Annotated in this window: 52 protein-coding genes, 1 tRNA gene and 1 riboswitch (2 of these 54 running past the window's edge); of the genes, 24 read left to right on the top strand and 29 right to left on the bottom strand. The window is 70.3% G+C overall.

Annotation, left to right across the window (positions count from 1 at the left end):
• The 7 genes from AC3WXD_RS22640 to AC3WXD_RS22610 form a co-directional block, all read right to left on the bottom strand.
• Positions 1-1,388, bottom strand: partial view of a GMC family oxidoreductase gene (locus AC3WXD_RS22640; protein ID WP_454730825.1) — the 5' portion only. It extends 181 nt beyond the left edge of the window; only the first 1,388 of its 1,569 coding nucleotides appear in the window; its start codon is at positions 1,386-1,388; its stop codon lies beyond the left edge, outside the window.
• Between the two features lie 110 nt (positions 1,389-1,498).
• Positions 1,499-2,107: a twin-arginine translocation signal domain-containing protein gene (locus AC3WXD_RS22635; RefSeq protein ID WP_492324730.1), complete on the bottom strand. Its 609-nt coding sequence runs from the start codon at positions 2,105-2,107 to the stop codon at positions 1,499-1,501.
• 414 nt (positions 2,108-2,521) lie between these two features.
• Positions 2,522-4,906 carry a TonB-dependent siderophore receptor gene (locus AC3WXD_RS22630; protein WP_454730826.1) on the bottom strand — a complete coding sequence of 795 codons (2,385 nt, stop codon included), beginning with the start codon at positions 4,904-4,906 and terminating at the stop codon, positions 2,522-2,524.
• 130 nt (positions 4,907-5,036) lie between these two features.
• A complete protein-coding gene (locus AC3WXD_RS22625) occupies positions 5,037-5,912 on the bottom strand; it encodes a FecR family protein (protein WP_492324729.1) in 876 nt (291 codons plus the stop codon).
• A 41-nt stretch (positions 5,913-5,953) separates the two neighbouring features.
• On the bottom strand, positions 5,954-6,502 hold the full coding sequence (locus tag AC3WXD_RS22620; protein WP_492324728.1) for an RNA polymerase sigma factor: 549 nt from the start codon (positions 6,500-6,502) through the stop codon (positions 5,954-5,956).
• Between the two features lie 72 nt (positions 6,503-6,574).
• Positions 6,575-7,267, bottom strand: coding sequence for an alpha/beta hydrolase (locus tag AC3WXD_RS22615; RefSeq protein WP_020204462.1), 693 nt, complete (start codon positions 7,265-7,267; stop codon positions 6,575-6,577).
• Positions 7,264-8,133 carry a DODA-type extradiol aromatic ring-opening family dioxygenase gene (locus AC3WXD_RS22610; RefSeq protein WP_492324727.1) on the bottom strand — a complete coding sequence of 290 codons (870 nt, stop codon included), beginning with the start codon at positions 8,131-8,133 and terminating at the stop codon, positions 7,264-7,266. The genes AC3WXD_RS22615 and AC3WXD_RS22610 overlap by 4 nt, the downstream gene beginning before the upstream one ends.
• A gap of 120 nt (positions 8,134-8,253) precedes the next feature.
• On the opposite strand from AC3WXD_RS22610, the gene AC3WXD_RS22605 reads away from it, so the two are divergent.
• Together AC3WXD_RS22605 and AC3WXD_RS22600 are read left to right on the top strand one after the other, a co-directional pair.
• A complete protein-coding gene (locus tag AC3WXD_RS22605; protein ID WP_492324726.1) occupies positions 8,254-9,153 on the top strand; it encodes a LysR family transcriptional regulator in 900 nt (299 codons plus the stop codon).
• A 63-nt stretch (positions 9,154-9,216) separates the two neighbouring features.
• Positions 9,217-9,292: riboswitch (Fluoride riboswitch) on the top strand.
• Between the two features lie 87 nt (positions 9,293-9,379).
• Positions 9,380-10,684 carry a voltage-gated chloride channel family protein gene (locus AC3WXD_RS22600; protein ID WP_492324725.1) on the top strand — a complete coding sequence of 435 codons (1,305 nt, stop codon included), beginning with the start codon at positions 9,380-9,382 and terminating at the stop codon, positions 10,682-10,684.
• 19 nt (positions 10,685-10,703) lie between these two features.
• On the opposite strand, the gene AC3WXD_RS22595 is transcribed toward AC3WXD_RS22600, so the two are convergent.
• Positions 10,704-11,363, bottom strand: a complete 660-nt coding sequence (locus AC3WXD_RS22595; RefSeq protein ID WP_020204458.1) for a Vgb family protein — start codon at positions 11,361-11,363, stop codon at positions 10,704-10,706.
• Positions 11,364-11,399: 36 nt separating this feature from the next.
• Entirely contained in the window at positions 11,400-12,620 is a 1,221-nt protein-coding gene (locus AC3WXD_RS22590; RefSeq protein ID WP_492324724.1) for a helix-turn-helix domain-containing protein, read from the bottom strand.
• Positions 12,621-12,740: 120 nt separating this feature from the next.
• Between AC3WXD_RS22590 and AC3WXD_RS22585 the strand changes: the two genes are divergently transcribed.
• Entirely contained in the window at positions 12,741-13,505 is a 765-nt protein-coding gene (locus tag AC3WXD_RS22585; protein WP_492324723.1) for a DUF899 domain-containing protein, read from the top strand.
• A gap of 79 nt (positions 13,506-13,584) precedes the next feature.
• Here AC3WXD_RS22585 and AC3WXD_RS22580 read toward each other — a convergent pair whose 3' ends face one another.
• From AC3WXD_RS22580 to AC3WXD_RS22550, 7 genes are all read right to left on the bottom strand, one after another.
• Positions 13,585-14,283, bottom strand: a complete 699-nt coding sequence (locus tag AC3WXD_RS22580) for a DUF2076 domain-containing protein (RefSeq protein ID WP_059410374.1) — start codon at positions 14,281-14,283, stop codon at positions 13,585-13,587.
• Positions 14,284-14,431: 148 nt separating this feature from the next.
• Entirely contained in the window at positions 14,432-14,566 is a 135-nt protein-coding gene (locus tag AC3WXD_RS22575; RefSeq protein ID WP_269432131.1) for a hypothetical protein, read from the bottom strand.
• 286 nt (positions 14,567-14,852) lie between these two features.
• On the bottom strand, positions 14,853-15,644 hold the full coding sequence (map, locus tag AC3WXD_RS22570) for a type I methionyl aminopeptidase (protein WP_020204453.1): 792 nt from the start codon (positions 15,642-15,644) through the stop codon (positions 14,853-14,855).
• Positions 15,641-15,892, bottom strand: a complete 252-nt coding sequence (locus AC3WXD_RS22565; RefSeq protein WP_020204452.1) for a ParD-like family protein — start codon at positions 15,890-15,892, stop codon at positions 15,641-15,643. The genes map and AC3WXD_RS22565 overlap by 4 nt, the downstream gene beginning before the upstream one ends.
• 125 nt (positions 15,893-16,017) lie before the next feature.
• Complete coding sequence (locus AC3WXD_RS22560) at positions 16,018-17,127, bottom strand: DNA alkylation repair protein (RefSeq protein ID WP_492324722.1); 1,110 nt, start codon at positions 17,125-17,127, stop codon at positions 16,018-16,020.
• 266 nt (positions 17,128-17,393) lie between these two features.
• Positions 17,394-17,480: transfer RNA gene (locus tag AC3WXD_RS22555), tRNA-Leu, on the bottom strand.
• Positions 17,481-17,955: 475 nt separating this feature from the next.
• A complete protein-coding gene (locus tag AC3WXD_RS22550) occupies positions 17,956-18,954 on the bottom strand; it encodes an NAD-dependent epimerase/dehydratase family protein (protein WP_492324721.1) in 999 nt (332 codons plus the stop codon).
• A 96-nt stretch (positions 18,955-19,050) separates the two neighbouring features.
• Here AC3WXD_RS22550 and AC3WXD_RS22545 point away from each other — a divergent pair, with 96 nt between their 5' ends.
• The 3 genes from AC3WXD_RS22545 to AC3WXD_RS22535 all read left to right on the top strand — a co-directional run bounded on the left by AC3WXD_RS22545 (position 19,051) and on the right by AC3WXD_RS22535 (position 23,200).
• Positions 19,051-19,941 carry a LysR family transcriptional regulator gene (locus AC3WXD_RS22545; RefSeq protein WP_492324720.1) on the top strand — a complete coding sequence of 297 codons (891 nt, stop codon included), beginning with the start codon at positions 19,051-19,053 and terminating at the stop codon, positions 19,939-19,941.
• Positions 19,942-20,181: 240 nt separating this feature from the next.
• Entirely contained in the window at positions 20,182-20,883 is a 702-nt protein-coding gene (locus AC3WXD_RS22540; RefSeq protein ID WP_020204447.1) for a glutathione S-transferase C-terminal domain-containing protein, read from the top strand.
• Positions 20,884-21,568: 685 nt separating this feature from the next.
• On the top strand, positions 21,569-23,200 hold the full coding sequence (locus AC3WXD_RS22535; RefSeq protein ID WP_492324719.1) for an EAL domain-containing protein: 1,632 nt from the start codon (positions 21,569-21,571) through the stop codon (positions 23,198-23,200).
• Between the two features lie 176 nt (positions 23,201-23,376).
• Here the strand turns inward: AC3WXD_RS22535 and AC3WXD_RS22530 are convergent, their stop codons facing one another.
• On the bottom strand, positions 23,377-24,345 hold the full coding sequence (locus AC3WXD_RS22530) for a LysR substrate-binding domain-containing protein (RefSeq protein WP_492324718.1): 969 nt from the start codon (positions 24,343-24,345) through the stop codon (positions 23,377-23,379).
• Between the two features lie 142 nt (positions 24,346-24,487).
• Between AC3WXD_RS22530 and AC3WXD_RS22525 the strand changes: the two genes are divergently transcribed.
• Entirely contained in the window at positions 24,488-25,237 is a 750-nt protein-coding gene (locus AC3WXD_RS22525; protein WP_020204444.1) for an SDR family NAD(P)-dependent oxidoreductase, read from the top strand.
• A gap of 63 nt (positions 25,238-25,300) precedes the next feature.
• Here the strand turns inward: AC3WXD_RS22525 and AC3WXD_RS22520 are convergent, their stop codons facing one another.
• The 5 genes from AC3WXD_RS22520 to AC3WXD_RS22500 form a co-directional block, all read right to left on the bottom strand.
• Positions 25,301-26,494 carry a class I SAM-dependent rRNA methyltransferase gene (locus AC3WXD_RS22520; protein ID WP_492324717.1) on the bottom strand — a complete coding sequence of 398 codons (1,194 nt, stop codon included), beginning with the start codon at positions 26,492-26,494 and terminating at the stop codon, positions 25,301-25,303.
• A gap of 358 nt (positions 26,495-26,852) precedes the next feature.
• Positions 26,853-27,155: an HP0495 family protein gene (locus tag AC3WXD_RS22515; RefSeq protein ID WP_020204442.1), complete on the bottom strand. Its 303-nt coding sequence runs from the start codon at positions 27,153-27,155 to the stop codon at positions 26,853-26,855.
• Between the two features lie 16 nt (positions 27,156-27,171).
• Positions 27,172-28,386 carry a D-alanyl-D-alanine carboxypeptidase family protein gene (locus tag AC3WXD_RS22510; RefSeq protein WP_492324716.1) on the bottom strand — a complete coding sequence of 405 codons (1,215 nt, stop codon included), beginning with the start codon at positions 28,384-28,386 and terminating at the stop codon, positions 27,172-27,174.
• 68 nt (positions 28,387-28,454) lie between these two features.
• A complete protein-coding gene (locus AC3WXD_RS22505) occupies positions 28,455-29,099 on the bottom strand; it encodes an alpha/beta hydrolase (RefSeq protein ID WP_059410378.1) in 645 nt (214 codons plus the stop codon).
• A gap of 107 nt (positions 29,100-29,206) precedes the next feature.
• The gene (locus AC3WXD_RS22500; protein WP_020204439.1) at positions 29,207-29,524 is read right to left on the bottom strand and encodes a (2Fe-2S) ferredoxin domain-containing protein; all 318 of its coding nucleotides are present in this window, start codon (positions 29,522-29,524) and stop codon (positions 29,207-29,209) included.
• 433 nt (positions 29,525-29,957) lie between these two features.
• On the opposite strand from AC3WXD_RS22500, the gene AC3WXD_RS22495 reads away from it, so the two are divergent.
• From AC3WXD_RS22495 to cmdF, 4 genes are all read left to right on the top strand, one after another.
• Positions 29,958-31,256 (top strand): dicarboxylate/amino acid:cation symporter, encoded by a 1,299-nt coding sequence (locus tag AC3WXD_RS22495; RefSeq protein WP_020204438.1) that lies wholly within the window; start codon positions 29,958-29,960, stop codon positions 31,254-31,256.
• Between the two features lie 91 nt (positions 31,257-31,347).
• The gene (locus AC3WXD_RS22490; RefSeq protein ID WP_492324715.1) at positions 31,348-33,336 is read left to right on the top strand and encodes a sensor histidine kinase; all 1,989 of its coding nucleotides are present in this window, start codon (positions 31,348-31,350) and stop codon (positions 33,334-33,336) included.
• Between the two features lie 8 nt (positions 33,337-33,344).
• On the top strand, positions 33,345-34,661 hold the full coding sequence (locus AC3WXD_RS22485; protein WP_029043905.1) for a sigma-54-dependent transcriptional regulator: 1,317 nt from the start codon (positions 33,345-33,347) through the stop codon (positions 34,659-34,661).
• Positions 34,662-34,814: 153 nt separating this feature from the next.
• Positions 34,815-36,428 carry a tyrosine 2,3-aminomutase gene (cmdF, locus tag AC3WXD_RS22480; RefSeq protein WP_492324714.1) on the top strand — a complete coding sequence of 538 codons (1,614 nt, stop codon included), beginning with the start codon at positions 34,815-34,817 and terminating at the stop codon, positions 36,426-36,428.
• 79 nt (positions 36,429-36,507) lie between these two features.
• Here cmdF and AC3WXD_RS22475 read toward each other — a convergent pair whose 3' ends face one another.
• The 3 genes from AC3WXD_RS22475 to AC3WXD_RS22465 all read right to left on the bottom strand — a co-directional run bounded on the left by AC3WXD_RS22475 (position 36,508) and on the right by AC3WXD_RS22465 (position 40,049).
• Positions 36,508-38,556, bottom strand: coding sequence for an ATP-dependent helicase (locus AC3WXD_RS22475; RefSeq protein WP_020204434.1), 2,049 nt, complete (start codon positions 38,554-38,556; stop codon positions 36,508-36,510).
• A gap of 323 nt (positions 38,557-38,879) precedes the next feature.
• Positions 38,880-39,437 carry a TlpA disulfide reductase family protein gene (locus AC3WXD_RS22470; RefSeq protein WP_492324713.1) on the bottom strand — a complete coding sequence of 186 codons (558 nt, stop codon included), beginning with the start codon at positions 39,435-39,437 and terminating at the stop codon, positions 38,880-38,882.
• 117 nt (positions 39,438-39,554) lie between these two features.
• Positions 39,555-40,049, bottom strand: a complete 495-nt coding sequence (locus AC3WXD_RS22465; protein ID WP_492324712.1) for a thioredoxin fold domain-containing protein — start codon at positions 40,047-40,049, stop codon at positions 39,555-39,557.
• Positions 40,050-40,242: 193 nt separating this feature from the next.
• Between AC3WXD_RS22465 and AC3WXD_RS22460 the strand changes: the two genes are divergently transcribed.
• The 3 genes from AC3WXD_RS22460 (at position 40,243) to AC3WXD_RS22450 (ending at position 41,787) form a co-directional block, all read left to right on the top strand.
• Positions 40,243-40,836 carry a hypothetical protein gene (locus AC3WXD_RS22460; RefSeq protein WP_454730846.1) on the top strand — a complete coding sequence of 198 codons (594 nt, stop codon included), beginning with the start codon at positions 40,243-40,245 and terminating at the stop codon, positions 40,834-40,836.
• Positions 40,837-40,875: 39 nt separating this feature from the next.
• Positions 40,876-41,526: a LysE family transporter gene (locus tag AC3WXD_RS22455; RefSeq protein WP_059410384.1), complete on the top strand. Its 651-nt coding sequence runs from the start codon at positions 40,876-40,878 to the stop codon at positions 41,524-41,526.
• Between the two features lie 93 nt (positions 41,527-41,619).
• The gene (locus tag AC3WXD_RS22450) at positions 41,620-41,787 is read left to right on the top strand and encodes a hypothetical protein (protein WP_492324711.1); all 168 of its coding nucleotides are present in this window, start codon (positions 41,620-41,622) and stop codon (positions 41,785-41,787) included.
• A gap of 43 nt (positions 41,788-41,830) precedes the next feature.
• Here the strand turns inward: AC3WXD_RS22450 and AC3WXD_RS22445 are convergent, their stop codons facing one another.
• Together AC3WXD_RS22445 and AC3WXD_RS22440 are read right to left on the bottom strand one after the other, a co-directional pair.
• Positions 41,831-43,375 carry a YifB family Mg chelatase-like AAA ATPase gene (locus tag AC3WXD_RS22445; protein WP_492324710.1) on the bottom strand — a complete coding sequence of 515 codons (1,545 nt, stop codon included), beginning with the start codon at positions 43,373-43,375 and terminating at the stop codon, positions 41,831-41,833.
• Positions 43,376-43,556: 181 nt separating this feature from the next.
• Positions 43,557-43,820 carry an accessory factor UbiK family protein gene (locus AC3WXD_RS22440; RefSeq protein WP_020206861.1) on the bottom strand — a complete coding sequence of 88 codons (264 nt, stop codon included), beginning with the start codon at positions 43,818-43,820 and terminating at the stop codon, positions 43,557-43,559.
• A gap of 372 nt (positions 43,821-44,192) precedes the next feature.
• Here AC3WXD_RS22440 and AC3WXD_RS22435 point away from each other — a divergent pair, with 372 nt between their 5' ends.
• From AC3WXD_RS22435 to bfr, 10 genes are all read left to right on the top strand, one after another.
• Positions 44,193-45,002, top strand: coding sequence for a TorF family putative porin (locus AC3WXD_RS22435; RefSeq protein WP_059410386.1), 810 nt, complete (start codon positions 44,193-44,195; stop codon positions 45,000-45,002).
• A 64-nt stretch (positions 45,003-45,066) separates the two neighbouring features.
• Entirely contained in the window at positions 45,067-45,405 is a 339-nt protein-coding gene (locus AC3WXD_RS22430) for a P-II family nitrogen regulator (protein ID WP_006159494.1), read from the top strand.
• A gap of 30 nt (positions 45,406-45,435) precedes the next feature.
• On the top strand, positions 45,436-46,974 hold the full coding sequence (locus tag AC3WXD_RS22425) for an ammonium transporter (protein ID WP_020202609.1): 1,539 nt from the start codon (positions 45,436-45,438) through the stop codon (positions 46,972-46,974).
• 541 nt (positions 46,975-47,515) lie between these two features.
• On the top strand, positions 47,516-48,811 hold the full coding sequence (gshA, locus tag AC3WXD_RS22420) for a glutamate--cysteine ligase (protein WP_029043517.1): 1,296 nt from the start codon (positions 47,516-47,518) through the stop codon (positions 48,809-48,811).
• A gap of 77 nt (positions 48,812-48,888) precedes the next feature.
• Positions 48,889-49,842, top strand: a complete 954-nt coding sequence (gshB, locus tag AC3WXD_RS22415) for a glutathione synthase (protein WP_492324709.1) — start codon at positions 48,889-48,891, stop codon at positions 49,840-49,842.
• Positions 49,843-49,927: 85 nt separating this feature from the next.
• The gene (locus AC3WXD_RS22410; RefSeq protein ID WP_020202612.1) at positions 49,928-50,383 is read left to right on the top strand and encodes a PTS sugar transporter subunit IIA; all 456 of its coding nucleotides are present in this window, start codon (positions 49,928-49,930) and stop codon (positions 50,381-50,383) included.
• A complete protein-coding gene (locus tag AC3WXD_RS22405; protein WP_020202613.1) occupies positions 50,352-50,621 on the top strand; it encodes an HPr family phosphocarrier protein in 270 nt (89 codons plus the stop codon). Before AC3WXD_RS22410 ends, AC3WXD_RS22405 begins: the two co-directional genes overlap by 32 nt.
• A 136-nt stretch (positions 50,622-50,757) precedes the next feature.
• On the top strand, positions 50,758-52,542 hold the full coding sequence (ptsP, locus tag AC3WXD_RS22400; RefSeq protein ID WP_020202614.1) for a phosphoenolpyruvate--protein phosphotransferase: 1,785 nt from the start codon (positions 50,758-50,760) through the stop codon (positions 52,540-52,542).
• 235 nt (positions 52,543-52,777) lie between these two features.
• Positions 52,778-53,074, top strand: a complete 297-nt coding sequence (locus AC3WXD_RS22395; RefSeq protein ID WP_020202615.1) for a (2Fe-2S)-binding protein — start codon at positions 52,778-52,780, stop codon at positions 53,072-53,074.
• A gap of 112 nt (positions 53,075-53,186) precedes the next feature.
• Positions 53,187-53,666 carry a bacterioferritin gene (gene bfr, locus AC3WXD_RS22390; RefSeq protein ID WP_020202616.1) on the top strand — a complete coding sequence of 160 codons (480 nt, stop codon included), beginning with the start codon at positions 53,187-53,189 and terminating at the stop codon, positions 53,664-53,666.
• Positions 53,667-53,915: 249 nt separating this feature from the next.
• Here the strand turns inward: bfr and AC3WXD_RS22385 are convergent, their stop codons facing one another.
• Positions 53,916-54,683: a HesA/MoeB/ThiF family protein gene (locus tag AC3WXD_RS22385; RefSeq protein ID WP_492324708.1), complete on the bottom strand. Its 768-nt coding sequence runs from the start codon at positions 54,681-54,683 to the stop codon at positions 53,916-53,918.
• Positions 54,684-54,753: 70 nt separating this feature from the next.
• On the bottom strand, positions 54,754-55,308 hold the end of the coding sequence (locus AC3WXD_RS22380; RefSeq protein WP_059410391.1) for a S41 family peptidase. Its footprint extends 1,026 nt past the window's final position; only the last 555 of its 1,581 coding nucleotides appear in the window; the start codon falls outside the window, past its right edge — the gene reads right to left on this strand; its stop codon occupies positions 54,754-54,756.

The following is a 55,308-nucleotide window of genomic DNA, read 5'->3' as shown; positions in this document are numbered from 1 at the left end:
GCGCTCATGCGCGCGGTGCCGAGGTTGTGGGTGGACGGGTAGGGCGGCGTGCGGAAGGTCTTGATGGCGCCGACCGCGCCGTAGATGCGCTCGGCCTGGGTGTAGGCGTGGCTGCGCATGGCGATGTCGTTGTCGTGGTCGTCGAAGTGGACGTTGGGCACGTAGTTGCCCCACTGGTCCTTGACGTTCTGGTTGAGCGTGACGCGGTTGGTCTCGCGCGGCATGTCTTCGCCGACCAGCCACATGCCGGCGAGGCTGGTGTAGCGGTCCATCCACCACGTGAAGTCGCTGCCCCAGCCGCCGGGGTTGAGGAAGGCGGCCATGAACGGGATGCCGAGCGAGAGCGTTTCCAGCTCGTAGCCGCCGACGAAGCCGCGCTTGGTGTCGTGGCGCGATTCGTCGCGCACGATGCCGGCCATCGTGGTGCCGCGGTACATGTGCACGGGCTCGTTGAAGGCGGCGTAGACGGAGCCGGTCATGTGGCGCATGTAGTTGCGCCCGACCTGTCCGGAGGAGTTCGCCAGGCCGTCCTTGAACAGGCTGGAGGCGGACAGCAGCAGCAGGCGCGGCGTTTCGATGGCGTTGCCGGCCACGCAGACGATGCGCGCTTTCTGGCGCTGGGTCTTGCCGTCGGCGTCCACGTAGAGCACGGCGTTGACGCGGCCTTTGTCGTCGTGCTCGATGCGCGTGGCGTGCGCCTGCGTGCGCAGCTCGAACTTGCCGGTGGCTTCGGCTTCGGGCAGCTCGGTGTAGAGGGTGGACCATTTGGCGCCGCTCTTGCAGCCTTCGAAGCAGAAGCCGAGCTGCAGGCAGCGCGCGCGGCCGTTGCGCGGGCGGCTGTTGATGGCCATGTTGCCGGTGTGCACTTCCTTGTAGCCCAGGCGCGTGGCGCCGTTGTACATGACCTTGAAGTTGTTGTTGCCGGGCAGGCCGGGGATGCCGTGGGTGCGCGTGACACCCATCTTGTCCTCGGCCTTGCCGTAGTAGGGCGCGAGTTCGCGCAGCGTGAGGGGCCAGTCCTGCAGGTTGGCGCCCTTGATGTCGCCGTAGACCGTGCGCGCGCGGAATTCGTGTTCCTGGAAGCGCAGCGACGCGCCGGCCCAGTGCGTGGTGGTGCCGCCCACGGTCTTGCAGATCCACGCGGGCAGGCCGGCGAAGTCCTTGGCGACGCGCCAGCTTCCGGAGGTGGTGCGCTTGTCCAGCCACGCGAGCTGGCTGAACGCCTTCCATTCGTCGTTGATGAAGCTGGCGTTGGATTGCGTGCCGCCGGCTTCCAGCACCACCACCTTGACGCCTTTCTGGCACAGCTCGTTGGCCAGCGTGCCGCCGCCGGCGCCGGAGCCGATGATGACGACGACGGAGTCGTCGCCGAAGTCGAACTTGGCCATGTGCATGTCTCCTTTGTGGGCCCGGGCGCGCGGCTCGGGTTGTGTCCGGGTTGCGTCCGGGTTGCGTCTTGCCCCGGCTCTGTGGCCGGATCGGGGGACTGCCGCCGGCGTCAGCCCATGTACGGCGGCGGGCTCGCCGCCGCGGGCGGCGTGGGCAGCCACTTGAGGTCCTGGAAGCCGCGTAGGATGTAGCCGCCTTTTTCCCAGGAGGAGCCGGGATAGCCGAAGGTGGCGAACGCCATTTCGTTGTCGTAGAGCGCGGTCACGCACTTGCCCCGCACGGTGTCGAAGAAGGGCTGCCCTTCGAGCGCCTTGACGGCGGCCAGCTGCCGGTCCGGCGCGGCGGCGGTGAAGCTGCCGCCGGCGAGCTTGTCGAGCGAGGCCACGCCGGCGCGCAGCTGGCTGGCGACGGCGGCGTCCTTGGCCGCGGCGGCGTCGAGGTCCTTGACCAGCAGCGCGTAGACGGCGTCCGGCAGGCGCTCGTGCGGGTACAGCACGCGGCCCATGCGCAGCAGCGCCTCGCCTTCGCCCTGGTCCAGCGCGGCGAGCTCTAGCGCCCACACGGTCGACGGCGCCAGCAGCGCCAGCGGGCTGCCGATGGCCAGCGTGCCGATCAGCACGCCGGTGCCCTTGAGCAGCGAGCGGCGCGTGAGCGTCGGCGCGGTCTTGTGCGCTGCATCGCCGCGCTCGCGGATGTGCACGATGGGAATGGTTTTCACGGTGTCTGCTCCGAAGGGTTCGACGGGCGTGGTCCGCCGCGGGCGGTGTCTCGCATGATGTCGCGCGCCTGCGTGCTTCACATGGCGGTTGTCGGGAGGGGAGAGGCGGCGTTGTGCGATGCGGCACGATCCTGCCGCCGCGGCCGTGCCGCGTGGCCGGGCCGGCGTGCGCCTGGGGTGAGCGTGGTGGACAAGATGTCGTCTCCGTCGTTGTCGTTCCCTCCATTCTTGCGGGAGGGTCGATACGACTATAGGCCGAAGACGCCGGGCATGGGTCACAGCCCGCTACTCACACGGGAAAAACCCTAGTGAGGATGGCGGCGCATGCGCGGCGCGCGCCGGCACGCGACGGCGCGCCGGCGGCGGGGTTCGCGCCCGGCGGCGGAGGCAGCCGGCGCGGCGGGGAGGGAAGGGTCAGAAATCGACCTGCGCGCTCAGCATGAAGGTGCGCGGCGCGCCTTGCGTCAGGTACGAGGCGCTGGTGAGCCAGTACGCCCGGTCGGCGAGGTTGTCGATGTTGAAACGCACCGTGGCGCGCTTGCCGGCCACGCGCGTGACGTAGCGCACGCCGGCGTCGAGCAGCGTGTACGACGGCACCGACGCGGTGTTGGCGGCGTCGATCGGGCGCGCGCCGTAGTACTGCAGGCCGGCGGTGAGCGTGAAGCCGGTGTCCGCCAGGCGGTATTCGGTGTACAGCGCGGCCTGCTGCTTGGGCGTGCCGTCCACGCGCTTGCCGTTGAGCTCCTGGGCGACGTTTTCGTTGCGGGCGTTGAGGAACAGCACGCTGGCGCTGACCAGCCACAGCGGCGTCACCTGCGCGCGCGCGGACAGTTCCAGCCCGTCGTAGCGCGCTTCGCCGTCCTGCGTGAACACGTTCGACGCATTGGTGTACGTGAGTCCGCGCTTGATGCGGAACAGCGCGGCGTTGGCGGACCAGTTGGCGCGCTCGGCCTTGACGCCCACTTCCATCTGCTTGCTCTTGAGCGGCGCGAACACTTCCTGCGCGTTGGCCGCGGACAGCGGCGCGGTCGAGCCCTGCTCCAGCGACTCGACGTAGCTGCCGTAGGTGGACAGCCAGTTCACCGGCTTGAAGATGAGCGCCGCCGTGGGCGTGGTGGCGCTCTTGTCGTAATGGTTGATGGTGTCCTTGATGCTGTTGCGGCGCACGCCGGCCACCACGTCCCAGTGCTGGCCGAGATGGAGCGTGTCCGAGGCGAACACGGCGCGCTGCGCGGCGTAGCTGCCGAGCGTGTCGGCGGGCTCGGCGGCGATGCCGGGGTTGGCGAAATTGCCCGGGTTGGCGAGGTTGCCGGTGCCGAGCACGGCGTAGTTCGACACGCTCGAATAGTAGGAGCGGGTGCGCCCGTAGGACAGGCCGAAGGCGAGGTCGTGCGAGACGAAGCCGGTGCGCGCCTTGCCGGTGACGAGCGCCTGCGCGTCGTCGGTCTTGAAGCGGTCGGTGCCGCCGTACTGGGCTTCGGTATAGTCGCCCTGCGCGTTGGCGTAGACGGAGCCGTTCAGGTAGACCCGGTCCATGACCGAGCCGCGATAGGCCAGGCGCGCGTTCCAGTCTTCGGCGAAGCCCCAGTCGACGGCGGTGCCGTAGACCTTGGCGCGCGTCTCGTAGCTGGTGAACGGCGAGAAGATGCGCTTGCTGCCGCGGATCGGGCCGGGCGGCTGCGCCACGGTGAAGTCGCTGTCGGTGCCGCTGGCGTTGGGGAAGAGGCCCCAGGTGGAGGAGCCCTTGACCACGCGGTCCATGCCCAGCGCGTCCGCGCTCCAGACCAGGTTGGGCAGGATGCGCCAGTCCAGCGCCAGCGAGGCGGAGCCGCGCTTGACGCGCCCGCCGTCGGTGACATAGCTGTCGCCTTCTTCCCCGACCAGGTTGGCGCGGTAGCCGAAGCGGTCGTCGGGGCCGAAGCGCCCGCCGAGGTCGCCGGCCAGCAGGAAGGTGCCGCTGCCGGTGACGGAGGTGAGCACGCTGCGCACGGGCGTGTCGGTGGGGCGCTTGCTGACGAAGTTGACCGTGCCGCCGGGCTGCGCGAAGCCGTAGAGGAAGCCGGTGGCGCCGCGCAGCACCTGCAACTGCTCGAAGTGCTCCAGCGGCAGGTCGCCGCTCCAGCCGAAGACGTTGAGGCCGTCGATCTTGCGGCCGTTGAGCAGGTCCAGCCCGATGCCGCGGATGGCGATCTGCGAGGACAGGCCGCCGATGTTGTTGCTGGTGGGCGAGACCGAGGCGTCGTTCTTGAGCGCCTGCACCAGCGAGCCCGCCTGCTGGTTGTCCATCAGCGCGCGCGTGACCACGTCCACGCTGTAGGGCGTGTCGAGCAGCGCCTTGTTGCCCAGGGCGCCGAGGCTGGCGCTGTCCGCGCGGTAGGCCAGGCCGGCGGGCGGCTCGGGCTGGTCGGCCAGTGCGCGCACGGTGACGGGCGGCAGCGTGGCTTCGGCGCCCGGGGCCGGCGCGGCGACGATGGTGTAGGTGCGCGGGCTGTTGGCCACCAGCCGCAGCCCCGAGCCGGCCAGCAGGCGGCCCAGCGCGTCTTCCACGCTGAGCGAGCCGCGCACGGCCGGCGCGCGGTGGCCTTCGGCCAGCGCGGTCGAGAACAGGATCTGCACGTCGGCCTGGCGCGCCAGCGCCGCGAGCGATTGCGCCAGCGGTTGCGCGGGCAGGTCGACCGCCAGCGCGGCGCTCTGCGCGATGGCGCCGGCGGCGAACAGCGCGGCCACGGCCGGCACGGCCAGAGACAACAGCCGCGCCACCGGGCGGCGCGCGGGCTGGTTACGAACGATCGGCTTCAATGATTTCTCCCGAATTCGGCCGGTGCATCCGGCCTTGTCAGAGAGTTGCCGAACGGGAGGCGCGGGATGTACACCTGCGCGCGGAAAAATTTTCGGGTGCGCGGCGGCGGCCGATGTTCGCCGGCCGCCGCTAGTTGCCGCCCTGTCCGGCCCGCAGCGCCAGGTGCGCGCTGCCGTCCGCCGCGGTGCGCAGCGTGACGGGCAGGATGCCGGGCAGCAGCGGCAGCATGGCGTCGGCCTGGTCACGGTCGAACTCGGCGGACAGGCGCAGCGCCGCCGCCCGGCTGTCGTCGATGACGATGCGGCGCGCGGTGAACGGCTGCATCTCGCGCACCGCCTCGGCCAGCGTCAGGCCGTCGAACGAGAGCTTGCCGCGCCGCCAGGCGGTGATGCGCTCGGCGTCGACGCGGCTGGCCGCCGACGGCGCGCCGCCGTCAGGCACGTCCACCCGCTGGTTGGCGCCGACGCGGCGCGTGTCGCCGCCGGCGCTGACTTCCACGGCGCCTTCGAGCACCACCACGCGCGTGCTGCCGTCATGCCGGCGCACGTCGAACACGGTGCCGATGTCGCGCACGCGCGTGTCGCCGGCCTGCACCGTGAACGCGCGCGGGCCGTGGGCGACGCGGAACAGCGCCTCGCCGGCGGCCAGCGTGAGCTGGCGCGAGCGCAGGTGCCAGGCCACGTCGACGCGGCTGCCGCGGTCGAGCTCGATCTCGCTGCCGTCGGCCAGCACCTGCGTGGCGGGCTGGCCGGCCGCGGCGGTAACGTGATCGGTGCGGTATGCGGGATCGGCCACCCACAGCGCCGCGGCGAGCAGCGCGGCGCACGCGGCGGTGCCGGCCCGCGCGCGGCGCCGGCGCTCGCGGCGCGCCTGGGCGGCCTGCGTGATGGCCTCCACCGACGGGAAGCGCTCGCGCAGCGCCTGCTGGTACGGCGAGAGCGGATCGGCCGGCGCGGGCGGGGATGGCGGGGATGGCTGGGAGGAGGGCGGGGATGGTTCGGTCATGGGCGCGTCGGATCTGGCCCGGGCTGGCGCGGCAATCGGCTTCATGAGGCGGACCCCGGAGGTTGGGCGCTGGCGGCCAGTTCGTCAAGCGCCGGCGCGAGCAGCGTCATGGCGCGCGCCATGTGGCGCGCCACCATGCCGCGCGAGATGCCGAGCCGCTCGGCCACCTCGTCCTGCGGCAGGTCGTGCAGCCGGTGCAGTACGAAGGCGTCCCGGCAGCGCGGCGGCAGGGCGGCGATGCATGCCGCGAGCCGGTCCACCTGCTGGCGGAACGCCAGTGCCTGGGCGCCGTCCGGCGCGCTCGCGCCATGCGCCTGCGCGACCGCGGCCCATTCGTCCAGCGCCTGCTGGCGGGCCTGCTCGGCGCGGTAGCGGTCGATCGCGCGGTGCGTGGAGACGTGGCGCAGGAACGCCAGCGGCCTGGCGACGATGCCGGCGGGCGGGCGCTCCAGCACCTGCACGCAGACGTCCTGCACCACGTCGCGGGCGAAATGGCGGTCGCCGAAGCGGCGCCGGACGTGGTCGACCAGGTCGTCATAGTGCCGTATCAGGGTGGCGAACAGCGTGAGGTGGGCGGGGTCGCGTAGCACGGCCGGGAGAACCTGGTTCTGTCGAGGTGCGTATGATTATAAATGCGAATGATTGTCATTTGTGTGGTGTATTCATGCCCGGCCCGCGCGCGGCGAACCGAGATCGAGGGTCTGGCGCAGCCACTGCGCGAAATCGGCGATCTCCGCGCGGACCAGTTCGTGGCCCATGTCGTAGAGGCGGGTCTCGCGGCGCACGCCGAGGCGCGCCAGCAGCGCGTCGGCGCGCTGGGCCCAGAACGCGGGCAGCTTGTCGTCGTGGCGGCCGTGGGCGACGAAGGCGTCGAGCGTGCGCAGCGCCTCGGGCGGGGCGATGTGCGGTTCGATCTCGGGCAGGATGCGGCCGCTGAGCAGGCCGAAGCCGCTGACCTTGTGCGGCGCGCTGAGGCCCACGCTGGCGCTGACGATGCCGCCCTGGCTGAAGCCGGCGACGACGGTGGGTAGCGGCGGCAGGGCGTCGAGAAAGCGCAGCACGCGCGCGCGGCTGGCTTCGGCCTGCGCGGCGTCGATGACCGGGCCGCCGGCGGTGAAGCTGACCGGGAACCACGCGAAGCCGGACGGCCCCATGCGCAGCGGCGCGCGCAGCAGCAGCACTTCGAGGCCGTCGGGCCAGTCGCTTTCCAGCCCGGCGAAGTTGGTTTCGTTGCCGCCCACGCCGTGCAGCAGCACCAGCCGCGCGCGCGGCGCTTGCGGCTGGCAGGCGCGGCGGTAGTGCAGGCCGGAGTGGGGTTCCAGTTCGAGGCTGGCGATTCCGTTCGCGTCGTTCATGCGGCCACCTCGCGTTGCGCGGCTTGCGTGGATCGGGTTTGCGCCGGCGGGCCGTCGAACAGATAGCTGTCCATCGACAGCACGCCGTGCGTGATGCCGCCGTCGAGCACGCGCAGCGTGTAGTTTTCGCCGGCGGCGCCGAGCGCGACGAACAGCGGCAGGAAATGCTCGTCGGTCGGGTGCGCGCGCGCGGCGCCGGGCGCGAGGTCGCGGTAGGCCAGCAGCTTGTCGCGCTGCCTGTCGCGCAGCGCGCCGGCGGTCCAGCGCGCGAAGTCGACCACATAGCCGGCCACATCGCCGGCCGCCTCCGGCGAGCCGTCGCGCGACGCGCGGAACTCGTACAGGTTGTGCGTGAGGCTGCCCGATGCCACGATCAGCACGCCCTGCTCGCGCAGCGGCCGCAGCGCCTGCCCGAGGCGCAGCGCGTCGGCCGGCGCGAGCGGCGCGGGCAGCGAGACCTGCACCACGGGCACGTCCGCCGCGGGCAGCAGGTGCATCAGCGGCACCCAGGCGCCGTGGTCGAGTCCGCGCTGCGGATCGAGCGTGGCGGGCCAGCCGGCGGCGCCGAGCAGCGTCTGGATCCGCGCGGCCAGCGCGGGCTGGCCCGGCGCGGGGTATTGCAGCCGGTACAGCGCTTCGGGGAAGCCGCCGAAGTCGTGGATGGTGGCCGGCGCCGCGCTGGCGCCGATGCGCACGCCGCCGCGCGTGTGCCAGTGCGGCGAGATCACGACCACGGCGCCGGGGCGCGGCAGCGCCTGGCCGAGCGCGGCGAGGCTGGCGCCGGCCAGGCCCGGTTCGATGGCGAACGTGGGCGCGCCGTGGGAGACGAAGAGAACCGGGGATGCGTGCTGCATCGGGGTGTTCATGGGGGCCTCTGCAAATCGGTGGGAACGTGATTCCGAGTGTATAGATTCGGTTGCAGGGATAAAGATGGTCTAATGCGACAAATCATCCCGGCAAGTGAGACAAAGGCAGGTGAGATAAACATGGATCGCGCCCTCGAGATGCAGGTGTTCTGCACGGTGGTGGACAAAGGCAGCTTCATCGCCGCCACCGAGCCGCTGGCCATGTCCAAGGCGGCGGTGTCGCGCTACGTGAACGCGCTGGAGGCGCGGCTCGGCGTGCGGCTGCTGCACCGGACCACGCGGCGGCTGTCGCTGACCGAGGAGGGGCGCATTTTCTACCAGCAGGCGCGCGATGTGCTGGCGCTGATGGACGCGGCCGAGGGCGCGGCGGCGTCCGGCTCGGAGGCGCCGGCGGGCGTGCTGCGCGTCAACGCGCCGCTGAGCTTCGGCATCGCGCACCTCGCGCCGCTGTGGGCGGACTTCATGCGCGCGCACCCGAAGATCGAGCTCGACATCAGCCTCAACGACCGCGTGGTGGATCTGGTGGAGGAGGGGTTCGACGTGGCGGTGCGCATTGCGCGCATGGAGGATTCGTCACTGGTGGGCCGCCGGCTGGCCAGCACGCGCATGCGCCTGTGCGCGGCGCCGGCGTACCTGGCGCGGCATCCGCCGCTGGCGCGGCCGGCGGACCTGCTGGCGCACAAGGTGATCGCGTACAGCCACTTCGCCTCGCGCAACGAATGGACCTTCACCGGCCCGGCGGGCGAGGCCACGGTGCAGACGCAGCCGGCGGTACGCTGCAACAACGGCGACACCTGCCGCGCCATCGGCCTGAGCGGCGGCGGCATCCTGCTGCAGCCGAGCTTCATGCTGGCCGACGACATCCGGCGCGGCGATCTCGTGGAAATCCTGCCGGACTACCGCGCCATCGAGCTCGGCATCTACGCGGTGTATCCGTCGCGCAAGCACCTGCCGCCCAAGGTACGGGCGCTGGTCAACTACCTCGTGGAGCGCTTCGCGGGCGTGCGCTGGGACGACTGACCCGGCCGGCTGGCCTGGCGCGCGCCGGGCGCTTGCGCCCGGCATCGGGCTGCGGCAAAATGCACAGCTTGCGGAGATGGCATGCCTCCCTTAACCGCCGACGGCAGCAACCTTGTCGGCTGATGATGCCTACGAGTTCCTGGACAGGGAAGTCGTAGGCTCGCGTCTGTGCGATCACCATGCGGCGTCCCGCCGTCCAGGTTTGTGTTCTGCGAATCTGGTCATCATGAAGAAAACATTCGTTCCGCCGGAACAACTGGCGATGCTGCCTTACCTGGGCCGCTGGCTCGTTCTCGCGTCCGCCGCCGGCGTGCTTGCCGGCACCGGCTCGGCCGCGCTGCTGGTCGCGCTGGACTGGGCCACGGCCACGCGCGTGTCGCATCCGTGGCTGCTGTGGCTGCTGCCGTTCGCGGGCCTCGCGGTCGGGCTGGCCTATCACTACCTGGGGCAGTCGGTGGAGGGCGGCAACAACCTGCTCATCGACGAGATCCACGACCCGAAGCGCGTCGTGCCCAAGCGCATGGCACCGCTGATTCTCGCCGGCACCGTGGTCACGCACCTGTGCGGCGGCTCGGCGGGGCGGGAGGGCACGGCGGTGCAGATGGGCGGCAGCTTTGCCGACTACCTCACGCGGCTGTTCCGGCTCGGCGCGCAGGCGCGCCGCATCCTGCTGATGGCGGGCATCAGCGCGGGTTTTGCCTCGGTGTTCGGCACGCCGCTGGCCGGCGCGGTGTTCGGGCTGGAGGTGCTGGCGATCGGGCGGCTGCGCTATGACGCGATCCTGCCGTGCTTCGTGGCGGCCATCGTGGGCGACCTGATCCCGCCGCTGCTGGGCGTGCATCACACCGCGTACGCGGTGCCGTTCGTGCCGCACCCCGGGCCGCTGACGCTGGGCGCGATGGTGCTGGCGGGCATCGTCTTCGGGGTGGCCGGCATGACGTTCGCCGAGGCCACGCACCGCCTGTCGCGCGCGCTCAAGCGCCGCGTCGCGTTCGGGCCGCTGCGGCCCCTGCTGGGCGGCGCGGTGGTCGCGGGCGCGGCCATGCTGATCGGCACCGACAAGTACCTGGGGCTGGGCATCCCGACCATCGTGGCGGCGTTCCAGGGGCCGCTGCCGGCCTACGACTTCGCCGGCAAGATGGCGTTCACGGTGGCGACGCTGGCCTCGGGCTTCAAGGGCGGGGAGGTGACGCCGCTGTTCTACATCGGCGCCACGCTCGGCAACGCGCTGGCCTACGTGCTGCCGCTGCCGGTGCCGCTGCTGGCCGGCGCGGGTTTTGTCGCGGTGTTCGCCGGCGCGGCCAACACGCCGATCGCCTCGACCATCATGGCGATGGAACTGTTCGGCCCGGAGGTGGGCGTGTTCGCGGGCATCGCCTGCGTGGTGAGCTATCTGTTCTCGGGCCACACCGGCATCTATCCCGCGCAGCGCGTCGGCCATGCCAAGCGCGCGCGCGTGCCGGAGGGGTTGCGGCTGTCCGAGGTGCCGGCTTTCCAGCGCGCCGAGAGGGATGCCGCGGAGAAACACTGAGCGCGGCGCCCGCGCCCGCTCATTCGTCCGCGGCGCCGGCCGCGCCGCGCGCGGGCCGGCGCACGACGCGCAGCCTGGCGCTGTTGCCGCCGCCGCAGTAGAACCTGTCCGCGCCGTCGGACTCGAGCCCGGACACGCCGACGCCGGCCGGCATGTCGAGCTGTTCCAGCACTTCGCCGGTTTGCGGATCGATGCGCCGCAGGTCGCTCTGCTCGTTTTCCCAGGTGCCGTGCCAGAGTTCGCCGTCGACCCAGGTGACGCCGGTGACGAAGCGGCTCGACGCGATGGTGCGCAGGACCGCGCCGGTCTCGGGGTCGACCTGGTGGATCTTGCGTTCGCGGTACTGGCCGACCCACAGCGTGCCTTCGGCCCATGCCATGCCCGAGACGGCGCCGCCGCCGGGCGCCGGGATGGTGGCGAGCACGCGGCCGCTTTGCGGGTCGATCTTCTGGATGCGGTCTTCGGCGATCTGGAACAGGTGGCGGCCGTCGAAGGCGGTGCCGGCGTGCGCGGGGACCGCGATGGCGCGCACGGTCTCGCCGCTGGCCGGGTCCAGGGCGTTGAGCTTGTCGCCGCTGGCGAACCAGACGTGGCGGCCGTCGTAGGTGACGCCGCCGATCTGGTCGACGCCGGGGAAGGGGCCGTATTCGCGGAGGATTTCGGCTGCGGATGGTTTCATGTCTGTCCTCGTGGTCACGCGGTGGTGGAGTGCATCCTACTCACTCGGCAGCGGCGCGGGGAGTAACAAGGCCGTCGCGAATCCGGGCACGGGCGGGGTCATCCAGCGGCGCGCGCGGCCGTGGCCGCACGGCTGCACCTTGCCGGTGGCGGCCAGCGCGTCGAGCGCGCGCTGCACGGTGCGCTGGCTGGCGCCGAGCGCGAGCGCCAGCGCGGAGCTGGACCACGATTCGCCGTCGGCGAGGCAGGCCAGCAGCGCGGCGTGCTTGTCCTCGACCGGGCGCGCCAGCAGGACCACTTCGCGCGTGTTGCGCGGCGCCAGCACGAAGCCCCGCGGCGTGGCGTCCACGCCGGCCAGCGCGCGCAGCAACGCGCGCAGCCGGCCGATCTCGACGCGCAGCCGCGCGCGGTGCGAGGCGTCGGCGTGCCGGGTGCGAAAGGCCTGCGCGATGAGCGTGTCGCGCGGCACGTCGGCGGGCCACGCCTCGGCCAGCGCGCGGGCGAGCGCGAACAGGACCGGGCGCGTGGCGAGCGAGACCGCGTGGCCGGCGTCGCGCACCGCGTGGCGGCAGGCGTCCACCACCAGCGCCGGCGATGCCAGCAGCGTTTCCACTTCGTCGAGCAGCACGGGGCGCGACTCGCCATGCGCGACCACGCGCGCGGCGGGCGTGTCGAGGACGGCGCCGGCGTGCTCGACTTCCGCCAGCAGCGCGGGGATGCCCGCGTCGCGCGCGGCGAGCCTGGCGCGGGCGAGCGCGGCGCGCGCGGCCTGCGCATGCAGGCGCCGCAGCGCGATGCCCGCGGCGATCAGTTCGTGGGCGGCGCGCAGCGCGGGCGGCAGGGGCGCGGGGTCGAGCGCGGCGAGCGCGTGCCCGGCGGCGTCGACGCGGCCGGTCAGCAGCAGGTGCCGGATGGCGAGATAACCCGCATGCGCGGCGTTGACCGGGTCGCCGTGCGCGGCGAGCGTGGCGCGCGCCGCGTCGAGCGCGCGGGCGGGCCAGCCGAGGTCGCGCGCGGCCAGCGCGATCTCGGCCTCGGCGACCACGCAGCGTGCGCGCGCCACGGCTTCCCGCGGGCCGAAGGCGCGCGCGGCGCCGCGCACCAGCGCCCGCGCGCGCGCGAAATCGCCGAGCTGCGCCAGCGCGATGCCGCGCAGCGCGAGCGCGGGCGCGTCGTCGCGCAGGGCGATCCGGTTGAGCGCGCCGAGCGGATCGCCGGCCGCGAGCGCGCGCGCTGCCGCCGTGATCAGCGAGTCCATCGGAATCCCGCCACGCTTGTCACTCCCGCCGTTCGATGTCCGGGGCTAATCTAGCACACGACCATCCATCGGCCGGCGCGCCGGATGCGGCGCCGCGGGCCAAGCCAAGGAGGACGAACCATGACCACGCACATCACTGGAACACACGAGGAATGGCTGGCGGCGCGGCTTGCGCTGCTGGAGGAGGAGAAGGCGCTGACGCGGCGCAGCGACACGCTGGCGCGGCAGCGGCAGGCGCTGCCGTGGGTGCGCGTGGACAAGGCGTACCGCTTCGAGACCGAGGCGGGCGCGGCCTCGCTGGCGGACCTGTTCGGCGGGCGTTCGCAACTGCTGGTCTATCACTTCATGTTCGGCCCGGACTACACGGCGGGCTGCCCGTCCTGCTCGGCGCTCGCGGACGGCTTCGACGGCTTTGCCGTCCACCTGGCGCATCACGACGTCACGCTGGCGGCGGTGTCGCGCGCGCCGCTGGCGAAGCTGCTGGCGTACCGGCGGCGCATGGGCTGGACGTTTCCGTGGGCGTCCTCGCTCGGCGGCGACTTCAACTTCGATTTCAACGTCGCGGTCACGGAGGCGCAGCAGCGCGCGGGCGACGTGGAATACAACTACCGGCGCGGCGGCCACGCGATGGACGCGGCGCCGGTGCCGGAGCCGGTCGCGCGCTTCGCCGCCAGTTGCGGCACCGACGCGCCCACCTACTCGCGCGACCGGCCGGGCATGAGCGCGTTCGTGCTGGAGGACGGCGTGGTCTATCACACCTATTCCACCTACGCGCGCGGGCTGGACGGCCTGTGGGGCATGTACCAGTGGCTGGACCGCGCGCCCAGGGGACGCAACGAGGCCGGCGTGTGGTGGCGCCGCCATGACGAATACGGCGCGCGTTGAGCAGGGCTTCCGGCGATGGCGGCGGCTGGCGGGAATGCGGCGCGGCGCGATGCCCGCGCCGCATGCGTGACGTGCCGGATCAGGCGTTGAACGAGTCGTCGTCCAGGAAATCGTCGAGGCCGTCGTCGAGGCCGCCGTTGTCCAGCGCGGCATCCACGCCGGTGTCGCGCCCGTCCGCCAGCGCGCGGTCGTCGCTGCCGTAGAAGTTGTTGACGACGGTCTCGGTCGGCGCCTGTCCCGTGGCGGACTGCCCGAGGAAGCCGCCGCCGCCGTTGCGGTGGAACAGGCTCTCGATGCCCTGGAACAGGAACGCGCCGCCGGCCACGCCGGCCGCCGTGGTGGCGATGCCGCCCAGCGCGCTGCCGAAGCCGCCGCCGAGGAATCCGGGCCGGGCCGCCTGCGCGGGCATGGCCTGGGGTTCCGGCGGCAGCGGTGCCGGCGCGCTGGGCGGCGGCGCCATGACGGGGCGCGCCGCGGCGGCGGGGCTGGGGTTGGCGTTGGCGTGGACGCCCCAGGCGTTCTCGGTGTCGAGGAAGCGGCTGGCGCCGCCGGCCTGGGCGGCCTGCAACTGGCTTTGCAGCGTGGTGATCTGGGTCCTGGCCGAGGCCAGCGCGTGGTCGAGCAGCATGGCGCGCTGGACCAGCAGGTAGGCGGCATCGGGCTGCCGGGCGACGGCTTCGGCGATCAGCGCGTCGGCCTGCGGGTCCTTCGCGCCGGCGCGGGCCTGCGTCAGCTGGTTCAGGAAGCCTTCCAGCGCTTGCATCTCTTGGGGGGTCATGGCACCACCTATCCGGGTTGTTGAGTGCTCCCAGTCTAGGGGCCGAGTCTTAAGCAAGACTTAAATCGGGCAAGACCTGGCGGGATGCAAAACCGGCGGCTGTGTGGCGGCGCCTGCCTGCGCCGGGTCCGGCGCGGCGCGGGGGAGGCTACTTCTTCTTGGCGGCGCCATCGTTGCCGACGCGCGACTGCACGGCGCCGAACGGGGTGGCCGGCGCGGCGGGCTTCTTGGGCTGCTTCGGTTTCTTGGCTTCGCGATTACCGCGTAGTTGACTCTTGGCCATGATGTACTCCTGTGGCGTGGTGGTGCATTGCTTGCCGGAGGGCGCATCCAGCATACGCCGTTAACCGGCGGCCAAGGGAAATATCGTGCACGGTGCGGTCGGCCACATTCGCGCGCGGCGCTTCGCGCGGCGCGCGCCGCCGGACGCCTACAATCGAGCGGTTTTCCGTCCACAAATTCCCCGGCCGCCCGGATGCGGGCAGTGCCTGGGCCTGGCCGTCGCCACCGTGGCGGGCTCGGGCGCTTCGCCGCTGTGACGCGGCGCGCCGCACGCGCACCGGACGCGGCTAGATGCCTTCGTACTCGCCGGGGCCGTCGGGCCACGGCGTGAGGATCTCCACGCCGTCCGCCGTCACCGCCACCATGTGCTCCCACTGCGCGGAAAGCGAGTGGTCGCGCGTCACCACGGTCCAGCCGTCGGGCAGTTCCTTGACGTGGCGCTTGCCCGCGTTGATCATCGGCTCGATCGTAAACACCATGCCTTCCTTGAGGCGCAGCCCTTCGCCGCGGTTGCCGTAGTGCAGCACCTGCGGCTCGTCGTGGTAGATGGTGCCGATGCCGTGCCCGCAGTATTCGCGCACCACGCTGAAGCCCTCGCGGTGCGCCACCGTCTGGATCGCGTGGCCCACGTCGCCGAGCGTGGCGCCGGGGCGCACCTGGCGGATGCCGGCCAGCAGCGCCTCGTAGGTGGTGCGCACCAGCTTGCGGGCCAGCGGCGCGGGCTCGCCGACGAAGTACATGCGGCTGGTGTCGCCGAACCAGCCGTCCTTGATGATGGCCACGTCGAGGTTGACGATGTCGCCGGCCTTGAGCACCCTGGCCGGCGACGGGATGCCGTGGCACACCACCTGGTTCACCGACGCGCACAGCGTCTTCTGGTAGCCGTGATAGCCGATGTTGGCCGGCGTCACCTTGAGTTCATGGACGATGTAGTCGTGGCAGATGCGGTCCAGGTCCTCGGTGCTGGCACCGGGCTTCACGTGGGGCGCGATCATGCGCAGCACGTCGGCGGCCAGCTTGCCGGCCTCGCGGGCGCGGGCGACTTCCGCCGGCGACTTGATCGGAACGCCGCGTCTCATCGCGCACCTCCGGCGGCGGCCAGGCGCGGCGCCTCGTCGGCCAGGATGGCGGCCAGGTCGAAATGGCCGGCCTGCTCGGCGCGCATGAGCAACTGGCAGATCTGCGCGTGGTTCAGCGCCGGGTACAGCTCGGCCAGCATGCCGATGCGCATCCAGTGCTCGGCCTGCGCGTTGATGGAGCGGGACAGTGCACTGCTGCTCAGGCGCAGGTTCTCGTGCATCTGGTCCGAGATCTTGACGATACCCATGTTTTTTAATATACGAAATGTAAACGAATCGTATATTAACACGGTGCCGGCGGCCGCGCCAAGGGTGCCGCGGATGGTTCGCCCGCAAGCGGTACTTGCCGTGCCGATCTTCTCGAAACGGCTTGCTAGCAGCGCAGATCGAAGAACCCGCTCGCCATGCGCCGGCCGTTCACGACCAGTTCGACCTCGTGGCGGCCCGGGTAGTGGGTGCGCGTGGTGAAGTCGCGGATATGCTGGCTGCGCCGCACGGACACGCGCTGCCCGCCCGGCAGCGACAGTGCCTTGAGCTTGAACACCTTGGCCGAGGTCGAGCCGGATTTCTTCACGTAGGTGATCCGGTAGTCGACCACGAGCCGCTGCGGCGCCGGCGAGGTCGACACCAGCTCGAACGACAGCGTGACCGCGTCGCCGAGCGCGATGCTGGCCGGCGTGACGGCGAACCGGCCGATCTCCACCAGCGGCGCGGCGCCCGCGCCGATCACCGTCAGCGCGCGCGGGTTGCCCTGCTTGACCAGCGTGCGCAGCGCCTGCTTCACGATCCACGCGGTGCGCGGATTGCCGGCGGGCCACGCCTCGACCCGGTCCAGCACCCAGTCCGGGTGCCGCTTGGTGATGTCGTTGAGGTGGTTGGCTACCGACTTGCGGACGTAGAGGCTGTCGTCCGCGCGCAGGTTGTCGATGATGTTCGCGGTCAGCGCCGGGTTGGCTTCTATCTCGCCGAGCCGGAAGGACCACGGCAGGCGCGGGCGGCTGCCTTCGCTGGCGAGGCGGCGCACCGCGTCGCTGCTGTCCGTGGACCACGTTTCCATGATGGCGAGCGCGCGCGGCAGGTCGTCGCGCAGGAATTCCCGGACCGCGAATTCCGACGTGCCGAACTGCGTGAAGAACTTCAGCGCGTTCATCGAGGCATCGAACGCGCGGCGTCCGGCATGGCGCCCGTATTGCCCGACGTAGTCGGGCGGCACCAGCGACATGAAGCCTGCGCCGATATGCGGCGCGGCTTCGGTCAGCATGCGCAGCGCGCCGTCGAAGCCGGCGGGGCAAGCCGCGTGGATGGCCACGCTCGCCTGGCGCACGCGCGCCATCAGGGTCAGGTCTTCCAGGCCGTCGAGCGCGACCGAGAGAAAGGTCTTGTCGTCGAAGTCGGGCGCAACGGCGCGCAGGCGCTTCGCCAGCTGGCGGAAGCGCTGCGTGTCCATTGCCAGTTTCAGCGGAGCTGGCGCAGCTTTGGTCATGGGTCTCGTGCCGGTCAGACCGCCGTTCGGTCTGCTGGCGGGAGCATAGACCAGGCTGCTGTCAGTTTCTGTCAGGAGACTTCGGGGAGCGTGAAGCGCGCGCGCGGCGGGCGTGGCGAGTGGCGTGGCGAAAAAACCGGACGCCGGAAAACAGAAAACCCCGCGGGCACGAGGCTTTGCGGGGCTCTGACGGATTGCTTGTTGCTACCTTCTCACTGCCTTTTTACTGCTTTCTCACTGCGCTTTCTCACTGCAATACAGCTTCGTGGTGCCCAGGAGAGGACTCGAACCTCCACAGTGTTGCCACCGCTAGGACCTGAACCTAGTGCGTCTACCAATTTCGCCACCTGGGCAAGCTGAGCCGCGCATTTTACCCAAGGCATGGAAATTTGCAAGCGTCGCGGTTCGCGATGGCGGGAAGGCGCCGGCGAAGTCCCGTCATGGGCCGGCGCCGGCTTGCGGCGGGTGGGGAGCCGCGCTCAGCGCCGTGGCCGGCGTGCTCCCCGGGGCTGTCCCTGCGTCAGGTCAGGAGGTTGAACGCGAACCCCAGCGCGATCGCGCCGCCGAGGGCTTCCAGTGCTGCCAGTGCGAGAAGGTTCTTCAAAACGAAGGCATCATCCTGCTTGGTCACCATGTCGTCTCCCGATATAGGAATCCACGGCCGAAGGTCGATGGCGGGCACCGCGATGGCAAGCACGGCGGTACGGGTCCACGCTCCAGCCACGTCTTGATGCGCGTTCAGTAGACCGCAACGCGGGGGCGGCGAAAAGTCGGCATAAACCCGTACCGCGGTACGGTGCAGAGCAGCAATCGCCGCCGTCCGCGGCCTCATGCCGCCGCCATTGCCTTCGGCCCGCCGGGCGCGAGGTTCCCCATGCCGGCCAGCGTCGCCTCCACCGCTTCGTCGAGCGGGGTGTGCGGCTCGTGTCCCAGCACCGCCAGCAGGCGCGCGTTGTCCATGCGCACGGGCGTGTTCCACAGGTAGCGCATCTCGCGCAGTTCGCGCAGCGTCGCCACGAACGGCGACGCCAGCGCGGTCAGCCACCACGGGAAGGCGGCCACGCGCGGCGCGGCGCCGGTGCGGCGCGCCACCACGCGGCGGATGGCGCCGCTCATCTGCGTGCCGTCCGCGTCCCAGTGGCCCGCCATGTGGAACGCGGCGAAGGCGTCGAGCGTGTCGCGGCGCGCGAGCAGCTCGACCATCGTGCGGGCGACGTCGGGCAGGTAGGACCACTGGTGCCCGACGCCGCGCCGGCCCGGGTAGCGGATGGTCTTCACCGGCTGCCCGGGTTTGACCAGCCCTTGCGAGAACCAGTTGTTGCCGGCGCCCGGCCCGAAGAAGTCCCCGGCGCGCACGATGATGACGCGGGCGCCCGCGCGGCTGGCCTGTTCCAGGCGCCGCTCGAGCTCGACGCGGATGGCGCCCTTGCGCGTGGCCGGGTGCTGCGGCGCGTCCTCGCGCAGCACGGGGAAGGCATCGGCGCCGTAGTTGTAGACCGTGCCGGGCAGCACGATGGTCGCGCGCTGCGCGATGGCGGCGGCGATGGTGTTGTCGAGCATCGGCAGCACCAGTTGCTTCCAGTTGCGGTAGCCGGGCGGGTTGACCGCATGGACGATCACCGCGCAGCCCGCCGCGGCGCTGGCCACGTCCGCGGCGGCGAGCGCATCGCCGCGCAGCCACAGGATGCCGTCCCTGCGCCCGGTGGCGTGCGCCGCGCCGCGCCGGAGCGCGCGCACGTCCCAGCCCGCGTCGCGCAACTGGCGCGCCACTTCGCCGCCGGCGCCGCCGGTGGCGCCGAGAACCAGGACCGTGTTGCCGTTTGCCATCTTGCTCTCCGAAAAGGCGTGTCGATGGCGGTATTCTGCGAGCGGATGGACTAAACGAAAATTACCGAATTCCGACTAGTCGCTATACATTTACGCATGACCTCGAATATCGGCTGGGAACTCTACCGCTCCTTCCTCGGCGTGCTGAAGGCCGGCTCGCTGTCCGGCGCCGCGCGCGAACTGGGCCTGACCCAGCCGACCGTGGGGCGCCACGTCGCGGCGCTGGAGACGGCGCTGGGCGTGGCCCTGTTCACGCGCTCGCAGGTCGGCCTCGCGCCGACCGAGGTGGCGCTGGGCCTGCGCGCCCACGCGGAGATCATGGCCAGCACGGCCGCCTCGCTCGAGCGCGCGGCCTCCGGTTATGGCGAAGGCGTGCGCGGCGTGGTGCGCGTGTCGGCCAGCGAGGTGGTCGGGGTCGAGGTGCTGCCGCCCATCGTCGAGCGCCTGCGCCGCCGGCACGCGGAACTGAAGATCGAGCTGGTCCTGACCAACCGGGTGCAGGACCTGCTGCGGCGCGAGGCCGACATCGCGGTGCGCATGATGCGGCCCGAGCAGGCGCAACTGCTTGCCCGCCGCGTCGGCAACATCGAGATCGGCCTGCACGCGCGCAAGGACTACCTCGCCCGGCATGGCGCGCCGCGCCGGGTCAGCGAGCTGGCCGGGCACGCGCTGATCGGCTACGACCAGCCGAGCGCGTTCGTGCGCGCGGCCAGCCGGTCCTTCACGGGCTTCGACCGCGATGCGTTCTCGATCCGCACCGACAGCGACCTCGCGCAACTCGCGCTGATCCGCAGCGGCGCCGGCATCGGCATCTGCCAGGCCGCGCTCGCCGCGCGCGACGACACGCTGGCGCGGGTACTGCCAGGCGCGTTCTCCATGCAGCTCGACACCTGGGTGACGATGCACGAGGACCTGCGCAATAGCCCGCGCTGCCGGGTCACGTTCGATGCGCTGGTCGAGGGGCTGGTGGCCTACGCGCGGCCCTGATGCATGGCCGCGGGCGTCTGGCGCGGCGGCCGGGATTGCTGGTGCGTTCTTCCCCGCTCTTGCCGACACTGGCGGGCATGAGGTGACGCCGCAGGCATCGGCGCCGCCGCGCCGCCGGCGAATGTGGCGGCGTGGGCGCCCGCCTGCCGCGCCCGCCGCGCTGGTGCTTGCCTTGCGCGGCCATTTCCCGAACACTGCGGGGACCCTCGTGCCAGGCTGGCCGCCAGCAAGGAGCGCCGCGTGATCACACTCTATTCCTACCCGGACCTGTTCGGCGTGGAGGACAACAATCCCTACGGCCTCAAGGTCTTCGCCTTCCTCAAGCTGTGCGGGCTGGCGTTCGGGCATCGCCACATTCTCGACGCGCGGTCGGCGCCGCGCGCGCAGTTGCCCTACGTGGACGACGACGGCCACGCCATCGGCGACAGCGACGCCATCGTGCGCCACCTGACGCAGCACTACGGCTTGTCCATCGACGCGGCGCTGACCGACGCGCAGCGCGACCTCGATCACCTCGTGCGGCGCACGCTGGACGACCTGTACTGGGTGATGTCGTATTCGCGCTGGCGCGACGAGCGCTACTGGCCGGCGTTCATGGCGGCGCTGCTGCGCACGCATGCCGACCTCACCGAGGACGCGCTCCTCGCCGCGCGGCAGTACAACTTCGAGCGCTATTACTACCAGGGCATCGGGCGCTACGAGCGGGACGAGGTGTATGCGCGGGGCATGGCCGACCTTGCGGTGGTGTCCCGCCTGATCGGCGAGCGGGCCTTCCTGTTCGGCGACGCGCCGGCCAGCACCGACGCGGGCATCTACGGCTTCGTCGCCAACATCCATTGCTACGACATCGACACGCCGCTCAAGCGCTTCGTGCTGTCGCGGCCGAACCTGGTGCGGCACTGCAACGGCGTGCGCGCGGCGATGGGGCAGGGTGCGCGGTAGGGCGGCGGGCCGTTCGGTTCCTGGCGCGTGGCCGCGCGTCCTTCCTGGCGGTGCTTTCGGTTCCGCTTTCGGTGACGTTTCCGCCGGCATTTTCCGGTAATGTGCCGCCACCGTCATGCATGCCTGCCATGCCGGGTTTAAAAACAATTCGTGAATTCGTTTCTGAAATTTCTTTATTGATTGTTTTATATCAATTGCCCGCGCGATTGAAGTTCTGGCCGCCTTATTTCATGGAGAATTCGCCGCGAAATCAGGCCGGGAGTGGCGAAATGGAAGAACGGAGTTCAATTTGGCGCGGGAATGGCCGCCGGCAATGAGGGGAATCCACAATGCCGGCATAGATATGATTGACCTCGCCTCATGGCGATGGCAGTGTCTTGAAAAAACGGCAAGGCATCCGTTTTCGCGGGACCGGATCCGGATATTCGATCAGACGCTGTCGGACGCTTATCGGACATTTATCGGAAATTTATCGGAAATTTATCGGACGATATCGGAAAATTCCTGTTCGATAAAAAAGACGAGACATCTGCAAGCTGCCCGCGCGCCACGCTCGTGCGCCAATTTCACCGGCTGCGAAGCCATCGCCGTACCATACCCGGGCTTTGATCATGCCGGAGCGCCGCGCCCGGGCGACGCGCTCCGCTCGCCGGGCACCGGCGCTTTTCATCACAGGGAGTCAATCTTGTCCGAATCGGCCATCTCGGACCGCCCGCCGTGGCGCCGCCATCTGCTGCTGGCCTGCGTCGCGCTCGTGCCGCTGCTGTTGTGCGCGGTGCTGAGCTGGACCGAGGCGCGCCGCCACGAGCGGCGCGAGGCGATGCAGGTCGCCGACCTCGTGCGCAACCGGGCGGAAAGCATACTCGGGCACGCGCGCCTGGTGGCGGGCCAGTTGCTGCCGCTGACCGAGCAGCCGTGCGCGCCGATCGCCAACCAGCTGGCGCGCGTGGGCTCGCTGGAGCCGTATTTCCGCTCCGTGCTGCTGACCGACCACGACCGCATCTATTGCTCGTCGATCGACGGCCCCGTGGACTACCCGCTGTCCTCGGTCAAGGCGTTCCCGGTCAGGGTGCCCGGCAAGCCGTGGACCCGCATGGTGAGCGGCTCGCCGCTGATGCCGGACCGCCCGGCCCTGCTGGTGGAGAAATCCGGCGGCGCGCGCTCGGTGCTGACCATCGTCGACGGCCAGCACCTGCTCGACCTGCTGCAGGCCGTGGCGCCGCTCGGCGGCTACAGCCTGGAGCTGCGCGTGGGCGACGGCATCGCCCTGCGCGGCGGCGTGCCGGAGGCCACCCGCGCGATGACCTCGATGCTGTTCGAGGGCGACGCCGACGTGTCGGGCACCCGGATCGGCGTGCGCGTGCACGGCCTGCGCGCGCGCCTGTACGCCGCGTGGCACGAGCTGCTGCAGCGTTTCATGCCGTTCGCGGTGCTGCTGTCGGGCGTGCTGGTGTTCCTTTGCCACCGGCTGCAGCAGGGCCGGCGCTCGGAGCGCGAGCAACTGCTGCGCGCCATCCGCGACGGCGAGTTCCGCGTCGAGTACCAGCCGGTCTACAGCGCCGCCGAGGACCGCTGCGAGGGCGCGGAGGCGCTGCTGCGCTGGGACCGCCCGGGCACGGGCCCGGTGCGCCCCGATACCTTCATCGCCACCGCGGAGCAGACCCACGTCATCGTGCCGCTGACGCGGCACCTGCTGGAGATGGTGGCGCGCGATTTCCGCGGCTGGCAGACCCGGCCCGGGTTTCACCTCGGCATCAACCTCGCCGCCGAGCACCTGTCGAGCCCGGGCCTGCTGGCCGACATGCGCGCCTTCCTGGCCGAGGTGTCGGCGCGCCAGCCGGTGGTGGTGCTCGAAATCACCGAGCGCGGCCTGGTCGAGAACCCGGAGCAGGCGCAGCGCAACCTGCATGCCCTGCGCGCCGAGGGCGTGCGCGTGGCCATCGACGACTTCGGCACCGGCTATTGCGCGCTGTCGTACCTGCAGCGGTTTCCGTTCGACCTGCTCAAGGTCGACAAGGGCTTCGTGCAGGCCATCGACCCGGAGCAGGGCAACGCGCCGGTGCTGGACACCATCATCGGCCTGGCGCAGCGCCTCGGCGCCGGGCTGGTGGCCGAGGGCGTGGAGCGGCCGGTGCAGTTCGACTACCTGCGCGCGCGCGGCGTGTCGTTCATGCAGGGCTTCCTGTACGCGCGGCCGATGCCGCCGCTGGAATTCGCGCGCTGGTACGCGAGCGCGGGGCAGCGCCGCTTGCCGAGCAGCGCCGGCGAGGCAAAAAAAAGCCCCGCTACGCCGCGGGGCAACTACCACGAAGACTGATAGGAAGAGGCGGAAGGACACCTGCCAATGCCGCATCCGCACAGCGGACTATAGGCAGGTTTTGTGACGGACCGAAGACGTTCGCATGAAGACGTGATGACGGCGCGCGATGATGGCGGCGATGGGCCGCGAGGTCGGCCGTCGCGTCGCGGAAAACAGTGGCGCGGGGCGGCGCGCTAGCGGAAGGCGCCCGCGCGCGCATCGCCCTCGCGCCCGCCCGCGGCCGGCGTGCCGAAGCCGCGCACGAGCGCGTCGAGCAGCGTGCGCACCGCCGGCACCAGCCCGCGCCGGCTCGGGAATACCGCGTGGACGATGCCGACCGGCAGGCGGAATTCCGGCAGCACGCGGATCAGCGCGCCTTCGTCGAGCGCGCGCTGCACGAAGTTGTGGGGCAGGCATGCCACGCCGGCGCCATCGCAGGCGGCGTGCAGCAGGGTGGACATGTCGTCGGTCGCCAGCCGCGGCACGTGATGAAAGGGCACTTCCGTGCCGCCCGGCCCGCGCAGCGGCCATACGTGCTTGTCGGCCATGCGCGCGGTGCCCAGCGTGGGCAGGCCGGCGAGCGCCGCCACCGTGGCCGGATGGCCGTAGCAGGCGAGCAGGCGGGGGCTGGCGACCAGCACCATTGCCGAGTCGCCCAGCGGCCGCACGGCCAGGTCGGAGTCGTCGAGCGGCGGCCGCCGCACGCGGATGGCGATGTCGAACCCTTCCTTCACCACGTTGACGCGCCGGTTGGTGGCGACCAGGTCGATGCGCACCAGCGGGTGTTCGGCCAGGTAGCGCGACAGGATGGCCGCCACGTCGCTGCGCAGCAGCCCCGGCGGACAACTGAGGCGCACCACGCCCTGCGGCGCGGAACGCACGCGCTCGACGGCTTCGCGCGCCGCGCGCGCCTCGCTTTGCAGCGCCACGCAATGCCGGTAGAGCGTCTGCCCGATCTCCGTCACGGTGACGCTGCGGGTGGTGCGCTGGAGCAGCCGCACGCCGAGCTGCGCCTCGAGTTCCGCGACGCGCCGGCTCAGCTTCGATGCCTGCATGCCGGTGGCGCGCGCGGCGGCGGTATAGCCGCCGTGCTCGACCACCTGGGCGAACAGCAGCATGTCGGTCACGTCGGGGAAATCGGGCAGGTCGGCGGCGGCGGGCAAAAGTGGCTCCTTTGAACTATTGCAAATATAGAACGATCCCTTGCCGCAGGCTGCCTTGTTCCGCACCTGGGCGCGGCCTATTCTGCTCCCACACCGGCGTGCCAATGGTGGCAGGCCGCAAGACACCGCAAGGAATCGCAGCATGGGCAACAAACTCGAAGGCAAGATCGCCGTCATCACCGGCGCCAGTTCCGGCATCGGCCTGGCCACCGCCAGGCGCTTCGTCGCCGAAGGCGCGCGCGTCTTCATCACCGGCCGCCGCCAGGATGCGCTCGACGCCGCGGTCGCGCAGCTCGGCGGCAATGTCACGGCATTGCGCGGCGACGTCGCCAGCCTCGACGACCTGGACCGGTTCTACGCGCTGGTCGGGCAGGAGGCGGGACGGATCGACGTGCTGTTCGCCAATGCCGGCGGCGGCGAGTTCGCGCCGCTCGGCACGATCACCGAGGCGCACTACGAAAGCACCTTCGATACCAATGTGAAGGGCACCCTGTTCACGGTGCAGAAGGCGCTGCCGCTGCTCAAGGACGGCGCCTCGGTGATCCTGACCGGCTCCACCGCCGGCTCCTCGGGCACCGAAGCGTTCAGCGTGTACAGCGCCAGCAAGGCCGCGGTGCGCAACTTCGCGCGCTCGTGGATCCTCGACCTGAAGCCGCGCGGCATCCGCGTCAATGTGCTGAGCCCCGGGGCCACGCGCACGCCCGGGCTGACCGGGCTGGTGCCCGAAGGACAGGCCGATGCGATCTACGGCCACCTGGCGGCGGCTACGCCGCTCGGCCGGGTCGGTGATCCGGCCGAGATCGCCGCCGCCGCGCTGTTCCTCGCGTCGGACGACAGCAGCTTCGTGAACGGCGCCGAATTCTTTGTCGACGGCGGGCTCGCGCAGGTCTGAGTCCCGGCAAAAAAAAAGCCCGCCGCGCTGCCTGGCATTGCCGGAAACGGCGCCGCCGCGGCCTCAGATTTTTTCGAGCAGCAGGCCCTTGAGGTATTCGCCTTCGGGGAAGGCCGCCAGCATCGGGTGGTCGGTGCCGGCCGACAGGCGCCGCAGGATGCGCGCATCGACGCGCGCGTCGGTCGCCGCGCCGGCCACGATCTTCTGGAACAGCTCCATGCTGATCGCGCCCGAGCACGAGTACGTGAACAGCAGGCCGCCCGGGCGCAGCAACTGCATGCCGACCAGGTTGATCTCCTTGTAGGCGCGCGCGGCGCGGTCGATGTGCTGGGCCGACGGCGCGAACTTGGGCGGGTCGAGCACGATCAGGTCGAACTGGCGGCCCTCGGCGCGGAACTGACGCAGCGTCTTGAACACGTCGGCGTCGAGCCAGGTGGCGCGCGCGGGGTCGAAGCCGTTGAGCGTGACGTTGCCGGCGGCGGTCTTGAGCGCTTCGCCCGACGAGTCGATCGAAGTCACGGCGGTGGCGCCGCCGCGCAGCGCGGCCAGCGAGAAGCCGCCGGTGTAGCAGAAGCAGTTGAGCACCTCGCGGCCGGCGGCGAGGTCGCCGACCAGTTTGCGGTTGTCGCGCTGGTCCACGTAGAAGCCGGTCTTGTGGCCGTTGCGCACGTCCACGTAGTAGCGCACGCTGTGCTCGGTGACGTTGAGCGCCGGGTCGGGCTCGGCGCCGGCCAGCACGCCGGTGACCAGCGGCAGGCCTTCGCGCTCGCGCACGGCGGCGTCGGAGCGCTCGTAGACGTTGGGGCAGCCGGTCTCCTTGACCAGCGCCTGCACCAGCGCGTCCTTCCAGGCTTCCACGCCGGCCGAGTTGAACTGGCACACCAGCTGGCCGCCCGCGCCGCTGCCGTAGTAGTCGACGATCAGGCCCGGCAGGCGGTCGGACTCGCCGAAGACCAGGCGCACGGCGTTGCTGTCGGCGACCCACTGCTTGCGGTGCGCGAGCGCGGCGGACACGCGGCGCTTGAACATGGCGTGGTCGACCGGCTCGTTCTCGTCGAAGCTCCACACCCGCGCGCGGATCTGCGAAGAGGGGCTGTACGCCGCGCGCGCCAGGAAGCGGCCGTCGGCGGCACGCACGATCACGGTGCTGCCCGGCTCGCAACGGCCTTCGGTGGCGGCCACGCCGGTGGCGTAGACCCAGGGGTGGCGGCGCAGCAGCGATTTTTCCTTGCCGGGCTTGAGGGTGATGGTGTTCATGGTTTTTTTGGTTTTGGGGCTGGCAGCGGCGGGCAACGAAGCCGGGGGTTTTTTCGGCACGGCGGCATTCGCAAGCCACCGCCCTCTCCCCCGGCCCCTCTCCCGCGGGCGGGAGAGGGGAGAAACTCCCGGGGCGATTGACGAAGCCGCGAACGGGCCCACACCGCGAGAGCTGGCCCAGGCAAGGTGTTCCCCCTCTCCCCTCACGGGGAGAGGGGCGGTTTAGCTAGGAGCCACATCAAGCGGGGCCAGCGGTTTTGTCCAGCGCAGAGGCGAGAAACGAAGCCGCCGGTTTTTTCCAGCACGGCAGCATTCGCAACCCCCGCGCCCTCTCCCGCAAGCAGGAGAGGAGCGCGAACTACAGCACGATCTTGACCATCGGGTGCGAGGTCAGCGCGCGGTACAGGTCGTCGAGCTGCTCGCGGCTGGTGACCCACACGGTGATGGTCAGGCCGAGGTAGTTGCCGTTGCGCGAGGGGCGCATTTCCAGCTTGCCGGCGTGAAAGTCGGCGTCGAACTCCTGCACCAGCGTGACGATGGCTTCGGCGAAGCCGTCCTGCATGCTGCCCATCACCTTGATGGGGAAATGGCTGGGGTATTCGATCAGCGATTCGGACGGCGGGATGTCGCCCGGCCTGCCCTTGGGGTCGTCGGTGCTCATGGCAAAGCCCTCCTGCTTACTTGCGCTTGAACCACAGGCGGATGGTATCCCACAGGCGGCCGAAGAAGCCGGCCTCGGGCACTTCCTCGAGCGCCACCACCGGGAACTCGGCCACCTTGGTGGCGCCGTCCATCAGCTTGACGGTGCCGACCTGCTGGCCGGCGGCGATCGGCGCCACCAGCAGCTCCTGGCGCTCCAGCACCGGCTTGATGCGCGCGCCCGTGCCCTTGGGCACGGTGATGAAGGTCTCGTCCTTGACGCCGATCTTGATGGTGGACGCGCGGCCCTTGTAGATGTCCGGCGTGGCCAGCACCTGGCCGCGGTCGTACAGGCGCAGCGTGTCGAAGAACTGGAAGCCGTAGTTGAGGATCTTCAGGCTTTCCTGCGTGCGCACGGCTTCGGTGGCGGTGCCGATCACCACCGAGATCAGGCGGCGCGAACCGTTCGGCACGTTGGCCAGCGGGCGCTTGGCCGACGAGATCAGGCAGTAGCCGGCCGACTTGGTGTGGCCGGTCTTGACGCCGTCCACGGTCGGGTCGATGTAGAGCAGGCGGTTGCGGTTGGGCTGGCGGATCTTGTTGTAGGTGAATTCCTTCTGCGAGTACATGCCGTAGTACTCGGGGAAGTCCTTGATCAGGCGCGTGGTCAGCGTGGCCAGGTCGTTGGCCGTGGTGTAGTGGTTCGGGTCGGGGATGCCGTCGGTGTTGGTGAAGTGGGTGTTCTTCATGCCCAGTTGCTGGGCCTGGCGGTTCATCATCGCCACGAAGCCTTCTTCCGAGCCGCCCACGGCTTCGGCCAGCGCCAGCGCGGCGTCGTTGCCGGACTGCACGATCAGGCCTAGCAGCAGGTCCTGCACGCTGACCGGCTTGTTGGGTTCGAGGAACATGCGCGACTCGTCGCTCTTGACCTTGAGCACCAGCGTGGTCGGCACCACGGTCTGCTCCAGCGTCAGGCGCTTTTCCTTGAGCGCGGCGAAGGCCAGGTAGGCGGTCATCAGCTTGGTCAGCGAGGCCGGCTCGATGCGCTGGTCGGCGTTCTGCGAAGCCAGGGCCTGGCCGCTGGTGGCGTCGAACAGCATCCAGGACTTGGCCGCGACCTGCGGCGTTGGCACGCCCTGGGCGCGCGCGGGCGCGGGGGCGAGCAGCGTGGCGGCGCCGACCACGGCGGCGGTGGCGGCGGCCAGGACGGACGTGTTGGCGGACGCGAGAAGCGGCGTGGCTCTATTCAACATGTTTCAGTTTCCGACAAAAAAATGGGTACGGGCAAGGCGCGGGCGGGGCGGGCAGAAGCGCTGCCGCGTCACCGCTCCCACGCATTGACGACGAGCTGCTTGATCAGGTGCAGCTTGCGGTGAAAGAAGTGGTCGGCGCCGGGAATCACGATCACGGGCAGCTCCTGCGGGCGCGCCCAGTCGAACACGCTCGCCAGCGGCACGGTCTCGTCCTGCTCGCCGTGGATGACGATGGTGTCGGCCGGCACCCCGGCCACCTGCCAGCGGCTGGCGGCGGTGCCGACCATGACCAGGCGCTGCGCGGGCGTGCCGGCCTCGGCCAGGCGCCGGGCGACGTGGCTGGCGACGAAGCTGCCGAACGAGAAGCCGCCCAGCGCCAGCGGCAGCGTGGCGGCCTCGGGCGACCAGCCGGTCTGCGCGCGCATCCAGTCGATCACGGCGAGCAGGTCGTCCTGCTCGCCCACGCCGTTGTCGTGGGTGCCGGCGCTGCCGCCCACGCCGCGGAAGTTGGGGCGCACGGTGGCGTAGCCGAGCTGCACGAAGCTGCGCGCCAGGGTCTGCGCCACCTTGTTGTCCTTGGTGCCACCGAACAGCGGATGCGGGTGGGCCACCAGCGCGAGGCCGCGCGGCGCCTGGCCCTGCGGCAGGTCCACCGAGAGTTCGATGGCGCCGGCCGGGCCGGTGATGGTGAGTACCTGGGTATGCGCGTTCATGGAAAACCGGAAGATGGCGGTATGGCTGGCGACGGCGCGGTGGCGCGCGGGCTTGCAGCGATGCCGGGGATTCAGGGGTGTCCGCGCGGCGGGCGCGGACCGGCGGCTCAGCGGTCGATCATCAGGCGCTCGACCGGCTTGCCGCCCACCAGGTGGCTGTCGATGATTTCGTCGATGTCGTGCTCGTCGACGAAGGTGTACCAGACGGCCTCGGGATAGACCACCAGCACCGGGCCGAGTTCACAGCGGTCCAGGCAGCCGGACTTGTTGATCCGCACGCGCCCTTCGCCGTTGATGCCGAGCGCCTTGCAGCGCTTCTTGGCGTATTCCTGCATGGCCTGGGCGTTGTGGTCGGCGCAGCAGGCCCGGCCGTCGTCGCGCTGGTTGAGGCAGAAGAAAACGTGGTGCTGGTAGAAGCTGCTCATGCGTGCTCGGCGGATGTCGTCGGGTGTCGGCGGAGGTCGGCGATCTGTGGCACCGGAGGCTGGTGCCCGGCGTGCGCCGGCCGCTGGGTCAGGTGGAAGCCCTGAATTATACGGCGTTGCGCGCGGCGATTTACCGCTTTGCCGCGGTGCCGCCGGGCGGGAACGCGGCGGCCGAGCTCGCGGGTGGCGTAACGGGCACCTTTACCGGCGCCGTCGTACGGATTCCCGGACGCGCGCTTTCCGGAATTCCGGAAAGCCGGAGTGCGCGCGCCTGCGCCTGGAGAATTCCCGTTTGGAATCATGAGGTTGTCGCGTGGCGCCGGGCTGGCACGGCGGTTGCAATGCTTAGGCCAGACGCGTCCTCGTCGAGAAGGGCGCGCGATCCTGCCGCCGCCGCGGCGGCGGGCACGGTCAAAACACCGAGGACGACATCATGAGGAAACCCTTTTACAAGATCCTGTACGTGCAGGTGCTGTTCGCCATCGCGGTCGGCATCGTGCTCGGACACTACTGGCCCGACACCGGCGTGGCCATGAAGCCGCTTGGCGACGCGTTCATCAAGCTGATCAAGATGATCATCGGGCCGATCATCTTCTGTACCGTGGTGTCCGGCATCGCCGGCATGCGCGACATGAAGAAGGTCGGCCGGGTCGGCGGCAAGGCGCTGCTGTACTTCGAGATCGTCTCCACCTTCGCGCTGCTGATCGGCCTGCTGGCCGCCCATGCGCTCAAGCCGGGCGTGGGCTTCAACATCGATCCGGCCACGCTGGACACCAAGGCGATCTCGCAGTACGTGAAGCAGGCGCACGGCCAGAGCACGGTCGACTTCTTCATGCACATCATCCCGGACACGATCTTCAGCGCGTTCGCCAACGGCGAAATCCTGCAGATCCTGCTGGTGTCGATGTTCTTCGGCTCGGCGCTGGCGGCGATGGGCGACCGCTCGAAGATCGTGTTCGACTTCGTCGAGCAGGTCTCCAAGGTGTTCTTCCACATCGTGCACGTCATCACCAAGGTCGCGCCGCTCGGCGCGTTCGGCGCGATGGCCTTCACCATCGGCAAGTACGGCCTGGGCTCGCTGGTGCCGCTGCTCAAGCTGATCGGCACGTTCTACTTCACGGCCATCGTGTTCGTGGTGGTGGTGCTGGGCACGATCGCGCGCTTCACCGGCTTCTCGATCTTCCGCTTCGTCGCCTACATCAAGGAAGAGCTGCTGATCGTGCTGGGCACCAGCTCGTCGGAGGCCGCGCTGCCGCACCTGATGGAAAAGCTGGAAAAGCTCGGCTGCTCCAAGTCGGTGGTGGGCCTGGTGGTGCCCACGGGTTACTCGTTCAACCTGGACGGCACCAACATCTACATGACGATGGCGGTGATCTTCATCGCCCAGGCCACCGGCATCGAGCTGACGCTGCTGCAGCAGTTCACCGTGCTGGGCGTGGCGATGATCACCTCCAAGGGCGCCAGCGGCGTGACCGGCTCGGGCTTCATCACGCTGGCCGCCACGCTGGCGGTGGTGCCTGACATCCCGGTGGCGGGCATGGTGCTGATCCTCGGCATCGACCGCTTCATGAGCGAGTGCCGCGCGCTGACCAACATCGTTGGCAACGGCGTGGCCACGGTGGTGATGTCGGCCTGGGAGCGCGAGCTCGACCGCAAGCAGCTCGACCGCGTGCTGCGCGGCGGCGGCGATGGCACGGCCGAACTTGCCGAAGCCGGCACCGGCGCCCGCTGAGGACGCCGCCGGCGCCCGCGGGCCGGCCGCGGCGCCCGCCGGCGCCGCCCGCCAGCGGGTATCATCGGCGCGTGTCCCAACGCATGCGCCGATGCCACATTCCGACGATTTCCTCGCCGTGCATGATCCCGCTTCCGACCGCCTGGTGCACGCGCCGGGCGAGGGCGGCGGGACGCTGCGGGGATTTGCCGCGGCGCTGGCCGCCGGCCTGTTGCTGCTGTGCGCGCTGACCTGGCTGGTCTCGGTGCAGCGCGGCATCGACGCACTGCAGCAGACCACCGCCACGCGCGCCGACCGCTACGCGGCCACGCTGGAAAGCACGCTGGACCGCTACGAGTTCCTGCCCGCGCTGGTCTCGCTCCATCCCTTCGTACACGACCTGCTGGCCGCGCCCGACGATCCCGCGCGCGTGGCGGCGGCCAACCGCTACCTGGCCGAGGTCAACCGGCGCGCGCGCGCCTCGGCCACCTACGTGATCGCCGCCAACGGCATCGCGCTGGCGGCCAGCAACCATGACCTGCCGGGCAGCTTCGTCGGCACCGACTACCGCTTCCGGCCCTATTTCCAGATGGCCGCGCGCGGCCAGGTCGGGCGCTTCTACGCCATCGGCGTGACCAGCGACGAGCCCGGCTACTACATCGCCCAGCCGGTCCGGTCGGGCGGGCGCGTGGTGGGCGTGACGGTGGTCAAGCTCAACCTGGAGTGGTTCCAGCGCGCCGGCGCCGGCGGCACCGAGCCGGTGATGGTGAGCGACGACCACGGCGTGATCTTCCTGTCTTCCGTGCCGGCCTGGCAGTACCGCACGCTGCGCCCGCTGCCGCCGGCGCTGCAGACGGAGCTGGACCGCACGCGCCAGTACCACGGCCAGGCGGTCAGGCCGCTGCCGCTCGAGGCGCTGCAGTCGCCGGTGACGCGCTGGCTCACCCAGGCCGTGCTGCGCGACGGCGCGCGGCTGGTGCGCATCGGCACCGGCGGCGGCGCCGAGCGCTACCTGGAGATCAGCCGCAAGGTCGGCCCGGCCGACTGGACCATGCAGGTGATGGCCGCGCTCGACCCGGTGCTGGCCAGCGCACGCAACGCCACGCTGGGCGCGGCGCTGGCCTATGCCTGCATGTGCCTGCTGCTGTTCAACTGGCGCCAGCGTCGCCAGCGCGCGCGCGATATCGAGTACGGCCGGCGCCTGCTGGAAGCCGCCTACGACGAGCTGGAGCGCCGCGTGGAGGCGCGCACCGCCGACCTGATGGCGATCAACGAGCAGCTCGAGGCCGAGGTGGCCGAGCGCACCCGCGCCGAGAGCGAACTGCGCGCGGCCCAGGACGAGCTGGTGCAGGCCAGCAAGCTGGCGGCACTGGGCCAGATGGCCGCCGGCATCACCCACGAGCTGAACCAGCCGCTGGCGGCGCTGCGCACGTTCTCCGACAACACGCGCGTGCTGCTCGAGCGCGGCAAGCTGGATGCCGCCACCGACAACCTCGCCGCCATCGCCGACCTGACCGCGCGCATGGGCAAGATCACCGGCCAGCTCAAGCTGTTCGCCGGCAAGGCGCGCCCGCGCCGCCACGCGGTGCCGGTGCGCGCCGCGCTCGACCACGTGCTGGCGCTGATGGCGCCGCGCCTGGGCGCGGTGGCGCTGCGGGTGGAAGGCCTGCAGGCGGCGCCCGGCCCGGCGGTGTGGGCCGACGAGCTCAAGCTCGAACAGGTGCTGCTCAACCTGCTCGGCAACGCGCTCGATGCGCTGGCCGCCGCCGCGCCCGCGGCGCCCTGCGTCGAGGTGGTGGTCGGCGAGCAAGGCGACACCGTCAGCATCGCGGTGCGCGACAATGGCGGCGGCATCGCCGAAGACGCGCTGCCGCGGCTGTTCGAACCGTTCTTCACCACCAAGGAAATCGGCCAGGGGCTGGGCCTGGGCCTGGCCATCTCCACCTCCATCGTGCGCGAGTTCGGCGGCCAGTTGAGCGCGGCCAACCGCGCCGGCGGCGGCGCCGAGTTCGTGGTGGTGCTGCGGCGCGCGCCCGCGCCGGACGGCGCCGGGGCGGTGCCCGCGGCGTCCGACGCCGCTTCCCCTACCCATACCGAGTGAGCATTGCCATGCAAGACGGATTGCGTGTCCTGTTCGTCGAAGACGAACCCCTGGTGCGCCAGGCTACCGCGCAGAGCCTGGAGCTTGCTGGCTTCAACGTGCTGGCGCTGCCTTCGGCCGAAGCCGCCATGCCGCACCTGTCGGCCGAGTTTCCCGGCGTGCTGGTGACGGACGTGCGCCTGACCGGCGCCAGCGGGCTGGACCTGCTGCAGCACTGCCGCAACGCCGCGCCGGGCGTGCCGGTGATCCTGGTCACCGGCCACGGTGACATCACGATGGCCGTGCAGGCCATGCGCGAGGGCGCCTACGATTTCATCGAGAAGCCGTTCGGCGCCGACCGCCTGACCGAGACCGTGCGCCGCGCGCTCGAGCGGCGCGCGCTGGAGCTGGAAAACCACGCGCTGCGGCGCGAGCTGGCCGGGCCCGCGGCGGGCACGCGCATCATCGGCCGCTCGCCGGCCATCGAGCAGGTGCGCATGCTGGTGGCGAACGTGGCCGCCACCGATGTGCCGGTGATGATCAACGGCGAGACCGGCACCGGCAAGGAGCTGGTGGCGCGCAGCCTGCACGCGCTGTCCACGCGCCACCAGGCGCCGTTCGTGGCGCTGAACTGCGGCGCGGTGCCGGAGGCCATCTTCGAGAGCGAGATGTTCGGCCACGAGGCCGGCGCCTTCACCGGCGCGGGCAAGCGCCGCGTGGGCAAGCTCGAGCATGCCTCGGGCGGCACGTTGTTCCTCGACGAGATCGAGAGCATGCCGCTGGCCTTGCAGGTCAAGCTGCTGCGCGTGCTGCAGGAGGGCACGCTGGAGCGGCTCGGCTCCAATGCCTCGATCGGCATCGACGTGCGCATCGTGGCGGCGGCCAAGGGTGACATGGAGACGCTGGTGGCCAACGGCACCTTCCGCCAGGATCTGCTGTACCGGCTCAACGTGGTGACGATCCCGCTGCCGCCGCTGCGCGAGCGGCGCGAGGACATCGTGCCGCTGTTCGAGCATTTCATGCTGGTGGCGGCGGTGCGCTACCAGCGGCCCGCGCCGATCCTGTCCGAGCTGCAGCGCCAGGCGCTGATGCAGCGCGCCTGGCCCGGCAACGTGCGCGAGCTGCGCAACGCCGCCGACCGCCTGGTGCTGGGCGTGCCGGAGGGCGGCGCGCGCGCCGACGCGCCGGACGACTCCACGCCGCTCAAGGAGCGCATGGAGCACTACGAGCGCGCGGTGATCGCCGACACGCTGGCGCGCACCGGCGGCGCGGTCAGCCAGGCGGCCGACCTGCTGCAGGTCGGCAAGGCCACGCTGTACGAGAAGATCAAGCGCTACGGCCTGTGAAGGGCCTATGAAAGGCCCATGAAGGGTCGATGAAGGGCCGCCGGTGGGCTGCGGCCGGCGCCGGCTGCATCTCTTGATACACTCGCGGGCTCTGCATGCCGCGCGGCCCCGCGCCGCCCGGCGTGCCTCCGAACAGCTCATCCGGAACAAGCCATGAACGAGGTATCCCTGGAGGCCGGCGCGACCGTGCGGGTCGACGGACATCAACTGACTGCCGCCGCGGTGGCGCAGGTGGCGCGCGGCGGCGCCGCGCGGCTGGACGACGCGGCGCGCGCGCACGTGGCCGATGCGCGCGCGCGCTTCGAGCAACTGGCCTCGGCCAATATCCCGATCTACGGCGTGTCCACCGGCTTCGGCGAGCTGGTCCACAACTGGGTGGACATCGAGCATGGCCGCGCGCTGCAGGAAAACCTGCTGCGCAGCCACTGCGCCGGCGTGGGCCCGCTGTTCGCGCGCGAGGAAGTGCGCGCCATGATGGTGGCGCGCGCCAACGCGCTGGCGCGCGGCTATTCGGCGGTGCGCCCGCTGGTGATCGAGCAGCTGCTGCGCTACGTGGAAGCGGGCATCACGCCGGCGGTGCCGCAGGTCGGCTCGCTCGGCGCCAGCGGCGACCTCGCGCCGCTGTCGCACATCGCCATCACGCTGATCGGCGAAGGCAAGGTGCTGCTGGCCGACGGCGGCACCGCGCCCACCGCGCAGGTGCTGCGCGAGCACGGCATCGAGCCGATCAAGCTGGCCTACAAGGAAGGGCTGGCGCTGATCAACGGCACCTCGGCCATGACCGGCATGTCGTGCCTGCTGCTGGAGACCATGCGCGCGCAGGTGACGCAGGCGGAGATCATCGCCGCGCTGGCGCTCGAAGGGCTGAACGCCTCGGCCGACGCCTTCATGACGCACGGCCACGACATCGCCAAGCCGCACCCCGGGCAGGTGCAGTCCGCCGCCAACATGCGCGCGCTGCTGGCGGGCGCCACGCGCCTGTCCGGCCACGGCGAGCTGGCCGGCGAGATGAAGACGCGCGCCGGCGCCGAGAAGAACACCGGCACCGGCGTGTTCATCCAGAAGGCCTACACGCTGCGCTGCATCCCGCAGGTGCTGGGCGCGGTGCGCGACACGCTGGGCCACTGCGCCGCGGTGGTGGAGCGCGAGCTGAACTCGTCCAACGACAACCCGCTGTTCTTCGACGACGGCGAGCTGTTCCACGGCGGCAATTTCCACGGCCAGCAGGTGGCGTTCGCGATGGACTTCCTGGCCATCGCGGCGACGCAGCTCGGCGTGGTGTCCGAGCGCCGCCTGAACCGCCTGCTGAGCCCGCACCTGAACAACGGCCTGCCGGCGTTCCTGGCGGCGGCCAACGAGGGCCTGAGCTGCGGCTTTGCCGGCGCGCAGTATCCGGCCACCGCGCTGATCGCCGAGAACCGCACCATCTGCAGCCCGGCCAGCATCCAGAGCGTGCCGTCCAACGGCGACAACCAGGACGTGGTGAGCATGGGCCTGATCGGCGCGCGCAACGCGCGCCGCATCATCGACAACAACCAGTACATCCTCGCCGTGGAACTGCTGGCCGCGTGCCAGGCGGCCGAGCTGGCGGGGGCGGTGGCGCACCTGTCGCCGGCCGGGCGCGCGGTGTTCGGCTTCGTGCGCGAGCGCGTGCCGTTCCTGGACATGGACCGCTACATGACCGACGACATCGAGGCCATCGCCGCGCAGTTGCGCGCGGGCGCGCTGGTGGCGGTGGCGCGCGCGGCGGGCGCCGCGGTGCACTGAGGCGCTTGATTAGCGCCGATCTGCGCTGAGATGCGCCAGGATGTGCCGTGATGCGCCGAAATGTGTTGAGGCGCGGCGGCTAGCGCCACATGTCGCGCATCTTGCTGCCGAGGTCCAGCTTCGGCAGCGAAGCCTTGGCGGGGGCCTGCGGCACCGGCGGCGGCTCCGGCCACGCCCGGCTGTGGAACAGCGGCATCACGCGGTTGGGCAGGAAGCGCGTGCGCGAGGCATAGATGTGGCGGTCGCCGAAGCCGCTTTGCTGCTGCACGTAGAAGCGCTGCGGCACCACGATGTCCAGGTGGTCGCGCGCGCGCGTCATGGCCACGTAGAGCAGGCGGCGCTCCTCCTCGATTTCCTCGGTGGTGCCGGTGGCGAGGTCCGACGGCATGCAGCCGTCCACGGCGTTGAGCACGTAGACCGCCTTCCATTCCTGGCCCTTGGCGGAGTGGATGGTGGACAGGATCAGGTAGTCCTCGTCGCGCAGCGGCGCGCCGGATTCGTCGCTCGACGCATCGGGCGGGTCGAGCGTGAGCTCGGTCAGGAAGCGCTCGCGCGAGGCGTAGGTGGCGGCGACGCGCTCGAGCTGCTGCAGGTCGGCGGCGCGCGCGTGGGCGTCGTCGTGCATGCGCTCCAGGTGCGGCTGGTACCACGCCACCACCTGCTCGAAGACCGACGGCCACGGCGCGGCCGGCGCCATCAGCACGCGCGCCAGCGCGACGAACTCCGGCCACGCCTCGGCCGCGGCCGGCGGCGCCTCGAACGATTCGAGCGCGAACAGCGGCTCGGTGGCGACCTCGATGGCGTCGAGCACGCGCGCGGCGGTCTTGGGCCCCACGCCCGGCATCAGCTGCAGGCTGCGGAAGGCCGCCATGCGGTCGCGCGGATTCTCCATCCAGCGCACCACCGACAGCACGTCCTTGACGTGCGTCGACTCCAGGAATTTCAGGCCGCCGAACTTCACGAACGGGATGTTGCGGCGGACCAGTTCGATCTCGAGCTGCGCGCTGTAGTCGGCGGCGCGGAACAGCACCGCCTGCGAGATCAGCGCCAGTCCGGCCTCGCGCCGCGCCAGGATCTGCTCGGCCACGTAGCGGGCCTGGTCGGCCTCGTCGTTGACCACCACGATGTGCGGCTTCTCGGCCGAGGCGCGCTCGGACCACAGGTCCTTGGTGAAGCGCTCGGCGGCCAGGCCGATCACGGCGTTGGCGGCGCACAGGATGGGCTGCGTGGAGCGGTAGTTCTGCGACAGCGTGACCATGTCCGCCGCCGGCGAGAACCGCGTGGGGAAATCGAGGATGTTGCGCACGGTGGCGCCGCGGAACGCGTAGATGGACTGCGCGTCGTCGCCGACCACCGTGAGGCCGCGCCCGTCCGGCTTCAGGCGCAGCAGGATGGCGGCCTGCAGCGCGTTGGTGTCCTGGTATTCGTCGACCAGCACGTGGTCGAAGCGCGCGCCCATGTCCTGCGCCAGCGCCGGCTCGCCGAGCGCCTGCGCCCAGTAGAGCAGCAGGTCGTCGTAGTCCAGCACCTGCTGCTTCTGCTTGGCTTCCACGTAGCCGGCGAACAGGCCGCGCAGCGCGTCGGCCCACTGGGCGTAGCGCGGGAACCAGTGCTTGAGCACGTCTTCGAGCGGGGCCTGGGTGTTGACCACGCGCGAATAGATCGACAGGCAGGTTTCCTTGCGCGGGAAGCGCGTGGCCTGCGCCGACAGGCCGAGGTCGTGCCGCACCATGTTCATCAGGTCGGCGGCGTCGCCGCGGTCGCTGATGGTGAAGGCGGGCGACAGGCCGAGCGTCTCGGCGTATTCGCGCAGCAGGCGCGCGCCGATGGCGTGGAAGGTGCCCGACCATTGCAGCGCGGCGCGCCCGGCGCCCGAGGCCTGGTTGCCGAGCGCCTGGTCGACGATGCGCTCCACGCGCCGCCCCATCTCGGCGGCGGCGCGGCGCGAGAACGTCAGCAGCAGGATGCGGCGCGGATCGGCGCCGCCCAGCACCAGGTGCGCCACGCGGTGCGCCAGCGTGTTGGTCTTGCCCGAGCCGGCGCCGGCGATGATGAGCAGCGGCGAGTGCGCCTCGTGCGTCACGGCGGCGCGCTGTTCGGGATTCAGCTTCGCGAGATGCGGCGGCACCTCCGCGGCGGGCGGCGGCGGCGTGGCGGGCGAAGCCGGAGGGGCGTCGCCGGGAGCGGCAATAGGGGTGGCAGGGGCGGCAGGGGTGGCAGCGGGGGCGGAATCGAGTAGCACGGCAGGAGCCTCTGGGCTGCGGGGGCGCGCATGTGCGCTGCCCGGCATGGGCGGGACGAGGGCGAGAAACGGCTGCCGGTAACTGTATATCTATACAGGCCGCGCGCGCAAGCCGCAGCGTTGCGCGCGTGGCCCTGTCAGCGGGAAACGCTGCGGGAAAGTGCCTGCAAAGGCTGGCGCAGGCGGGGAAAGACGAGAAAGAAGGCGGGTCAGGCGGCCTTGGCCAGCGCGTCGTCGAGCAGCTTGTGCAGCGCATCCCACTCGGGCTCGCCCACGTAGCGCTTGAGGATGTGGCCGTCCTTGTCGATCACGAAGGTGGTCGGGGTCAGTTGCACTTCGCCGAAGGCCTTGGCGGCGGCGCCGTCGGAGTCCATCGCCACCTTGAACGGCAGCTGGCGCGTCTGCGCATAGTTCATCACGTACATCGGCGGATCGTAGCTCATCGCCACCGCCACGAACTCCAGGCCCTTGCCCTTGAACTTGTCGTAGGTGCGGACCATTTCCGGCATCTCCTTGACGCAGGTGGTGCAGCTGGTGGCCCAGAAGTTGACGAGGTAGACCTTGCCCTTGAGGTCGGCGGTGCTGATCTTCTGGCCCGACAGCAGCGTGAAGGTGGCGGGCGGCGCGGCGTTGGCCGGCGCGATCGCGCGGTAGCCGAAGAAGCCGAGCACGGCGACCAGCACCACGGCGCCGATGACGGGCCACAGCTTGCGCTGGGCGGCGCGGGTGGTCGGGGTGGACATGGCGGGGGAAGCCGAGGTCGTCATGATGCTTGCCGGCGGGTCAGGGGATAAGCTCCCATTCTACTGCCGCGGCCGAAGCGCTGCCGGAGGCAATTCCGGGCGCGGCCGGGCTGCGGCGATTGGCCGCAGTGCCGGGCGGCGTCAGCGTGGCGCCGCCGCCAGCGCCGCGCGGGCCTGGTCCAGCGCCTGCTCCAGGTAGGCGCCGTAGAAATCCGGCTGCAGGCCTTGCAGCGGCGCGGCCAGCGAGCGGCCGCGGGCGTCGAGGAACAGCACCGTGGGCGCCACCGACACGTTGTGGCTGCGCGCCCAGTCGCGCGCGGTGGTCATGGTGCCGTCGGCATTGCGCAGCGGCGTGGCGGCGGTCATGTCCAGCTCGCGCGCCTCGATCTCGCCGGCGGCGGCCTGCGGGCCGAGATAGTTGCGGCGCACGGTCTCGCAGTAGACGCAGCCGGGCAGGCTGACCAGCACCACCAGCGGCTGGCCCTTGCCGGCGGCGGCCGCGCCCTGCGCGGCGAGGTCGGTGGCGGGCGGCAGGCGGGCGGGCGCGGCCAGCGCGCTCGCGCCGCCGGCGAGCAGGGCGGCACCGAGCAGCACGGCGGCCACGGCATGCCGGGCGCGCGCGCATGGCAGCGGCATCGGGGACGGGGCGCGGGGCAGGCTCGGCATGGCGGGGGAGGGGGTGGGGAATGCAGGAATACGCGCTGGCGCGCGGGTTCCCCGATAATAGCGGCTTCCGTCCGTACCCGTGGCGCCGCGCCGGCCCGCGGGCGCGGGACCGCACCATCACGCAGCAGCCGTCCGCAGGACCGTTGCCCTATCCGCCGCCGCGATGCCCCACGCCTGGTTGTCCCGCCTGCCGTCCACGCTGTCCGCCCTTGGCGCGGCCGCCGCCGTCTGCGCGCTCGTCGGCTGCTCGCCGCGCTACGACTGGCGCACCATCCAGTCCAGCGAGGGCGCCTACGCCGCGCTCTACCCGGGCAAGCCGACCGGCGCGGCGCGCGAGGTGGCCATCGCCGGGCGCAAGCTGCCGATGACGATGGATGCGGCGCGCGTCGACGAGACCCTGTTCGCCGTGGGCGTGGTGACGCTGCCCGCCGACGACGCCGCCTTGCGCCAGGCCGCGCTCGAATCGATGCAGGCCGGGCTGCTCGGCAACCTCGGGCCGCACGCGCCCGACGCGGTCAAGACGCGCCAGGTGACGGTGATGTCCGCCGCCACGCCGGCGGTGGCGCTGCCGGGCGTGGAGGTGCAGGTGGCGGCGGTGTCGCCGCAGGACCAGGCGCCGCGCCGGCTGACCGCGCGGCTGGTGGCCTCGGGCGTGCGGGTCTACCAGGCGGTGGTGCTGGAGGCCGGCGACGCCGCGCGCGACCAGCGCCAGGCCGAGCAGGTCGACCAGTTCCTGACGGGTTTCCATCCGTTCTGAGTGCGGGACTGGCGCAACGTTTTTTCAAGGAGTGATGTCATGCGTTGGGAAGTTTGGCTGGCCTATTTCGCGGCCTGTTGGGTGATTGCCGTGTCGCCGGGTTCGGGCGCGGTGCTGTCGATGAGCCACGGCCTGTCCTACGGGCTGCGCAAGACCACCACCACCATCTTCGGCCTGCAGGCGGGGCTGGTGATCATCCTGCTGGTGGCGGGCGGCGGCCTGGGCGCGCTGCTGCTGGCTTCCGAGCACGCCTTCGCCGTGGTCAAGACGATCGGCGCGCTCTACCTGATCTACCTGGGCGTGCAGCAATGGCGCGCGCGCGTGGAGGACAGCCCGGCCGCCGCCGAGGACGCGGCCGCCGCGCCGCGCGTGGCCGCGCTGAGCCCGCGCCGGCGCTTCGCCACCGGGCTGCTGACCAACGTGACCAATCCCAAGGGCATCATCTTCATGGTGGCGGTGCTGCCGCAGTTCATCGACCCCACGCATCCGCTGGCGCCGCAGCTCGCCATCCTGGCCGCGACCATGTGCGGCGTGGACCTGGTGGTGATGCACGGCTACGCGCTGCTGGCCTCGCGCATGCGCGGCCTGTTCCGCAACGCGCGCGCCATGCGCTGGCAGAACCGCGTGTTCGGCAGCGTGCTGGTGGCGGTGGGCACGGCGCTGTTCTTCGTGCGGCGCCATCCGGCCTGACCGTCGGGCCCGCCCGCGCCGGCCGCATCGCGGCTGGCCCCGGGGTCGCGGGTTTGCTTAAATAGGTGCATTGTTCCGTTGCGGAGTCCAGCCATGCGCAGTCCCTCCCTCTTGCAGGCCCTGCGGTCCGGGCGTCCGTTCCATACCGTGCCGCCGGTGGAGGAGCCCGGGCCGCCGGGGGTGCCGCCCGACCTGCCGCTGCCGCCCGAGGAAGACCCGCCGCCGGCGGAGCCGCCGGTGGCCGTGCCGCCGCGCGGCTGAGGGCATTCGCCCAAGCCCCTCCCAAGGCTTGCTCAAGACCATCTCAAGGCCCGCGCAGCGCGCGCCGGTACTGGATGGCCTCGCCCACATGGCCGGGCTGCAATAGCCCGGCGCCTTCCAGGTCCGCCACCGTGCGGGCGATCTTCAATACCCGGAAATAGGCGCGCGCCGACCACGCCAGCTTGGTCATGGCGGCGCGCAGCATGGCCTGCGCCTCGGGCGCGAGCGGGCAGTGCTCGTCGATCTCGCGGCCGGCCAGGGCGGCGTTGGATTTGCCCTGGCGCGCCTGCTGGCGGGCGCGCGCGGCCAGTATGCGCTCGCGCACGTCGGCGCTGGCTTCGCCGGGCGGGCCGTCGAGCATGTCCTGCTGGTCCTGGGCGCGCACCTCGACCTGCAGGTCGATGCGGTCGAGCAGCGGGCCGGAGAGCCGGGACTGGTAGCGCTGGACCTGGTCGGGCGTGCAGCGGCAGGGCCGGGACGGATGGCCGAGGTAGCCGCACGGGCACGGGTTCATGGCGGCGACGAACTGGAAGCGGGCCGGGAAGTCGGCCTGGCGGTTGGCGCGCGAGATGGTGACGCGGCCGGATTCCAGCGGCTCGCGCAGGACTTCGAGCACGCGGCGGTCGAACTCGGGCAGCTCGTCCAGGAACAGCACGCCGTGGTGGGCGAGGGAAATCTCGCCGGGCCGGGGATTGCCGCCGCCGCCGACCAGCGCGGCGGCCGAGGCGGTGTGGTGCGGCGCGCGGTAGGGCCGCTCGCGCCAGCGGGCGGGCTGGAAGCCGGCGTTGGTGAGGCTTTGCACGGCGGCCGACTCGAGCGCTTCTTCCAGCGTCATCGGCGGCAGCAGGCCCGGGAAGCGCTGCGCGAGCATCGACTTGCCGGTGCCGGGCGGCCCCACCAGCAGCGCCGAATGCTGGCCCGCGGCGGCGATCTCCATCGCGCGGCGGGCCTGGGCCTGGCCGCGCACGTCGCGCATGTCGGGGCAGTCCGGGCCATTGTCGGCGAGCGCGACCAGCGGTTCGGCGCGCGGCAGGCGGCCGTCGGGCAGCGGCCCAAGGTGAGCGCAGACTTCCAGCAGGGAGCGCGCCGCGTAGACGGTGACGCCGTCGATCAGGGCGGCCTCGGGGGCGTTCTCGGCCGCCACCACGAAGGCGCGCGCCGGCCCGGCGCCGGCGGCCGCGCGCGCGGCGTTGTCGCGCCCGAGGCCCATCGTCATGGCCAGCGCGCCGCGCACCGGGCGCAGCGCGCCGGACAGCGACAGCTCGCCGGCGAACTCGCAGGCGTCCAGCCCGTCGAGCGGGATCTGCCCGCTGGCGGCGAGGATGCCGAGGGCGATGGGCAGGTCGAAGCGCCCCGATTCCTTGGGCAGGTCGGCCGGCGCGAGATTGACGGTGATGCGCCGGTTCGGGAATTCGAAACGGCTGTTGAGGATGGCCGCGCGCACGCGCTCGCGGCTTTCGCGGACCTCGGTCTCGGCCAGGCCGACGATGCTGCAGGCGGGCAGGCCGTTGGCGAGATGGACCTCGACCGACACCAGCGGGGCTTCCAGCCCGGTCAGGGCGCGGCTGCGCAGCAGGGCGAGGCTCATCGCGGCGCCGCCGGCGTTGCGGAAGTGTTAACGAAAATGGCCGCCGGAGTGCGGCGGCCATCGTGGCGGGTCGGGCTGCGGCCCGGGCTTCCCGGTGTCCCGGCGCGGTCCGGGACCATATTCGGGACGCTATCCGGGACGCCATCCGGGACCATGCAGCGGCGGCGGCGCGGCAAGCGCGTCAGCCGGCAGCCGGGGTGTCGGTGCCGCCGGCGGCGCGGCGTTCCAGCTCGAGCACGCGCGCTTCCAGTTCTTCCAGGCGCGCGCGGGTGCGGGCCAGCACCTGCGACTGCACGTCGAATTCCTCGCGCGTGACCAGGTCGAGCTTGGAAAAGCCCTGCGCCATCATGCTGCGCACGTTTTTCTCGATGTCCTTGGCGGGCGAGTTGCGCAGCGCCTCGCTGACCTTGGCCTGGAAGTCGTTGAACAGGTCGGTCGGTTTCATGGTGATTCTCCTTTTGCACCGCGTTGGTGCGGATGATGGGTGGGCGGCTCCGCTCTGCTGCATCGCGGTGCAGCCTCCCGGGGGCGCGGGCAAACGCGGTGCGCACTCGGCACATGCCGCCGGCATGGGCCGATTATCGCGCTTCGCGCGCCGCCGGGAAAGCGCCAGCGCGGCCTGGTAACACCTTTTGACGTGTGGATGCCCTCGCGGCGGTCCGTGGCGGGGGGATTGGGGAGGGATTCAATCTGCACAAAAACCGTGGCCGGCGGGGTCCGTGAGGCTGGCACGGCAGTTGCAGTAATGAAACCAGGAGCCTCGTTTTACATTTATTCAAACACACGAGTACCGAGCCAAAAAAAGGAGAAGAAATCCATGAAGAAGTTGGCCTTTGCAGTCAGCGCCAGTGCAGTCGTGCTTTGCGGTCTTGTTCCCGCAGCTTACGCCCAGAGCACCCCGGACGCGGCGGCCGCCCCCGCCGCCGCTCCCGCCGCTGAAGAAGCCTCGCCGCATACCTTCTCGGCCAACGTGACGCTGGCCAGCGAATATCGCTATCGCGGCCTGATGCAGACCAACCGCCGCCCGGCCATCCAGGGCGGGTTCGACTACGCGCATTCGAGCGGCTTCTACATCGGCAACTGGAACTCGAGCATCAGCTGGCTCGACGACAGCAACCCGGACGTGTCGGCGCCGATCGAGATGGATTTCTACGCCGGCTTCAAGAATACCGTGACCATCGCCGGACTGGAGTGGAACTATGACGCCGGCGTGCTGCAGTACTACTACCCGGGCGACTACCCGAACGGCTACACGCGCCCGAACACGACGGAGCTCTATGTTGGCGCCGGCTACGGCCCGGTGTTCCTGAAGTATTCGCAGTCGATGACCAACCTGTTCGGTTATGCCGACAGCCGCTACAGCTACTACGTGGACCTGAGCGCGAACGTGCCGCTGAACTTCTGGGACCTGACGGCGAACGCGCACATCGGCTACCAGAACGTGAAGCACGTGGACAGCGCCTCGTACACGGACTGGAAGCTGGGCCTGACCAAGGACCTGGGCAAGGGTTTCGCGCTGGCGATCGCGTATATCGACACCAACGCGCACCGCTCGGTCTATACCAATACCTCCGGCCGCTATGTCGGCCGTGCCACGGCCTGGGCTTCGATCACCAAGACTTTCTAAACAAGCGTGAGGTAGGGCGGGCGGCCGGTGCATACTCGGCCGCGCTGCCCAGAGGAGAAATCGGATGAAACTCATCATCGCTGTCATCAAGCCGTTCAAGCTCGACGAGGTGCGCGAAGCGCTCTCCGACGTCGGCGTGTCCGGCATCACCGTGACCGAGGTCAAGGGCTTCGGTCGCCAGAAGGGCCATACCGAGCTGTACCGGGGCGCGGAGTACATCGTCGACTTCCTGCCCAAGGTGAAGATCGAAGTGGCGGTCCCGGACGACGTGGTGGACCGGGCCATCGAGGCGATCGAAAAATCGGCGCGCACCGGCAAGATTGGCGACGGCAAGATCTTCGTCGCCCCGATCGAGCAGGTCATCCGCATCCGCACCGGCGAGACCGGCGGCGATGCGCTGTGACGCACAGCCCAACGACAAGAGGTTAATCACATGAAATCCTGGTTCAAGCGCATCCTGACAACCGGCGCCGTGGCGCTGGCCCTGGGCACGGCCGGCCTCGGCCTGGCCACGCAAGCCGTGGCGCAGGACAAGCCTGCCGCCGAAGCGTCGGCCCCGGCCGCCGCTGCCGCGGCACCCGCGCCCGCGCCCGCGGCGGCCGCGCCTGCCGCGGCGGCCGCCGCCGCACCGGCCGCCGCGCCCGAGGCTGCCCCGGCACCCGTGCCCAACAAGGGCGACACCGCCTGGCTGCTGGTCGCGACCGCCTTCGTCATCCTGATGACGCTGCCCGGCCTGGCCCTGTTCTACGGCGGCCTGGTCCGTTCGAAGAACATGTTGTCGGTGCTGATGCAGTGCCTGGTGATCTTCTCGCTGGTGTCGCTGCTGTGGGCCATCTACGGCTACAGCTTCGCCTTCACCGAGGGCAACGCCTTCTTCGGCGGCACCGACCGGCTCTTCATGAAGGGTCTGGTCGCCGACGCCGTGACCGCGACCTTCAGCAAGGGCGTGGTGGTGCCGGAACTGGCCTTCTTCGCCTTCCAGTGCGCCTTCGCGGCGATCACCTGCGGCCTGATCATCGGCGCCTTCGCCGAGCGCGCCAAGTTCTCGGCGGTGCTGGTGTTCGTGGTGCTGTGGTTCACCTTCGCCTACATCCCGATGGCCCACATGGTCTGGTTCTGGCCGGGTCCTGACGCCTACACCGACGCGGCAGCAGGCGCGGCGGCCACGGCCAAGGGCGGCTGGCTGTTCCAGAAGGGCGCGCTCGACTACGCCGGCGGCACGGTGGTGCACATCAACGCGGCCGTGGCCGGCCTGGTGGGTGCCTTCATGTTCGGCAAGCGCATCGGCTTCGGCCGCGAGGCACTGCGTCCGCACAGCCTGACCTTCACGATGGTGGGTGCTTCGCTGCTGTGGTTCGGCTGGTTCGGCTTCAACGCCGGCTCGGGCCTGGAAGCCAACGGCGGCGCCGCGCTGGCCTTCGTCAACACGCTGCTGGCCACCTGCGCCGCGGTGCTGGCCTGGACCTTCGGCGAGTGGATCAGCAAGGGCAAGCCGTCGATGCTGGGCGGTGCCTCGGGCGCCGTGGCCGGCCTGGTGGCGATCACCCCGGCGGCCGGCTTCGTCGGCCCGATGGGCTCGATCGTGATCGGCATCGCCGCGGGCCTGCTGTGCCTGTGGGGCGTGACCGGCCTGAAGAAGCTGCTGGGCATGGACGACTCGCTGGACGTGTTCGGCGTGCACGGCGTGGGCGGCATCCTGGGTGCGCTGCTGACCGGCGTGTTCGCCGCGCCGAGCCTGGGCGGCACGGGCGTCTACGACTACGTGGCCAACAAGGTCGCCGACGACTATTCGATCGCCGGCCAGGTGTGGATCCAGTTCGAAGGTGTGCTGACCACCATCGTGTGGTCCGGCGTGGTGGCCTTCGTGGCCTACAAGCTGGTGGATATGCTGATCGGCCTGCGGGTGCCGGAAGAAGAAGAGCGCGAGGGTCTGGACATTACCTCGCACGGCGAGACCGCGTATGAGGCCTGATCGTAAAGGTGTTGTGCTGGAGAGCTGATTGGGAATCTTCTCTCAGGAGTTTCGCCCGGCCTTGTGCCGGGCTTTTTTCATTCTGGTGCCGGCATCGTGGCGGCTTTGGCGCCGAACCTGCCGGCATCGTGCGCCGCTGGCGCCCGGCGGTGCCTTACGCACACTGCCGACATGGACTTTTCGCCAAGTGCTTAAATCCGATCTTAAAAAGCTTCAATTGTTTTAGGGGGGCGGCGCACATACAGTGCGAGTGAGGCAGTTTCCTCCACCTGCAGAACGCTCCCCGTATCTGTCAGGCCATTTGAAAGCGCGACGAACGTCGCGCTTTTTTTTGTCCCGGCGCCCCGGCGCGGCCCTCGGCCCGGGAGGCTGGCGGCTGGCGCGCGGCCCCCTTTGCGTCCCCCTTTTAATCCGGCCCGCCACCCCCATATTCTTCATCCTCTTGCCGGTGCTCGCATATGCTTATTCAGGCGGCGCCAGCAGCCAATTGGCCGTTCCTCTACAATCTGGGCGAACGATAAAGACGATCAATAGGATGTATATGGTCCCGCATCTCATCACCGCGCTGAACGGTCCGCTGCTCGAACTGGAAAAAAAGATCCTGGACGCGACGCCGTCCATCGAGCGCTGGTTCAGGCTGGAATGGCAGGAACATACGCCTCCGTTCTACTGTTCGGTGGACCTGCGCAACGCCGGTTTCAAGCTGGCCCCGGTCGATACCAACCTGTTCCCGGGCGGCTTCAACAACCTCGCGCCGGAGATGCTGCCGCTGGCGGTGCAGGCCGCGATGGCCGCGATCGAGAAGATCTGCCCGGACGCCAAGAACCTGCTGCTGATCCCCGAGCGCCACACGCGCAACATGTTCTACCTGCAGAACGTGGCGCGCCTGTCGCTGATCATGCGCCAGGCCGGGCTCAACGTGCGCCTGGGCTCGCTGTCCGAGGACATCACCGAGCCCACCCCGATCGAGCTGCCCGACGGCCAGACGCTGGTGGTCGAGCCGCTGGCGCGCCTGGGCGTGCGCGGGCGCCGGCTGGGCCTGAAGGACTTCGATCCCTGTTCGATCCTGCTCAACAACGATCTCTCGGCCGGCATCCCGCCGATCCTGGAGAACATCAACGAGCAGTACCTGCTGCCGCCGCTGCATGCGGGCTGGTCGACGCGGCGCAAGACCAGCCATTTCGCCGCCTATGACGAGGTGGCCAAGAAGTTCGCCAAGCTGATCGACATCGACCCGTGGATGGTCAACCCGTACTTCGCCAAGTGCTCGGGCATCGATTTCCACGAGCGCGTGGGCGAGGAGGCGCTGGCCGACTCGGTCGAGGCGGTGCTCAAGAAGATCGCCAAGAAGTACCGCGAGTACGGCATCAAGGAAACGCCCTACGTGGTGGTCAAGGCCGACGCGGGCACCTACGGCATGGGCATCATGACCGTGCGCGACCCGTCCGAGGTCAAGGGGCTGAACCGCAAGGAACGCAACAAGATGAGCGTCGTCAAGGAAGGCCTCGAGGTCAACGACGTCATCATCCAGGAAGGCGTGCACACCTTCGAGAAGGTCAACGAGGCGGTGGCCGAGCCGGTGGTGTACATGATCGACCGCTACGTGGTCGGCGGCTTCTACCGCGTGCACACCGGCCGCGGCAACGACGAGAACCTGAACGCGCCGGGCATGCATTTCGTGCCGCTGGCGTTCGCGCCCAACGGCATCCCGGACAGCCATGCCAAGCCGGGCGCGGCGGTGCCGAACCGTTTCTACATGTATGGCGTGGTGGCGCGGCTGGCGCTGCTGGCGGCCTCGCTGGAACTCGAGAAGACCGACCCCAATCCGATTCTGTAAGGCGGCGCCGCCCCCGGGCGGCGCCCCGACGTGCCGCGCGACGCGCGCGGCGATCCTGTCACCCGGGACGAGCCATCATGCGCATTCTGTTTATTACCGACCCGCTGGACACCTTCAAGACCTACAAGGACTCCACCTACGCCATGATGGTGGAGGCGGCCGCGCGCGGCCACGCGCTGTTCGTCTGCCTGCAGTCGCAGTTGTCGCTGTCGGCGCACCAGGTCGAGGCGGTCGCGAGCCCGCTGCAGCTGACCGGCGACGCCCATGACTGGTACCGCGCCGGCGAGCCGTCGCTGCAGCCGCTGACCGGCTTCGACGCGGTGCTGATGCGCAAGGACCCGCCGTTCGACATGGAATACGTGACCAGCACCTGGCTGCTGGAGCTGGCCGAGTCGCATGGCGCCAACGTGTTCAACAAGCCGCAGGCGGTGCGCGACTTCTCCGAGAAGCTGGCGATCGCCAAGTATCCCCAGTTCATCACGCCGACCCTGGTCACGCGCGATGCCGAGCGCATCCGCGCGTTCCACGCCGAGCATCGCGACGTCATCCTCAAGCCGCTCGACGGCATGGGCGGCATGGGCATCTTCCGCGTCGGCGCGGACGGCCTGAACCTCGGCTCCATCATCGAGACGCTGGGCGAGAACGGCGCGCGCACGCTGATGGCGCAGCGCTACATCCCCGAGATCAAGGATGGCGACAAGCGCATCCTGCTGATCGGCGGCAAGCCGGTGCCGTATGCGCTGGCGCGCATTCCCAAGGACGGCGAAGTGCGCGGCAACCTGGCCGCGGGCGGCACCGGGCGCGCGCAGGAGCTGTCGCGGCGCGACCGCGAGATCGCCGAGGCGCTGGCGCCGGGGCTGTGGCAGCGCGGCCTGCTGCTGGTGGGGCTGGACGCGATCGGCGACTACCTCACCGAAGTCAATGTGACGAGCCCGACCTGCTTCCAGGAAATCACGCAGCAGACCGGCTTCCGGGTGGCCGCCATGTTCATCGACGCGCTGGAGCTGGCGGTGCAGGCCCGCGCGGCCTGAGCGCCCCGCCGGAGGCGGGGCGTCCTGGCCGATTCGCGGGCTGGAGCGCCTGCTACAATCGCGTCAATCCAACGGATTCACCACCATGGCAGGCATCCTGATCATCGCGCACGCCCCGCTGGCTTCGGCATTGCGCGAGTGCGCCGCCCACGTCTACTGCGGCCAGCCGCAGCGGCTCGAAGCGATCGACGTCATGCCCGACGCCGAGCCGGCCGCCGTGCTGGCCGAAGCGCGGCGCCGCCTGGCGGAAATCTGCGAGGACAACGGCGCGCTGGTGCTGACCGACATCTTCGGCGCCACGCCGGCCAACATCGCCGCGCGCCTGGCCGAGCCGGGCCGCGTCAGGGTGCTCGCCGGCGTCAACCTTCCCATGCTGGTGCGCGCCATTTGCTACCGTACCGAGAAGCTCGACCAGCTCGCCCTCAAGGCGCTGGCCGGCGGCTCGCAAGGGGTGCTGCAGGTAGGCTCCACCACCGTCCAGAACCAGATCGCAAATCATCCCGACAAATATGCTGCAGAGGGACACCAACATCATCAATAAGCTCGGGCTGCATGCCCGCGCTTCCGCCAAGCTGACGCAGCTGGCGGGCAGTTTCGTGAGTCAGGTCAAGATGTCGCGCAATGGCCGGCAGGTCGACGCCAAGAGCATCATGGGCGTGATGATGCTGGCCGCGGGCATCGGCTCGACCGTGACCATCGAGACCGACGGGCCCGACGAGCAGGAGGCGATGGACGCGCTGCTGGCGCTGATCGCCAACCGCTTCGGCGAGGGAGAGTAAAGGCCCGAGCGGGACCAGGCGGCGGCAGCGTCCGCCACGGCGCGCCCGGCCGGGGCCGCCTCGCCGCGTTCCGCAACGGCTCCTGAGGCTGCTGGCCCTGGCCAGATTTCTTTAAACGTTCCTGACGGAGCGGTACATGCCATTTGCCCTGCACGGCATCCCGGTCTCGCGCGGCGTCGCCATCGGCCGCGCGCATCTGCTGGCGCCTGCCGCGCTCGATGTCTCCCATTACCTGGTCGACGAAGACCGGCTCGACGACGAGGTCGAGCGCCTGCGCTCGGCGCGCGCCGTGGTGCGCGCCGAGCTCGCCGCGCTCAAGCGGGACCTGCCGCGCGAGGCGCCCGAGGAGATGGGCGCCTTTCTCGACGTGCACGCGATGATCCTCGACGACGAGGCGCTCGCGCGCGAGCCCGAGGCGCTGATCCGCAACCGCCGCTACAACGCCGAATGGGCGCTGACCACGCGGCTCGAAGAGCTGATGCGGCAGTTCGACGAAATCGAGGACGAGTACCTGCGCGAGCGCAAGGCGGACATCCGCCAGGTGGTCGAGCGCATTCTCAAGGTGCTGGCCGGCGCGGCCATGCTGGCGCCGGCCCCGGCGCCGCCGTCCTCGCTGGCGCCGGACGGCGAGCCCGCGCCGGGCGTGATCGTGGTCGCGCACGACATCGCGCCGGCCGACATGCTGCAGTTCCGCCATACCGTGTTCCACGGCTTCGTGACCGACCTGGGCGGGCGCACCTCGCATACCGCCATCGTGGCGCGCAGCCTGGACATCCCCGCCGCGGTGGGCGTGCAGAGCGCCAGCGAACTGATCCGCCAGGACGACTGGGTCATCATCGACGGCGACGCCGGGCTGGTGATCGTGGACCCGTCGGCGATCATCCTCGAGGAATACCGCCACCGCCAGAGCGAGCGCGCGCTGGAGAAGAAGCGCCTGCAGCGCCTGCGCCATACGCCGGCGGTGACGCTGGACGGGCTGGAGATCGACCTGCTGGCCAACATCGAGATGGCCGAGGACGCCAGCGCGGCGCTGGCCGCGGGCGCGGTCGGCGTGGGCCTGTTCCGCTCCGAGTTCCTGTTCATGAACCGGCGCGGCGAGCTGCCCGACGAGGAGGAACAGTTCCAGGCCTACCGCGGCGCCGTGGATGCCATGCACGGGCTGCCGGTCACGATCCGCACCATCGACATCGGTGCCGACAAGCCGCTCGACGGGCGCGACGGCAGGGACGGGCGCGGCGACCGCGGCGACGACTTCGAGACCGCGCTCAACCCGGCGCTGGGCCTGCGCGCGATCCGCTGGTCGCTGTCCGAGCCGACCATGTTCCTGACCCAGTTGCGCGCGCTGCTGCGCGCCTCGGCGTTCGGGCCGGTGCGGCTGCTGATCCCGATGCTGGCGCACGCGCGCGAGATCGACCAGACCCTGGAGCTGATCGCCCAGGCCAAGCGCCAGCTGGCGGCGCGCGGCCAGGCCTTCGACCCAAACCTCAAGGTCGGCGCCATGATCGAGATCCCGGCCGCGGTGCTGATGCTGCCGCTGTTCCTGCGGCGCATGGATTTCCTCTCGATCGGCACCAACGACCTGATCCAGTACACGCTGGCCATCGACCGCGCCGACAACGCCGTGGCGCACCTGTACGACCCGCTGCACCCGGCCGTGCTGCAACTGATCGCGCGCACCATCCGCGAGGCCAACCACGCCGGCGTGCCGGTGGCGGTGTGCGGCGAGATGGCGGGCGATCCGGCCATGACGCGCCTGCTGCTGGGCATGGGCCTGCGCGAGTTCTCGATGCATCCCTCGCAACTGCTGCGGGTCAAGCAGGAAGTCCTCCACGCCGACTGCCAGCGCCTCGAGCGCCTGGTGGGGCAGGTGCTCGAGGCCTACGAGCCGGACGAGCTGGCCTGCGCGCTCAAGCAGCTCTGACAACCCTGTACGCCTTGGGGTTTTTCTGCCGGATACCACGCCCGCGGGCGCGGTATCCGGCACTTCAAGACAGCGCTGTGACGCCTCCCGCATGCCGGCAACGCCGCCCGAGTGGCGCTTTCCGGGCATGTACCCTTTGTGGCTTAATGGGAATTGTTATCATTTTCGATCTCTGATATTCTGGCGTACATCGCGGGTGACATGCCGGTGTCACCCCTGCCCCAAGGAGGGATTTGTGTACGTTTGCATCTGCAACCAGGTTACCGACCGAGAAATCCATGGCGCCGTGCATCTCGGCGTGGAAACGCTCGACGAACTGGCGGAAACGCTGGGCGTGGGCACCTGCTGCGGGCGCTGCCGCGATTGCGCACAGCAGGTGCTGTGCGAAGGCGTGGCCGCGGTGCGCAGCGTCACGGTCGCCACCATCCAGATGGTGGACATTTCGTCCTGTTCGTCCTCAGGTCCGCGTGCCATAATGGACACTCGGGACCCGGCAGTCGCGAACGACCAGCAAACCGAGCTGGTTGCCTGAAGTCGCCCGCAACTTCCAGGTTGCGGGGCGTTTTCCCATTTCCAGACTGCATGCGGCGCATCTTGCGCCGCTTCGCGTTTTTGCGGGGTTCCGATGCTACAGGAGCCTCCAAATGAAAGGTGACAAGAAGGTCATCCAACACCTGAACGCGCAGCTCAAGAACGAGCTGACCGCGATCAACCAGTATTTCCTGCACGCCCGCATGTACCGTCACTGGGGCCTGAAGAAGCTCGGCGAGGTGGAATACAAGGAATCCATCGGCGAGATGAAGCACGCCGACCGCCTGATCGAACGCATCCTCATGCTCGACGGCCTGCCCAACCTGCAGGACCTGAACAAGCTGCTGCTCGGCGAAGACACCCCGGAAATGCTCAAGTGCGACCTGAAGCTCGAGCAGGGCGCGCACGCCACGGTCAAGGAAGGCATCGCCTACTGCGAATCGGTGGGCGACTACGTCAGCCGCGAGATCCTGGTCGACATCCTGACCGACACCGAAGAGCACATCGAATACCTGGAAACGCAGATCGACCTGATCGACAAGGTTGGCCTGCCGAACTATCTGCAATCGCAGATGGAGCCGGGCGAGCAGTAAGCCTGGCAGTCGGCCGCAAGTTCGCGAGAACGCAGTGGCCGCATCCGCGCGGCGCCGTCCGGTGCTGCCGCCATCCGCCGCGTCCTGGCGGGAATTCCTCTCATTCGGATTCAGATTCCCATTCGAGCTCATGCGAGCCGGATCGAGCGCATTCGCGTCCATCCGGGGCGGGCCGTCCTGCGCGCGCGGGACAGCGGTTGAGGCGAGGCCCTGGCCCCCGCAAATCGTCCCTGGCCGCCAGCAGGATTGCTAGGCGCCGTGCCCGCCGTCATGCCCGCCGCAGACCTCGCAGTCCGGCGCGCGGGCGAGCCGCATGGTGGTCCACTCCATGCCGAGCGCGTCGACCATCAGCAGGCGCCCGGCCAGGCTGGTGCCGATGCCCGCCAGCAGCTTGAGCGCCTCGGCGGCCTGCACGGTGCCGACCATGCCCACCAGCGGCGCGAACACGCCCATGCTGGCGCAGGCGGCTTCCTGCGCGGGCTGCGACGGCGGGAACAGGCAGGCGTAGCACGGCGCGCCGGGCTGGCGCTGGTCGAACACGCTGACCTGCCCGTCGAAGCGCAGCGCGGCGCCGGACACCAGCGGCACGCGGTGCCGCACGCAGGCGCGGTTGACGGCCTGGCGCGTGGCGAAGTTGTCGCTGCAGTCGAGCACCACGTCGGCCCCGGCGACCAGCCGCGCGAGCTCCGGCTCGCCCGCGCGTGCGGCAATCAGCCGCACGTCGATGTCCGGATTGATGCGCAGCATGCCTTCGCGCGCCGACTCCACCTTGGGCCGGCCGACGTTGGCGGTGGTGTGGATCACCTGGCGCTGCAGGTTGGTGAGGTCGACCACGTCGTCGTCCACCACCGTGATGGTGCCGACCCCGGCCGAGGCGAGGTAGGGCAGCGCGGCCGCGCCCAGCCCGCCGGCGCCGATCACCAGCGCGTGGCCGGCCAGCAGCCGGCCTTGTCCTTCGATGCCGAGCTCGTCGAGCAGGATGTGCCGCGAGTAGCGCAGCAGTTGGTCGTCGTTCATGCGTCCTTGCGTCCTTCATGCCTGGCAACGAAAAAGCGGCCCCGCAGGGCCGCTTTTTCCGGTCGGGATCTCAGGGAGTCTTGCCGGTCGGGGTGCCCAGCGGGGTCCCGATCGGCGCGCTCGCCGGCGCCTTGTCCTTGGTGGCGGGCTTGGCCGGCGCGGTGCTCTTGGGCGCGGGCCTGGTGGCCGGCTTGTCGGAGGTCGCCACGGCTTCGAGCCTGGACTTGGAGCGCTTGACCGGCTGGCCTTCGAGCTGGGCGACGGCCTGCTGCAGCATGAAGTCTTCCGCCGAGCCGAACTCGATGGGCTTCTTCTTGCGTTCCTGGTCGCGCTGCTCCGGCGTCTTCTTGGCGTTTTCTTCCTCGAGCCGGCGCAGTTCCTCGACGCGGCGCTGCTCGCGCTCGTTCATCTCCGGCTCTTCCGATTCCTGCTTGTTGTGCAGGTGGCGCTCGGTGTCGATCTCGCGCGTGATCAGCGCGTCGTCGGGATCGCCTTCGGGGTTCTGGTCGACCGGGATGTCCGGGCGGATGCCCTTGGCCTGGATCGACTTGCCGGTCGGCGTGTAGTAGTACGCGATGGTCAGCTTGATGCCGGTGTCGTTGGTCAGCGGGCGCACGGTCTGCAC

This window comes from Cupriavidus sp. FW216-B1 (assembly GCF_058789195.1).
The sequence above is the reverse complement of the archived record's forward strand: the minus strand, read 5'-3'. Positions and strand labels throughout refer to the sequence as shown.

Excerpts from the sequence above, each read along its gene's own strand:
- AC3WXD_RS22445 (WP_492324710.1), bottom strand. The coding sequence starts at position 43,375 with ATGAGCCTCGCCCTGCTGCGCAGCCGCGCCCTGACCGGGCTGGAAGCC.
- gshB (WP_492324709.1), top strand. The coding sequence starts at position 48,889 with ATGCGCATTCTGTTTATTACCGACCCGCTGGACACCTTCAAGACCTAC.
- AC3WXD_RS22515 (WP_020204442.1), bottom strand. The coding sequence starts at position 27,155 with ATGAGCACCGACGACCCCAAGGGCAGGCCGGGCGACATCCCGCCGTCC.
- AC3WXD_RS22580 (WP_059410374.1), bottom strand. The coding sequence starts at position 14,283 with ATGACCCCCCAAGAGATGCAAGCGCTGGAAGGCTTCCTGAACCAGCTG.
- AC3WXD_RS22610 (WP_492324727.1), bottom strand. The coding sequence starts at position 8,133 with ATGAACACCCCGATGCAGCACGCATCCCCGGTTCTCTTCGTCTCCCAC.
- AC3WXD_RS22460 (WP_454730846.1), top strand. The coding sequence starts at position 40,243 with ATGCCCCACGCCTGGTTGTCCCGCCTGCCGTCCACGCTGTCCGCCCTT.
- AC3WXD_RS22585 (WP_492324723.1), top strand. The coding sequence starts at position 12,741 with ATGACCACGCACATCACTGGAACACACGAGGAATGGCTGGCGGCGCGG.
- AC3WXD_RS22450 (WP_492324711.1), top strand. The coding sequence starts at position 41,620 with ATGCGCAGTCCCTCCCTCTTGCAGGCCCTGCGGTCCGGGCGTCCGTTC.
- AC3WXD_RS22485 (WP_029043905.1), top strand. The coding sequence starts at position 33,345 with ATGCAAGACGGATTGCGTGTCCTGTTCGTCGAAGACGAACCCCTGGTG.
- AC3WXD_RS22625 (WP_492324729.1), bottom strand. The coding sequence starts at position 5,912 with ATGACCGAACCATCCCCGCCCTCCTCCCAGCCATCCCCGCCATCCCCG.
- AC3WXD_RS22600 (WP_492324725.1), top strand. The coding sequence starts at position 9,380 with ATGAAGAAAACATTCGTTCCGCCGGAACAACTGGCGATGCTGCCTTAC.
- bfr (WP_020202616.1), top strand. The coding sequence starts at position 53,187 with ATGAAAGGTGACAAGAAGGTCATCCAACACCTGAACGCGCAGCTCAAG.
- AC3WXD_RS22385 (WP_492324708.1), bottom strand. The coding sequence starts at position 54,683 with ATGAACGACGACCAACTGCTGCGCTACTCGCGGCACATCCTGCTCGAC.
- AC3WXD_RS22410 (WP_020202612.1), top strand. The coding sequence starts at position 49,928 with ATGGCAGGCATCCTGATCATCGCGCACGCCCCGCTGGCTTCGGCATTG.
- AC3WXD_RS22455 (WP_059410384.1), top strand. The coding sequence starts at position 40,876 with ATGCGTTGGGAAGTTTGGCTGGCCTATTTCGCGGCCTGTTGGGTGATT.
- AC3WXD_RS22595 (WP_020204458.1), bottom strand. The coding sequence starts at position 11,363 with ATGAAACCATCCGCAGCCGAAATCCTCCGCGAATACGGCCCCTTCCCC.
- AC3WXD_RS22575 (WP_269432131.1), bottom strand. The coding sequence starts at position 14,566 with ATGGCCAAGAGTCAACTACGCGGTAATCGCGAAGCCAAGAAACCGAAG.
- AC3WXD_RS22565 (WP_020204452.1), bottom strand. The coding sequence starts at position 15,892 with ATGGGTATCGTCAAGATCTCGGACCAGATGCACGAGAACCTGCGCCTG.
- AC3WXD_RS22440 (WP_020206861.1), bottom strand. The coding sequence starts at position 43,820 with ATGAAACCGACCGACCTGTTCAACGACTTCCAGGCCAAGGTCAGCGAG.
- AC3WXD_RS22405 (WP_020202613.1), top strand. The coding sequence starts at position 50,352 with ATGCTGCAGAGGGACACCAACATCATCAATAAGCTCGGGCTGCATGCC.
- AC3WXD_RS22465 (WP_492324712.1), bottom strand. The coding sequence starts at position 40,049 with ATGCCGCTGCCATGCGCGCGCGCCCGGCATGCCGTGGCCGCCGTGCTG.
- gshA (WP_029043517.1), top strand. The coding sequence starts at position 47,516 with ATGGTCCCGCATCTCATCACCGCGCTGAACGGTCCGCTGCTCGAACTG.
- AC3WXD_RS22545 (WP_492324720.1), top strand. The coding sequence starts at position 19,051 with ATGACCTCGAATATCGGCTGGGAACTCTACCGCTCCTTCCTCGGCGTG.
- ptsP (WP_020202614.1), top strand. The coding sequence starts at position 50,758 with ATGCCATTTGCCCTGCACGGCATCCCGGTCTCGCGCGGCGTCGCCATC.
- AC3WXD_RS22510 (WP_492324716.1), bottom strand. The coding sequence starts at position 28,386 with ATGTTGAATAGAGCCACGCCGCTTCTCGCGTCCGCCAACACGTCCGTC.
- AC3WXD_RS22520 (WP_492324717.1), bottom strand. The coding sequence starts at position 26,494 with ATGAACACCATCACCCTCAAGCCCGGCAAGGAAAAATCGCTGCTGCGC.
- AC3WXD_RS22435 (WP_059410386.1), top strand. The coding sequence starts at position 44,193 with ATGAAGAAGTTGGCCTTTGCAGTCAGCGCCAGTGCAGTCGTGCTTTGC.
- AC3WXD_RS22605 (WP_492324726.1), top strand. The coding sequence starts at position 8,254 with ATGGATCGCGCCCTCGAGATGCAGGTGTTCTGCACGGTGGTGGACAAA.
- AC3WXD_RS22550 (WP_492324721.1), bottom strand. The coding sequence starts at position 18,954 with ATGGCAAACGGCAACACGGTCCTGGTTCTCGGCGCCACCGGCGGCGCC.
- AC3WXD_RS22500 (WP_020204439.1), bottom strand. The coding sequence starts at position 29,524 with ATGAGCAGCTTCTACCAGCACCACGTTTTCTTCTGCCTCAACCAGCGC.
- AC3WXD_RS22425 (WP_020202609.1), top strand. The coding sequence starts at position 45,436 with ATGAAATCCTGGTTCAAGCGCATCCTGACAACCGGCGCCGTGGCGCTG.
- AC3WXD_RS22590 (WP_492324724.1), bottom strand. The coding sequence starts at position 12,620 with ATGGACTCGCTGATCACGGCGGCAGCGCGCGCGCTCGCGGCCGGCGAT.
- AC3WXD_RS22615 (WP_020204462.1), bottom strand. The coding sequence starts at position 7,267 with ATGAACGACGCGAACGGAATCGCCAGCCTCGAACTGGAACCCCACTCC.
- cmdF (WP_492324714.1), top strand. The coding sequence starts at position 34,815 with ATGAACGAGGTATCCCTGGAGGCCGGCGCGACCGTGCGGGTCGACGGA.
- AC3WXD_RS22470 (WP_492324713.1), bottom strand. The coding sequence starts at position 39,437 with ATGACGACCTCGGCTTCCCCCGCCATGTCCACCCCGACCACCCGCGCC.
- AC3WXD_RS22430 (WP_006159494.1), top strand. The coding sequence starts at position 45,067 with ATGAAACTCATCATCGCTGTCATCAAGCCGTTCAAGCTCGACGAGGTG.
- AC3WXD_RS22495 (WP_020204438.1), top strand. The coding sequence starts at position 29,958 with ATGAGGAAACCCTTTTACAAGATCCTGTACGTGCAGGTGCTGTTCGCC.
- AC3WXD_RS22505 (WP_059410378.1), bottom strand. The coding sequence starts at position 29,099 with ATGAACGCGCATACCCAGGTACTCACCATCACCGGCCCGGCCGGCGCC.
- AC3WXD_RS22560 (WP_492324722.1), bottom strand. The coding sequence starts at position 17,127 with ATGACCAAAGCTGCGCCAGCTCCGCTGAAACTGGCAATGGACACGCAG.
- AC3WXD_RS22490 (WP_492324715.1), top strand. The coding sequence starts at position 31,348 with ATGCCACATTCCGACGATTTCCTCGCCGTGCATGATCCCGCTTCCGAC.
- AC3WXD_RS22525 (WP_020204444.1), top strand. The coding sequence starts at position 24,488 with ATGGGCAACAAACTCGAAGGCAAGATCGCCGTCATCACCGGCGCCAGT.
- map (WP_020204453.1), bottom strand. The coding sequence starts at position 15,644 with ATGAGACGCGGCGTTCCGATCAAGTCGCCGGCGGAAGTCGCCCGCGCC.